Origin of the sequence: Burkholderia sp. 567 (genome assembly GCF_040545115.1) — a bacterium.
GTDB classification, from domain to species: Bacteria; Pseudomonadota; Gammaproteobacteria; order Burkholderiales; family Burkholderiaceae; genus Burkholderia; species Burkholderia ambifaria.
In genome coordinates this window covers 456,197-510,149 of sequence record NZ_JBEPLG010000006.1, presented here as the reverse complement: position 1 = coordinate 510,149, position 53,953 = coordinate 456,197, and the positions used below count along the sequence as shown (strand labels likewise).

Sequence of the window (53,953 nt, the reverse complement as noted above, 5' to 3'; positions counted from 1 at the left end):
GAATCGGCGGTCTGCCAAGGCCCGTGGGTGAGCGTCAGCGCCCTGCTGCTTCAGGCTCGGCGCTTCAACGCTGACGGACAGAAAACCGATGAAACATGCGACATCTGTATTTAGCTGGCGCTACGACATCTGAATCCGGGTATGACAGCAGATTGTAGTAGCTAAGTTCAGATGTCCGCTTTTGGCTAAGTTCAGATGTCCGTTTTTCGACCCATCGTAAGCTGACCGGCTGCCGGTTGTCCGGCGCTGGGAGCTTCGATGACTGCGACAGAACGGATCACGATGACGATGCGCGAGTTGGACCGATTCAAGGTCATTCAGGACGTAGCTGATGGCAAGCTCAAGCCATGGCGTGCGGCGGAACGGCTGGAGTTGACGACCAGGCAGGTTCGCCGGCTGGTCGCCAGATTACGGGAACACGGGCCTCAAGGCCTCGTGTCGGGACGGTATGCGAAGCCCAGCAACAACCGGCTGGACGCGGTAATTGTGGACCGGGCGCTGTCGATCATCCGCGACCGCTACGCCGATTTCGGGCCGACGCTGGCCTGCGAGAAGCTTTGGGAGTGTCACGGCATTCGGCTGGCCAAGGAGACGGTCAGGAAGCTGATGAAGGACGCTAGTTTGTGGATCCCGCGCTGGCAACGTCCGCCGAAGCCCAGCCTCGCTGTATCACGGTCGGAATTGCGCACCTCTATTCGTCGATGCCCGCCGTGGCAAGTACACCACGGCGGGCTGTGCGACTAACTATCTAAGCAGTTGTCAGTAGACCGACCCTTACCAGACATACCCGGCGCTACCCCCGACAGCCACCGTACCGCGCGTGTTTGTCGAGCCACCGCCTTTGAAAATCCAGCTACCGCCAGGCAGATACGTCGACACGCCCACAGCGAAACCCGTCTGACCAGCATAATTGCCGACCGCCACGCCGACGACCGACTTACCGGGCGCGGGTGCTTGCGGGAGCATCGACAGCGCGACGGCCGAAGCCGAACCGGCGTTCGAATCCTTGCGATACTTTTGGAGGTCGTCCCGAACGCTGTTAACTGCGCTGTTGAACTGGCGTACGTTCACGGCATCGGTCGGAGCCGTACCGTCCGCAACGTTGGTAATCTGACGCTCAGCACCCGGCGCACCAACCGAAACCGTGTTGTCCCGGTCTGCGATTGAATTCGCACCCAGGGCAACCGAATTGTTCGCGGTCACTCGGGAGTTCGCGCCAATTGCAGTTCCATTCGTGCCCGTGACGTTCGAACCATCACCGATTGCGGTTCCGTTCGTGCCTGTCACCTTGGAACCCGAGCCAATGGCTGTTGCGCGATCAGCCGTAACAGTCGAGTTGGTTCCGATTGCCGTGCCATCTTGACCCGAAACGTTTGCGCCGTTTCCCACAGCGGTCCCGTTGGGGACCGACACGACCGAATTGTTCCCTACCGCGGTGCCGGTTTGGTCTGCAACCGTGCCATTCGAACCGGAAGTGGAAATTGTGTCGACCTTCGCTGTGAGAGACGTAAGGTTATTCGAGAGAACGGAAACTTGACTTGCGACGGCGAAAAGCTGCGAGCCGTTGACCGCGTCCGTACTCGTTGCGCTGATTTCACCGGCGGCGACGTTCACGATCTGACGCTCGGCGCCTGCGCTGCCCACGCTCACCACGCCGACGGGTGTGCCCGCGAAGCCGCTGTAGTTGACGCCGTTCAGCGTCGCGCTGCTGACCGTGGTAAACGCGCGCGTCACTGCGCCGGAGCCCAATGCCACGGAATTTGCATCGGCTGCCGAAGCATTTTCGCCAATCGCAATCGCGTTCTGGGCAGTGGCCTGTGCGCGGGAAATTGAAACGCTACCGATCCCGGATGCGACAGAATCCACACCGATTGCCGTCGCGTCAGACGCGTTCGCGCTCGCCTGAAAACCCACCGCCGTTCCGCCAGCGGCTGAACTATTAGTACCGACCGCCGTTGAGAACTCGGAAGTAGTATGTGCCAGCGCACCAATCGCAGTCGAGTCGCCATTCGCTGCGCTCGACCCGCCGCCGTACGCTACTGCTCTGGTGCCGTTTGCCACGGAATTAGAGCCGACCGCCGTCGCATTCCGGCCATTTGCCGTAACCGTATCGCCCAATGCCGTTGCCGCCCCGCCCTGCGCCGACACAAAGACGCCGACTGCAGTGTTCTGGCTCGAACCATCGGCACCGGCAACTGCGGGATACGTTCCCCCCGTGGTCGCCGGGGGTGCCGCCGCAGCACCGCCGATCGTCTCGTTGATACCACCGTTCTGGCCACCGACGGCCAGGTTATCTGCGTATGCCCGCCCCACAGGCAGCAGCATCAGCGCCGTTACCGCCGCCAGCGAAACCCGCAATTTGAGCGGGATGCCAGCCGCCGTCATATTCGCTTTCCCCGACTCGCCGTGTACGGCGCGCGCCTCGGCTGCCTTTGCTAGCACACCTAATCCTCGATTCGAGGCCACCCTGTATTGACTCTTGTTCATTGCGCTTTCCGTTCTGACTTCCCTAGTGGACAAAAGGGAGTTTCCTTTTGCTCTCTTCGTAGCCGCGCCTCAGACAAGCTCGCGCACCGCCCCTCGGATATGCAGCGTCCGCCGCATTTTTTACCGCTACGATCAAAGCCCCTGCCTTACCGGCACCCCGTGTAACGGGTGGAAATCCCGTGTAAGGTCTGCGGAATTATGGGAAACGCCTCTCGCCCCTATGTTTGCCAAATAGGTGAATTTGTTTGCTGCGGGGGAATTCTTTATTTATTGGTCAGTGACCTGGTCTGGTTTGAACTGTCCGCCTTCGTGCCGCGTAAGCTGACCTGTCGCCGGGTGTCCCGCGCCGAGGCTGCAATGGCTGCAACGGTACGGATCACGATGACGATGCGCGAGCTGGACAGGTTCAAGGTCATTCAGGACGTGGCGGCCGGCAAGCTCAAGCCATCGCGTGCGGCGGAACGACTGGAATTGACGACGCGGCAGGTTCGCCGGCTGGTCGCCCGACTGCGTGAACATGGTCCGGCGGGTTGGGTGTCGGGACACCGATCGAAGCCGGCGACCGGTCGCCTGGACCCACGAGCCTCCGACCGGGCGCCGTCGATCATCCGCCGATTTCGGACCGACGCCGGCGTGCGAGAAGCTGTGGCAATGCCACGGCTTTCGGTTGGCCAAGGAGCAGACTCGGACGAGCGGTCCAAGGCACGCTGACGAACGTAAGCGCCCTGCCGCTCCCGGCTTGTTCCTTCAACGCTGCACGACGGAACGACCGATGAGACATGCGACATCTGTATTTAGCTGGCGCTACGAGATCTGAATCCGGGCATGACACGATAAAAAACAGCGTCCGCTCACGCCGGAAACCATTTAAATTATTTACAAATCGAAGTCAATAGACTTTGCTGCAAATCATCTTAGTCTGATTGCATTCCCGCTGCGCAGCGAAAGCCAAATAATCTTAAACTCAAGCAGATAACAATCCAGATCATTGCTAGAAAATATTAAAACCAACGGAATGGAGTCCGCTTTTTCGATTAAATTCATAATCGACATAATTGTTTGTAATTTCGCGTGGCCAGTTTTATCTTCTCGTGCCGGTGACCACACGTTGCTGAGCGCCGCCGGGCAGCATGACTGGGTGCGCACGTCGCAGCAATTCGCCCTCGGGCATCGCAACATTCTCAAATCACGCTGCGTCGATGCAACTTCACCGACACGTCCGGAGCGGCCAACCGAATCATTTCATATTCCTCACCAAATCGTGACTTGATTAACGACTCCGACATGAAAAATTAATCTATCTGAAAATATCTTGTAATTATAAAAACGACCTCCTAGCATGCCTCTGCGGTTCGCGACATGTCTTATATCAACGTCTTCACTGGATTCATTCCTCGAACATTACCCATTCATAATCTGGGGGATTACATGAAGAAATTGTCTCGTCTGCTGCCCATCGCCGCGATTACCATCGCGAGTCTCAGCGCTTTTGCCCAGGCCGGTGACCCGTCGGCCGCGGTCGACAAGGCGCTGCAACTGATCCAGCAGAATCCGTCCGCCTTCAGTCTGGCTACCGGCGGCACAGCACGCACGTTGAAGTTCGCGGGGCCGCAAGCAAGCGCGCCGACGGACGGAGATCAGTTCCAGGTACGCGACGTGATCGTCGATCCCGATGGCACCGAGCACGTGCGCTTCGATCGCTTCCATGCGGGCCTGCCGGTGATAGGCGGTGACGTCGTCGTCCATTCGAACCGCGGGCAGTTGAAGCAGGCGAGCCAGACCCAGCTCGCACCGATCAATCTCGCCGGCACGATCGGCAAGGTCGGAAACCGCTCGGTGGTACGCAACGCGCCCGACGTAGGCGCGGCCACGGCCAAGCACATCGCGGCCGCGCGTTTCGACTCGAACGTGCGTCGCGTCGATGACGCGGAACTCGTCGTGTTCGCACGCGACGTCGCGCCGACACTGGCCTACGCGGTGCGCGTATATGGCAACGCGACCGATGCGCACGGCGATGCCGTGCTGTACTACATCGATGCGCGTACCGGCACCGTGCTCGACTCACAGGACCTGATCAAGACCGCCGCCGCGACCGGCACCGGCCGCTCGCTGTACTACGGCAACCTGTCGCTCACGACGGATCAGACCGGCGCGAACGCTTACCGGATGCTCGATCCGAGCCGCGGCGGCGGCTCGGTCTACGATGGCCGCGGCCTGAGCTCGGACGACGTCGAGCAAGCAACCGACCTGCCGATCTTCACGAGCAGCACGAACGTGTGGGGCAACAACACGACGACCGACCGGCAGACGGTCGCCGCAGACATCGACTACGGGCTCGCATTGACTTGGGACTACTACAGAACGACGCACAACCGCAACGGCATCTTCAACGACGGCCGCGGCGTGAGGAGCTACGCTCACGTCGTATTCAACACGGGCAGCGGCACGACCGGCGCGAACGCCGCGTGGCTGTCTTCGCGCGTGATGGTGTACGGCGACGGCGATCCAGGCACCCGTCTGCCGAAACCCGTCGTTTCGGTCGACGTCGCCGGGCACGAGATGAGTCACGGCGTGACCGAGGCCACCGCCAACCTGAACTATTCGGGCGACGCGGGCGGCCTGAACGAATCGACGTCCGACATTTTCGGCACGCTTGTGAAGTTCTACGCGAACAACCCGAACGATCCCGGCAATTACGTGATCGGTGCGCGCGTGACGAGCGGCGGCCTGCGCAAGATGTACAAGCAGGATCTCGACGGCCGGTCGTTCAGCTGCTACCCGTCCGGTGGCTTCTCGTGGTCGAATCCGCGCCACGATCCGCATTTCACGTCGGGTGTCGGCAACCGCTTCTTCTACCTGCTGTCGGAAGGCCCGGTGGTACCGTCGACCGATACCGGCCTGTCGAGGACGCAGCTGGTGTGCAACGGCGACACGACCTTCAGTGGCCTGGGCCGAGAGAAAGCCGGCAAGATCTGGTACCGGACACTGACCGTGTACCTGAACGCCAACTCGAGCTACCCGAACGCACGGCGTGCGTCGATCCAGGCAACGAACGACCTGTATGGCGCGAACTCGGTTGAAAGCGCAACGGTCGCGCGTGCCTGGAGTGCGGTCGGGGTGAATTGACCGCGCGTGTGTGCGAGCGTTGAACGCCCGGAGATCGCGTGGTGGTATGTCGCTGCGAGGTCACGCGTCGCCCGGGCGAATGACGGGCAGGTATCGCTCGACTGCCTGCACTTGCAGGCGGTCGAGCGGCCGACAATGCTTTCTTGCTGCGGGGACAATGCTCCCCGGTCGAGTGTTGATCAGATACGCTCTCGACCGGCGCCTGACAGTCAATTCAGCGATCGGTGGTAGGTCGCGATATATCGTGCCTGCCCAAGGATGTTTCCATGCATCTGATATGCAACGACCGCTGGACTCGATGTCGATTTCACGTCGACACTCGGGATGGACAGCGCAGACACCGTCACGACATATCGATGCGACTCACCTTTCGGCGGGCATGGCCCGCCGTACTTGGATTCGCCAAAATCCGTCAGCGTCTCGAGCGCACCCGTCGGCATTCGTCCCACATCTCCTGACGCACCCTTCTGAATCGACGTTTCCGAAGGCGGAATATTGACGACTTCCCAATGCGTCCATCCGAGCCCTCCGGTCGGGGCATCAGGATCGTACATGGTGACGACGATGCTTCTCGTTCCAGGCGGAACGTGCGCCCACGAGACTTGAGGCGAGACGTTATCGCCACGACATCCAAAGCCGTTGTAGACCTGCGCGTTCGCAAACTGACCATGGTCGAGGCCGTCAACCTTGACAGTAAGCGGATCGGCAAAAGCCACTGCTGGCACGACTGTGAAAAGTATCGTGGAGCAAATCCTCGATCGCAGAAAGAGACCAAATCGCATGGCGCACTCCTAAGACAGGTTCAGTGTGACGTTTCGTACGACCGGATTGACGCATTCGAGATACAGCGTATGTAACGATCATCGACGCGGATTCTAGACTCGACCTGCAAACATAAGTAGGACCACGGACGTTCCCACCATATTGCTTGGGCGACAACAATCCGCGACGTACAGGAATGTGGATTCACGTCGAGACGAATACAACGACAACCAGATTCGCCCCGATAGTGACGCGCTGAGTCGCGTCGCAAACTCCGCTTGGTCGGGCCGTTGGTGCATTTCGCGCACGAATGTATTGCCCCGTGACTCCATCGACCATGAAACGGTCGCACTCGATAATGGTCACCAGCAACAATCAACCGGGCGCGCAGACTTCCGCGCTCGACACGCGACCTTTCCGCGGCCGGATCACCGACTGCTAATGAAACTCGACATGTCGAAACCCCGTGAAGGTCAGCGCGTGACTAAACCATGTGGCGCCCGACGCGCTGTGTCCCGACCAGATTGTGGTGTTCTCCAAGGTCGGCTGCCCTTACTGCGCGAAGGCGAAAACAATTGCTGTTTGACCGCGAGATGGATTACGTCGACATACCACTCGATCACAAAATCCGCGGAAAAGTACTGAGCGCGGTATTGGGCAGCATGACCGCGCCGCACGTGTTCATCAACGGCCGGTACATCGGCGGAACCGAAGCACTCGAACCATACCTGCAGGGCCAAGTTGCCATACAAGGAAACAAACATGACTCAACTTTTCAAGCCGTTCGATCTCAACGACATTCCGCTCGCGAATCGCATCGTCATGGCGCCGATGACTCGATCCCGCGCGGCAAACAATATTGCCGATGAACGCACCGCCCTCTATTACGCGCAACGCGCGACCGCCGGCCTCATCGTGACCGAAGGAAGCCCTATCTCCCGCGAGGGCCAGGGCTATCTCTTCAATCCGAGCATCTATTCAGACGAACAGGTAGCCGGGTGGAGGCTAACCACGGACTCGGTTCATGCTGTCGGCGGCAAGATTTTCGCGCAACTGTGGCACGTGGGTCGTGTATCGCACACAAGCCTCCAGCCTGATGGTGGTGCGCCACGCAGCGCCACGTCACGGCTTGCAAAAGACTCGATCGTGTTTGCTTACGACGACAACGGGAAGCCGGGGTTCGTCCCGACGTCAACCCCGTCCGCATTGTCGACAATGGAGGTCGAACGCGTGGTCGAGGATTTCGTTTCGGCTGCGGCCAACGCCATCGAGGCCGGATTCGACGGCGTGGAAATCCACGCGGCCAACGGATATCTGTTCGAGCAGTTTCTGAATCCGCTGGTCAACGATCGCACTGACCGCTATTCAGCGACGACGCGCGAAAATCAGTTGCGCTTCGCGCTGGAAGTCGTTGACGGCATTGCCGAACGTATCGGCACCGGCAAGATAGGCATCCGGATTTCACCGTATGGGCAGCTATTCGATATGCCGCACTACCCGGGCATTCTCGATACCTATGGCGCGCTTGCGTTCGAGCTCGGCATGCGGCGCATCGCGTACATCCACGTGATGGATCAGTCGAACGTCTCGGTGGCGCCGAAAGACGACACCGCGTCGGACGATCGCACGATCGAACTGCTGTCGCGCATCAAGCGCGAGGCAGACAACACGCCGATCATCCTCGCAGGAGGGATGACGATCAACCGTGCGCAGGCACTTCTTGATGATGGTCTGATCGATCTCGCCGCATTCGGACAGCCATTCATCGCCAATCCGGATCTCGTGCACCGACTCAAAACCGGATTGCCGCTCGCTACCGCCGATCGAGCAACGTATTACGGTGGCGGCCTGAAGGGCTATGTCGATTACCCGCCGTTCGGTGCGCAATTTGCAGCGGAACCGCTCGAAAACGTCACGTGAACAACGCTGCTGTTCGAACGCCGTCCAAACACCTTTGTGATGCACCCACTCTGACCCACTACATCATGAACACGCTTGCAGGAAAGGTTGCAGTCGTCACCGGCGCAAACAGCGGTATCGGATTTGCCATCGCCTCACGTTTCACCGAAGAGGGAGCCAGTGTCGTTATCGTCGGACGCCGAGCCAGCGCCGTGGACGAAGCGGTTGCACGACTCGGTGAGAATGCCACGGGTGTTACCGGCGACCTCTCCGACCTCACGACACACGAACGTGTTGCGTCACTCGTAGCCGAGCGCTTCGGCAAGGCCGATATCTACGTAGCGAATGCCGGTATGAACGTGATCACGCCATCTGATCAAGTCTCGGTTGAAGAATATGACAGACAGTTCGCAACCAATACCAGGGCAGCCTTTTTTGGTGTGCAGAAGATCGCACCACTACTTAACAACAACGGTTCAATCGTGCTGATCAGCTCGATCGCGAGCAGCAAGGTGCTGGACGGGCATGCCGTCTATGCGGGAAGCAAGGCGGCGCTCGAAGCTTTCGCCCGTAACTGGGCTCTGGAGTTCAAGGAACGTCGCATCCGCGTGAATGTCATCAGTCCCGGTCCGACGGACACCCCGATCCTCGGCAAGCTTGGCATTACGGCAACGGATCGCCCTGCTTTTGAAGCCGTCATGGCGGGCGCTATTCCGTTTGGCCGACTTGGGCGCGCTGAAGAAATTGCCAATGCCGCGCTGTTCCTCGCGGGAGACGAAGGCAGCTTCATTACCGGCGTCAACCTGCGAGTTGACGGGGGAATTTCACTCGTCTGATCCCAAGGCCGGTCTGGATGAATACCGCTGACATTGACCAATCTCTTCGCCCTTGTCAGGATAACGAAGCGATGCGACACGGTCCATCAGGTACATGCAAGCGCCAGCCCGGCAACGCCAGCTGCGTGCCGGGCATCAGCGCCGCATTCACTGCGCGCAGCCGGCCGCGCGAGGCCAGCCATTCGAACGACCACCGCGCTGCCAGTGCCAAGCGAATACGCCACCAGCACGCTGCGCTTGCCGCGATAACGCTCGACGAGTGCGCAAATGTTCTGCACTCGAATCGAGGCGTCCCGCTCAGGCTGGCAGCACAAGCAGCGTGTTGCCGGCCTGCTGGTTCCAGTTGTCGAGCGCCTGCAGATAATCGCCCGCCGGATTCACCTTGAACGCGAGCTTCGCGGACGCCACCGTCACCACGCCCGCCTCCGACAGATTGAAGCCCCACTCCACGCCGCCCAGATAGGCGCTGTGCTGCACATCCACCGCGATCGTCACGAGCCGGACCTGCACCAGTTCGCCCACCCGCGCCGCCATGTGCCGGGGCGTATCGACGATCCATGCGCGCTGGTAGCCCTTGCCGCGTCGCGAGCCCGCGCCTGACAAGGTCTGGACGCCGCTCTGCTTGATCCAGTCACGCAACTGCGGCGTGATGTGCGGCGTCACATCGCGGATTGGCCGGGGCTCGCCAAGATCATTGGTGCCGTACCAGGGCGACACACTGTTGGAATCGAGCGACCAGCCGTTCGCTGCGCGCTCCCGTTCGCGGTCGTTGATCCACTGTCCCTGCGGCCGGATCAACTGGACCAGCCGCACGTTGTCGCTGTCCCGGTCGGCGCGGAACCAGAGCGCCGTATCGACGCCCACGTTGACGCGCCCGCCCACGGGTTCGTCCGGGCTCGAGTTGTAAGGGGCATACACGGCGAACTCGAATTCGCCGCCCGAGGTGGAAATTGTCGTCATCGATTTCTCCTGGATGAATTGAGCCTGCACTGAGTTGGACGTGAGCGCGGCGCGCGCGTGAATGGCGTTGTTGGATAAATTTGGTGGGAGACGGTGACGTTTGCGCTCGAACGCCGATTGGGCACCCCGCTCAACAATTCGGGTTCAGGTGAGTCATCGGGCTGTGCTTCGGAGTTGCCGCCCTTCCTTTGAATTCGTCGTTCTGCGACGAAATGGGCGAGAACTAGCGGCGCGTCAAGAAGGCAGCGGTGGCCGCGACGGAGGGGGCGGAATCCGCGCAGCTACGGTCGGAGAGATGGAAGAAGAACGAGGGGAACGATGGCGTCGGCAGCGCCAATTGCTCGACGACGCAGAACGCCCCGCGCGGCACGCACGCTATCCGAGCGGAGCGCTGACTGTGTGCCGCGAGGTTGCAGGGATGGCACGCGGTGCGGGTCGTATCGCAAGCCGCGCGAGTTCGTGTGGATCCTCCGCTGCGCGATCTTCCTGTGCCTGACGCGGTCCCAAGAGCAGGACCGAAGTAATCGCGCATACGTTGCGCGACGTCCTGCCCGTGCCGCAGCTTCCCAACGATATCGGCGCGGACGAAGCGGCGATTCACGCGCCCTCGCCCCCCCTAACAACAACGACCCGGCGGAACGGCAAACCGTTCCGCCGGACGACTACTCACCGGGTGTACCCGGCGAGATGCCCGTCACCGGTCGTATTCGAGCGATTCGGAGAAGAGCATGTCGCCCGTATCCGACCAGCTCAGGTTCACGAACGAGAAGTCGGTGCTCCCCGTCCAGCCGGCCACCGACGGAAACGCGGCGCCCTGATCAGCCGGCACGTCGAGCTTGATCGCGGCGCCCGGCTGCACCGGCAACGCGCGCGCGGAGCCGTTGACGAACATCGGCGACGGCTGCCCGGCCGCGGTGGCGCGAATCTGCACATTGCCCCGCTTGACGAACGGCACCCCCGCTTTCGACGTCCAGCTCAACGGGAACGTCGTGCCGCCCGCAAAGGTGCCGGCGCTGCCCGGCGTCAGCGCGTCGCGGGTCGACTGCGCGACGTCGTGCCATGCGTACTGCCGCAACGCATCGGGCAACGGCGACGGCGTGCGCAGCCGGACCGTATAGTGCAACGGCGTCGCAGTGTTGCCGTTCTGGTAAACGTCGATCGTGTACGCGCTGAACGGCTTGATGTCGGCGAGCTCGGCGGCGCTCAATTGCGGCTTCGCCCATGCGGTATTGTTGCGCGGCGCATCGCCCGGCCACGAAAACAGGCCCTGGTTGGCCGGATCCTGTGCGGCGCCCGCCAGGCGGTAATTGTTGCGGCACTGGGGAGTCTTCGGCAGCGCGGCAAGCTGAGCCGGCGTCTGCCCGCTCGCAATCTGTGCGCGGATGTTCAGCGTATCGCAGGTGCCGCTCGACGGCTGCAGGAACACGCCATGGCGCAACCCGGGGCCGTTGACGATCGCGAAGTCCACCGGGGCGCCCGCCGCATCGACGGTTCCTACCTGCAGGTTCAGCGAATCGATGAACGCGTTGGTACCCGTCATCGGGTTGGCCGAATTCAGCCAGTCCCACTTCTGCGCGTTCGCGTTCACCTTGCTCAAAACCGCGCGCTGATTGCCGACCACGCGCCACCCCGTATCGCCGCTCGCGAGACTCGCCGCCCGGACGGCGAGCTGCACATGCTGCTGCATGCCGTCGCGAATACCGTCGGTGCGCGTCCACGCGATCTTCACCCACATCGTATCGCCGGCGACGACGCGGATCACTTCCGGCAGGCTGAAGCTCGCGTTGTTCATCGCATCGTCGGCGACGATGCCGGGTGCGCCGCCGCCGGACGGTGCGCCGAACTCCTGGTCGACCGACATTCCGTTGTTCAGATAGGCCGTGGGCACGCCGGTGTTCAACGCGCCCGACGCGACGTCGTCGACGAAGATCAGCCCGCACGCCGGCACCTTGCCGTCCGCGCGCGCGGCGCCGGTCGAGCCGGCGAAGCACTGGTTAAGCGCGCTCTGCAATCCAGCCAGCGCGCTCGCGCTCGGCAGATTCGTCATCGTCACGCCATCGATCGTCGCGACGGCCGGCAGGCTCGCCTTGTCGCCGGCCTGCGGCGCGACGCCGGGCGCGAGCTCGAGCTGCACGGGCGTATCGCTGGACGCACCCGCGACCGAACTGATCTGCACGCCGCCGTTCGGCAATACGTTGATCTTCACCTGGTCGAGCAGTCGGTCGAGTCCCGGTGCACCGGCCGTCAACGGCCCGGAAATCAGGTCGACGCCGGTGTTGCCGGTCGCGGCCAGCAGGTCGGCCAGCACCGCCGAATAGGCCTGCACCGTGCCGGCGACGGCCTGAGCGGTGACCTTGCTTTGCAGCAGCCCGGTGTCTCCGAGCAACTTCGTCGGGTTGTCGCCGACGATGGTCGCAGCGATCGCGTTCGTGACCGGCGTGATGTTGATCGTCTGCGTGCCGCCGGTGGCGCTGAGCGCGATCAGGGTCGCTTGCGAATCGGCGACGTTGCCATAGGCGGACAACGCGAAGGGCGCGGTCAAGCCGGTCACGATGCAATGAAACGCACCGGTCGCGGCATCGGCCGGACAGTCCACCGATTTGCCGGTCGCGTCGAACAGTTTCACGGTCGCGCCCTGCATCGCCGCGCCAGCCGCCGCGACACCGCTGACCGTCTGCGCGGCAGGTTCGGGAGGCGACGAGGACGAACTGCCTCCGCCTCCGCAAGCTGACAGCACGAGCGCTGCAATACCGGACACGACAGGTTTGAGTTTCATTGCTTTTCCCCGAGAGTCTTCTGGTTGTCAGGTGCGATACGCACCGCGCATGCACGCTGGTCGACGGGGATTCTCGCAAAGGCGTTTTTTGTGATCATCATTCAAGTGAATGAAAATCGCGAAACAATGCGACCCTGAATGCAATTCAGCTGTGTTAGCCTGAAAAAAATTCGGTATTCGAATGGATATCGTCATACAAAAACGCCATATACGAAGACCAAAATCGCGATTCGCCGGGGGGCACGCATGTTACGGGACCAACTAATCGGGGACCTCTATGAGGCCGCGCTGCATCCAGATGGTTTTCTCGAGATATTCCATCAGGTATCCGAATCACTCGGCGCAAACGTTTTTCACATGTTCAGCTGGGATGCCGCGCGCAACGCGCCGAAGCTCTCGATCTATTCGCCGCGCGCGGAGCTGGACGGCCTCGTCGCCCTCTACGACCAGTACTATGGCGCGCTCGACCCGCGTCGCGGTTTTGTCGAAAATGCGCCGCTCGGCGAATTCGTGTGCTGCCAGGATCATCTGAGCGAGCGCGACGTCGAACGCAGCGAGTTCTTTCAGGACTATCAGATTCCGTCGGGCATTCGCTATCTGATGGGCGTGCGTCTCGCGCGTCCAGGCAGCGACGACATTCTGCTCGGCTTGCTACGCGCCAATGGCCGACCGCCCTATTCGTCCGACGAACGCGCGACGCTCTCGAGCATGGCGGGACATCTGCAACGCTCGATCAACCTGTGGCAGGACGCGCGCATACTGCATCGCGATGCGATGCTCGGCGCCGAACTGATGGAGGAGCTAGGCTTGTCCGTGTTCGCGCTGGACCGGCATTCGCACGTGGTATTCGTCAACCGCGCGGCCGAAGCGATGCTGCGCGCGACCACCTGCCTGAAGCTCGAACACGGATGCCTCAGCGCCGCGGGGGCACCGCAGAACGATGCGCTGAAGGCGGCGCTGGCCCGCGTCGCGAAGACGCGCAAGAGCGAAAGCCTTGCACTGTCCAGCACGCTGAGCGATGCGCATGAAATCTTTCTCGGCATCGCGCCATTGTCGGGGCAGGCGCTACAGGCGACCTTCGGCGACGCGACGATGCTGATCACGGTCAGGCAACGCAGCGCGGCGCCGCTCGTCGTCGCGCAACAGTTGCGACAGGCGTTCGGCTTGTCGAGCGCCGAAGCGGCCGTTGCGGAAGCACTGCTCTGCGGCAAGACGCCGGACGAATGCGCGGCGAGTACCGGCGTCGCGCTCACGACCATTCGCACGCAGTTGCGCGCGATCTACGAAAAGACCCATTCGCGCAATCAGGCCGAGGCCGTGGGACGCATGCTCTGGGTGCTCCCACAGCGCAAGCGCGAAGGCTGACCCGCCGATACCGCGGGTCGGCCTTCGCCGCGCTGGGCTCACCCGACAATGACCTGCTGCCCCGGCGCGATCTCGCCCGGATTGCCCGCCAGGTTCCGGTTGAGCTGCAGGATCTCGTTGAGCGCGACGTTGATCCGCTGACCGTCGGACATCCGCTGCTGCTCGTCGGCCGGCACGTGGGCCGCGGCAAGCAACGATCCTTCGTGACGTTCGGCGATCGTCCACAACGAATCGCCGGCCACCACGTTGACCGTCAGCGGTGTCGGCGTCGGGCTCGGCGAGTTCGTCGGGGCCTGCGTCGGTTGCGATGGCGCACTCGACGGCTGCGCGCCGGCCGTTGAAGTCGCCGATGCCGATGGCGATGCCGATGCCGATGCCGACGGCGACGGTGCCGCGGACGCACTCGGCTGCGCCGGCGCACTCGTCGCGCCCGGCGACGGCGCGAACGATGCACCCGGCGCCGGTGTCCCCGCATTCGAACCCGACGGTTGCGGCGACGAACCCGGCGGCTTGTGCTTGTCGTCCGGCGCGGTCGCCGACGTGTATAGGTTGATCCCCTGCATGATCCCGAAGATTGCCACCGGCGCCAGCGCGATGCCGGTCGGCAAGCGCTCCATCCACGGCGTCGCATTCGGGAAATGCGAATGCAGCCGCCCGGCGCCGAGCAGCGCGCCGGACGTCGCGATCAGGGAGCCGGTCATCGGATCCCCGGTCAGCGCGGTGTGGGCCCCGGTTGCGATACTGACCGCCGACGTCAGGTAGTCGCCGGTCGCGCTCGCGATCCGCGCGAGTTGACTGCGGTTCTCGGCGTTCACGCCGCGCACGCTGCCCTTGTAGACGATGCCGGTATAGACGGCGCTGAACGCGCCGCCGATCGCCTGTCCGCCGGCGAGCAGGTCGCCGTGCCAGATCGCCCGGCTCGCATTCATCATGATCGAGCCACCGTAGCCGCCGAGCGCCAGCACGCGACCGATCCGCCCAATCGAATGCCGCGGGCTGCCGTGGTGCAGCAGCTTCAGCGACGTCCCGCCGACCACGCCCTGCATCTGCGCGAGCATGTCGGCGGCGATCGCCTTCGTATGCGCGACGGTGTCGTCGAACGACAGCATCCCGTCGTTGTTCAGTGCGCGAAGCTGCGCGGCCATCGCCTTGCCTTCGTGCGCGATCTGCTCGAGCTGCGTGCCGCGCGCGGTCACGTCGAAGCCGTTCGCCTTCAGTTGCGCCTGCAGCCCGCGCACGAGCCGGTCGACGACGCGGTCGAACACGCGCGGATCGCCGTTCTTCAGGCTGGCCACCGCGCCGTGATGCAGCGCCTGGAACACCCGGCCGACCCGCAGCCCCGCATACAGCGAATTCGTCGCGGTGCGCACCGACTCTCGCCCGGCCCAGACGAGGACGCCCGCGCCGGCGCCGCCGGTCAACGTGGCCGCGCTGATGTCGCCGGCGATCCGCCGTGCCGAAGGCGGCGGTGTGTTCTCGCCGATCGGTTCGTCGTGCACCCTCAGCGCATGCAGTTCTGCCTGCGCGCGTTTGTCATCGGGAATGTCGATCTTCCCGAGCTGGGCCGCTTCACGGCGGCTCGCACCGATCGGCTTGGTGCCGTCGTTGATCAGCACCGGATCGCGCACGACCGCGTCCCAATGTTCGCGCGGGTCGGCGGCGGACGGCCGCGTGCCGGTCGTCACGCGGTCGGGCACGTTGCCGCCGTACGCGTCCAGCCAGCGCGCGCCGAACGTGCGTGCGCCCTTGTCCGTCCTGGTGCGCGGCGCGTTGCCGTCGGCCTCCCACAGCCTCGTCGCATGCTCGATCGTCGCCTTGCGCGCCTGGTTCAGCCACACGGTCGTGTTGCCTTCATAGATCTTCTGGCGCAGCGCGGCCACCTCGGCAGGCGTCATCCCGTCCGCGATGCCGATCCGCTCGACTTCCGCGAACAGCAGCTGATGCTGGTTCGCGAGCGTCTGCCGGTCGACGCGCTCGAACACGCGCGTGAGCGCGTCGGCGCCATGCAGGCGATTGATGATGTCGGGCCGGTTGCGGTTTTCGACGATCAGCTTCGCGAGCGCGCCGGTGAGATCCTGGTTGCCGACGAAGTCGGCGCCGTGCGTGCCGTACGACAGCCCCATGTGCACCCATTCGAGCCCCTTGCGCTCGAGCACCGCGCGCAGCAACTTCTCGTGGCCGCCGCCCGGCACCGATTCCGGCACCGCGTCCCAGCCGTGGAACGTGACCATCACGTTCGGCGCCGTCGTATCCGGGTGCGCGTTCGACCAGCTTTCGAGCGCGCTCATGACCCGCACGTAGTCGTGATACGTGTCGTTGGTGCCCGACTGGAACCGGTAGTCGGCGCCGGACACGAGCGCGCGCGACGGCGCGGTCTCGAGCCGGATCGCGAAGCCGGTGCGCGCGGCCTCGTCGAGCCAGCGATGCAGATGCGCGAGATCGTCGAGCGCGAGCGCCGTGCCGTCCGAGTCGCGCGCGGGATGGATCATCCCGTTCGCACCGTCGAACACCGCGTTCTTCTGGTCGCCGAGCGCACGCACCGCGCGCAGGAAGTCGGGATCGTGCGCCTTGCCGAGTACCGCGGCGAGCGAATGCGGATCGACCACAAGCGTGGCGACCGGCATCACGCCGCCGTACCGCTCGACGAGCGCGCCCATCAGCGCCGGATCGTCGCTCAGCGAGAACGAGCGCGCCATCGGCACCATGCGGTCCTGCAACGCGTCGTCCGAGCGCGTGAAGATCTGCCGGATCCGCTTGTCGGCGACGGTCGCCGCGCCCAGGTTGCGCGTGTGCGCGCGCAGCTTGCCCGGCACCGGCAGGAAGCGCGACGCCGACGTCGACACGTCGCGCGCGACATACAGCTTGTTGAGCAGCGTGCGCCACATGCCCACGTCGACCATCACGGCCTGCGGCTCGCCCTTCAGCACGAGGTTCACGTTGCCCGGCCGCTGCGCTTGCGTGTTGTACGCCTCGATCTGCTCGTGCGTCGCGAAATACTGCTCGGGCTTCGCCGCGCCGTTGCGCAGGCCGAACTGGACGACGGTGGCCGACGACAAGCCCGGCTGATACGGTTCGATCGACAGCGGCGCGGGCGCGGCGCCGTTGCGCCGCAAGCGCCGCAGGTCGCCGAGCACCTCGTTGTAGCCGTGCCGCGTGCGGGCCGCGAGCGCGCGGAACGGCGCCGAGTTCAGGCTGCGCGCTTCCGCATCCTTCCATTGATCGTGCAGCGCCTGCGCGCGCGCTTCGAGCGCGGCGACGCGGGTCGGCCGCGCGCTGTTCAGGAACTCGCGCGGCGACAGTTGCGTGAGCAGGAAATGCACGTCCGTTCCGAAGCGGTCGTTGCCGATTGGCATTTCGTCGAGCGGCACGCCCCGATGGTGCAGGTTGTTGACCTGCGGGACCTTGTCGAACCAGCGCATCTCGCCGTTGCGCTCGGCGATCACGCCGAGCGGGTCGCCGAGCGCCTCGGCCACCGCCCCGTCGGTCCTGAACACGTAGATCACGTGGCGGCCGCCGTCGAGCGCGCCGTTGCGGATCGCGCTCAGCAGGTGCGACACGCTGTTGCCGCTGAAGTCGACCGCGTTGAGCGCGGACTTGTCCGACGGCAACAGGTGCGGATCGACCGGCGGCAGCGGCGTGGCGTTCGCGGCGTTCGCGTCGTCACCCTCTTCCGCGCGCGAGAGCGGCCGGCGCACCGGCACGATCGACTGGAACAGGTCGCCGGCCGAGCGGAACGGCTTCTTCTCGACGGCGGGTGCCTCCTTCGCCGGCCGGAATCCCCCGATGCGCTCGACGGTCGCCGGCGTCACGTCGCTGACGACGAAGCGGATGCCGCGGCGCGGCGACCGGCCGACCGGAATGCCGCCCCGGCGGCGACGTCGGAACACCGTGCGCAAATTCTGCTCGGGAATCTCGGTATCGCCGACCGACGCCTTCTCGAAGTACTTCCACTCGTGGTTCGTGTTGAGTTCCGCATGGCCGAGCACCTTGCCCGTCTCGTCGTCGACCACGTGAATCCAGCGTTGCTCGCCGGACACCGCGCGCACGGCCTGGCGCGGCCGCTTGAAGACGGGCGCGTCCTGCAGCTTCGACACGTCGGCGGCGAGCGTCTGCTCGACGGGATGGCCCGACGTCGTCACCGGCCACGACGTCTTGCCGTCCGGCGTCTCGATCTTCGACGGGCCGCCGAACTGCACGAGTTCGTCGTGCGCGACCGGCGATACGTAGAAATCGTACTTGCCGCGTGCGCGTCTGCCGCCGCTGCCGGCGTGCTCCAGCGCCTTGTTCAGCGCGTGCGGTACGCGTTTGCCGTTCAGCATCCGCACCGGGCCGAGTGCGCCGTTTGCATCGGTCTCGAGCACCGCGACGAATGTCGGTGCCGGATGTTCGTCACTCCCGGCGGGCGGCTCGGCATGCGACGTGATCAGCACATGCGCGTTGGGGCCGAGCTGACGAGCGAGCCCGTCCAGCGTCGGCGCATGCCGGCCATCGACGCGCGTGAGCGTGCGGCGGCCGAGCGTGTCGAGCCATGACGCGGCACGCGCCTGCGGCGTGTCGGCCACGGCGCTACTTTCCGGTGTGGCTGGCACGGCCGAACGCCCGGGCACGGCGGCAGGCGTCGAGCCGGACGGGTCGCCCGCGGCGCTCGCGAGACGGCTGCCCGGCCCTGCCGGCCCGATCATCGGCCAGGTCGGGCTGCCATCGACCGCGCCGACCGCACGCGTTCCGCCGGCATGCACGGCCGTATAGCCTTCCGGCAAGCCCGAACGATCGACGCCGGCAAGTTGGTACGACACGTCGCCGGTCGCCGGATCTCGGGTTCGCACGACATACATGTCGACGCCGGCCGGCTTGACCAGCTCGCCGCCGTCGGGCGTGGTGATGCGCAGCGCGCTCGCCGGATCGTGTCCAAGCGCCGACAGCAGCACGACGTCGGTCGGTGCGGCTGCGTCGACGGCAGCCAGGTTCGCGGTGGCGCTGGCCGCGACGCGCTCCTGCGGCGTCAGGTCGCCCTGTGCGAACGCGGTGCCGTCCGGCAACGCGTCGGTCGGCACGTATGCGTGATTGCGCGGCCCGGTTTGCGCGGCATCGAGTGCGTGCCCGAGTTCGTCGTGCGCGACCGTCCGCGCGCCTTCCGGCAACGCGAGCGGCGCATCGGCATCCGCGCGGCCCGGCGCGTGTGTGGCGGCCGCCGCCGGTGCGTCCGGCACCTTCCCGCCGAACCGGAACCAGCCCGCCTCGGGATCGAGCGCGCCGAAATCCGTACCGCTGCCGAGTTCGATGCTGCCGTCGCGCGTCACGAATTCGACGCGCAGGTCGGTCAGCCCGGCCGCGTCGAACGCCTGCATCACGTCGTCGATCACGCGGCTCGGTTCGGGGCCGTCGAGGAAATAGCTCGGCCAGTGCTGGCTCACGGTGCCGCCGGGTTGCGTGACGCGGGCGGCGTCACCGATCACGGCCGGCCGGTCGGCCAGCGCGGTGCGGAACGGATGGTCGAGCGTGACCGATTCGAACGTGTCGTCCGGAATCGCGGTGAAGTCGTAGTCGGGATCGGCAAACGTCGGATCGGCGACGCGCGGCACCGTGGGACGCGGCGGCGGATCGGCGATCGGGCGCGACGCGGTGCGGGTGGTCGTCGGCGCCGGTTCCGCGTGCGGCCCGGCCGGCAGCGCCGGGCGGCCCGCGCGTGCCGGGTCGCCGCGGAAGCTTTGCATCGGCAGACGATCCCTGTCGACCTGGCCCGTCAGTCGCGTTCCACGCACGGTGGCGGAACCGTCGCGTTCCACGAGCAGGATGTCCGGCGGCGCCCAGACCGATATCGGCCGCCCTGTGAGCTCGGACAGACGCTGGGCCAGCGCCGCCGCGAACGTCGTGCTCGCGGCCCGCACCTGGCCCGGCGCCACGCGCAGTGGATCGTGCTTGTTCGATCCGCCGAAGCACGAATACAGCGTGACGTCCTGCCCCGGCTCGAGATGTGGCGCGACGCGCTCGGCCACCTCGTCCGGCGTGAGCGGCCGGCCTTCCGGGCCGAGCATCGTGTCGGCCGACATCCCGTGTCCGAACACCACGTGATGACCGGGCGGCGACATCAGCCCGCGCGCGCCGATCGGATGCAGCGGATCGTCGGGCGGCATCAGCAGCGTGTCGGCCGGGCGCAGGAATTCGGGATGCTGCGTCGCGTCCACGCCCGTCACGTCGTCGAACCCGGGCTGCAGCACCGACTTGCCATGGACCGTCGTCGTGACCACGCCACCGTTGGCGATCTTCCGGTCCGTATAGACGCGGCTGGTCGGCGGATAGATTTTCTCGGTTTTCCCGGACAGGCCATCGTCGGCCTCGGCTTCGGCGAGCTGCTCGGTGCGCGCGGCCCATTCGTCCGCCGTGAAGATCTGCCCCGGCTCGATCTCCACGAGCGGGGTCGGCTGGTAGACCGGCGGTTCGCTCGCGTCCGGCTCGGGCGCGAGCCGCGGATGCGCGGGCTCGCCGGGCGTCACGCCCCGCCGGCCGGCATCGCCCGGCGCCGCACCGGCGCCGCGCCGCCCGCTGTCCGCGTTCGGATCGATCTGCGTGTCGATCGGACGCACCGGCTCGACCGGCGCATCGTCATGCGCGAGCGGGCGCGACGGCGGTCCGCCGCGCTGCGCGAACACCGTCGGCGGGTCGCTGGCGTCGGGCGCCTCGGGCACATGCAGATAGAGCCGCGTCGCGACGTCGGGATCGTGCGCCGGCACGCCGATATCGTCGTCGAGCGGATAGAGTTCAAGCGCACCGGTGCCGCGCACCGAGTTGGACGAGATCGACGCGATCACCGGCGCCTGCAGTTCATACGCGAGCTCCTGCGCAAACGAATAACCGCCGGAAGCGAGATAGCAGCCGGTCAGCAGCACGCCGTTGCCTTCCGTATAGGCCGGATCCTCCAGCATCCTGCGCGCGAACTCCTTCGGCGCGATCGTCTTGCCATTCATGATGGCGATCGAGCTGTCCCAGCTGACGTCGCTCGGCTTCGTGCCGTGCGATTCGACGATATCGAAACCCGACACCTTCAGGAACTGCCGCGCGCTCGCGTGGCCGAGCAGGTTCACGACACTCGAACCCGGCACGGGCCGCAGTTCCAGCGGATTGACGCGAACCGGCTGCGCGCGGCCCGGCGAGAACTTGCCGTTCACGTCGGGTTCGATCTGGAAGCGCGCGAGCCGGCGGTTCGGGTTGGGCAGCGCACGCCACCATCCGGCCGTATCGTCGTCGCCCAGCCGGCCGAATACCGGCGCCTGGATCAGGTCCGCGAACTCCTGCAGCAACTCGGGGTTGGCGCCGCTGCGCGGCCCATCCAGCGCGATCGGCGTGCCCGGCGTATAGCCCTTCCACGCCAGATCCTCCAGCGCGTGCGTCATCTCGAGCGCGCTGGCGGACCGGCCGCTGCGCGGATTGATGATCGACCCGCGTTTCGTCAACATGCGCCACACGTACACGCCGAGCGGCACCCGCACGTCGCCCGCGGTGGCGCTGCCACCCCACTGATTCGACACCGGGCGCGGCGCGACACCGCTCCAGTTGACCGGATGCGCGCCCTGGTCGATGACCGCCAGCGCCGGCGAGAACCGGTAGGTGCGCGGTCCGCTGCTGACCGAATGGTCCGGCACGCCGTCCCGATCGGGCGCACCGGGCTCGATCAGGATGCCGCTCGTATAACCGGAATCGGGACTGCCGTCGGTGCGATAGCGCGGCGAACGCCATGCGACGAAGCCGCTTGCGCCGTACACGTCGACGCCCAGCACGTTCGCGAGCAATTGCGCAAGCGGACTCACGCGCGAGCCGGCGCCGCACGCATAGAGGATCACCGGCGATTTGCCGTCCCAGCCGCTCTGGCGCACCATTTCGGCCATGTCTTCCACACTCATCGCCTTGCCGGTCGCGCTCGCGAATGCATCGGCCCACGCGTGCGCGTACACGGCGAAGTAACCGGGCGGCACCGGCATCAACGGCCGCTCGCCCGGCGGCAGCCGGTTCTCCGGCTGGCCCGCGTTGTTCGAATAGATCGCGAGGTCGGCCTCGCGGCGCGGATAGGCGGCCCACTGCGTTTCGCTCATGCCGAACGGCGCGTTGATCACGTCGACGCGCCGGCCGTCCTCGCTGCGGATCAGCGGCTTCTGCGGATCGAAGCCGCGCGGGTACACGACGCGCAGCGTGCGGTCGTACGCATCGTTCATCGACAGCATGAACGCATCGCCGGCGTCGGTCAGCCCGACATGGCCGACGACCGCTTCGGGCGGCACCGTGCCGTCCGCGGCGAGCGCGCGCTGATCGACCAGCGCGATCCGGTAGCGGCCACCCGCGACGCCGTCGGCGCCGACCATCAGCGCGTCGTGGTACGTCGTGTAGCGCGTCACGCCGATCGTGCCGTCCTCGTCCGGCGCGGCGGCCGCGCGCGCCGCGGCGTCGTCGGCCGCCTTCGCGCGCCGCCCGTCCGCCTTCGCCGCGTTCATGTCGTCGAGCAGGTTGCCCTTTTTGGTTGCGGGCAGCCCGTCCTCCTCGGGGTTGCGCACGTTGCCTTCGGCGTCCTCCAGCGCATACACGTAGTACTCGACGTCCTCCAGCCGATTGCCGCTCTGGAGGATCCGCACGAGCACTTCGCTCAGCATCGCGCGATCGGCCGCGATACGCGCGGGAATCTCCCACGACGCGGGGTGTGCGCCGTTGGCCGGCACGCCGGCCTTGGCCGTCGGCGACGCTCCCTCGCCCGCCAGTGCGTCGGCGACGGCCGGCGTCGCCGCGCCGTCGATCGGTTCACCGTCGGGCGCGAGCCGCAACGTGATCGCGTCGTCGTCCGGCGTGCCCTGCGTACGGCGCGCGCGCAGCCAGTCGGAGAAGCGCGCGCGCAACCCCTTGTCGGCCGGCGCGACCGTGCCGCCGTCGTCGGCCGGTTCGCCGAAAGTGTGCGCCTGGTCCTCCGCGTGCTGCCACGGGTTGCCGACCTCACCGACCGCGAGACGCTGGTTCGCCAGCCCGTTGGCGAACATCGCGTTCGCGACGTCGAACGCGACCGGCCGCGGCATCGTCGGCGGCGCGGGCGTTTTCGTGATCGCGCGGATCGGCCGCTCCATCAGCGTGTGCGAGCCGAGCCCCATCTGCGCGACGCCGATGCCGAGGTTCAGCAGTTGCTGCGCGCGGTCGGATTCGGACAATGCGTCCCAGTTCTTCACCAGCGACGCACCCTGGTCGAGCATCTGGTAGCCGCCGACCACGCCGCCCGACACGTTGAGCACGCCGGACGTGCGGCCCGTCGTCTGCGCGAGCGACTGGAACGCGTCGGCTTCCTGCGCGAAGCGGCCGAGACCGGCCACGTCGGCCGTCACGCCCTCGCCGCGTGAAGCCACCGTGAGCAGATCCGACACCTGTCCCGTCGTACGCAGCAGCGACGAGGCCTCCGCGAGCGACTTCGCCGCGATGCCGAGCCCGCCGCCCGCGATACCCGCGCCGCTGCCGATCAGGCTGATCCAGTCGCCGCGCGCCTGTGCGTTGCCGAAGCTGGTCGACTGGCCGTGATCGCTCAGGTTCTTCAGGTCGGCGATCGCGGCCGGCACGCCGACGGCCATGCCCGCACCGACCGCCGTCCACGCGGCGCCGAGCAGCAGGCCGCCGACCGGCGCGCCGATGCCGCTCGCGACCAGCACGGCGCCACCGGCCGCCGCGAGAATGCCGGTGCCCATCTCGACGTAGTGTTCGAGGTGCTGATACCACTCCGTCTTGTGCGCGTCGATCGATTCGTACTGCGAGTAACCGCCGGTCGCCCCATCGGTCGTCAGGCTCTTCGGCACGTAGAGCTTGCCGTCGTCCGACAGCGCGTTGTTGTGCTGGTAGTCGTCGACGGTGTCGTACTTCCAGCCGCGATCGTCGATCAGCTTGTACTGGTCCGGATGGCCTTCGACCTGCACCTTGAACAGTGCGCTCGGCGCGGTACCCGTTCCCTTCGACACGTAGTAGATCGGCACCAGCGACACCACGGCATGATCGCCGCCGACCTTGCGGATCTGGTCGACGACGGCCTGGATCATCTGCGTCGTCGCCGAGTTCTGCGCGTACAGCGAGCGGCTGTTGACGGCCGTACCGTTCGGGAGCTGGCCGTTGCTCACGATCAGCTGCTCGAGCTGCGCCATCGACGGCACATCGTTCCGGTCGGTCGGCACGGCGCCGGGGTCGTCCGGCTGCAGCCCGAGCCCCGCGCCGACGAAGTTCGTCATCTGGTCGGAGCCGGTCGTGAACGTGTAGGACTTGTCGCCGAAGTTCTTCTGGAAGTCGTCGAAATACGCCTTCAGCTGCTTGTCAGGATCGGCCTGGAACAGCTTGTAGCTGGCGTTGGCGGTTTCCTTCTGCTGCTTGCTCTGGGCATTCTTGATGCCCTGGTCGTAACGCAGCTGGAAGTCGTTCGCGAAACCCGAGCGGAACCGGTCGTCGTTCTGCATCTTCGACAGCAGCGACTTCGACAACGCCGGATCGACACCCGACGACAGCGCCTGGCGCACGCCGTCGAACCCGTAGCCGGTATCGCTGCCGCGCAGCGTGTAGATCAGCGTCTTCGCGTTGCCCTTGTCGTCGAGCAGCCAGTTCGCGACGTCGTCCTCGCGCTGCACGGGCACGCCGCTCTCGGTCGGCTGCTGGTCGGCGAGCCCGACCGCCGTGCTGAGCCCCTTGTAGAACTCGATGCCGTCGCCGTAGGGCTGCGGCGTGCCCGTGTTCGACTGCGTCCACTTGTTGCCGAAATCCTTCTTGACCGTGTCGAGCACGACGCCCGCGAATTCGGGCGGCGCATTGGCGAGGATGTCCTGCATCCACTTGCCGGCCTTGTCGGCATTCATCCTGCCGTCGGCACGCGCCTGCATGCTCGCCTGATCCGTCGCCTGCGAATCGGGCTTCTGCATCAGCGGATCGATCTGCGAGTGGATGAAGCTCGCGTTGAAATGCGGCTGGCCGGCCTGCGTCCACAGCGTCTGGCGCTCGTCCAGCGAGAACGACGCGTTCATGTTGGTCTTCAGCACCTGAAGCGCCGCGCCGGGATTGCTATCCGGGCCCTGCATCAGTTGCGTGACCTGCTGCTGCGTGTACTGGAGCCGCACCTCGGGCGCCGCCGCGAGCAACGTCTGGACCTTCTGATAACCGGGATTGTTCTTCTGCGCCTGAGCCTGCGCCATCGCATACGCGAACACGCCGCCCGCCTGGTCGATCTTCGCGTTCAGCGCCTTCGCCTCCGCATCGCTCAGCCCGTCCGTGTTGACCTTGATACCCGTCATCTTCACGAACGCTTCCGCGAGCGGATTCTGCTGCGCGAGCGCCTTCTCCTGCGTCGACAGCTTCGGGTCGTTCGGATCGACGCTCACACCGGTGTCCTGCAGCAGCGCGAACGTGACCGGATCGGATTGCGCGAGCTGCTTCATCTGCGGCGACAGCGACGGATCGTCGGGATTGATCGTCGCAATCGTGCGCTTGAGCTGGCTCTGCTCGCCGAGCGCGTCGACGAGGCCGGTGTACCACATGCCGTCGTGATTCTGCTTCACCGACGCGACGACCTGCTTCTGCTCGTCGGCCGTCACGTAGGTCAGCGCGGTGTCGTCGCCGCCCGTCACGACCTTGTCGTACTGGTTCTGCGCCTGCGACAGCTCGCGCGTGATGTCGGCCTCGTCGGCGCGGCGCAGCCCGCCCGGCTCCTTCTGCCACGCCGCGTAATCGGCCTTCGCGTTGTCCAGTCGCAGTGTCGCGGCCGACGTGCTGTATTCGTGGCGCAACGAGGTGGTGAGCGCGGTGTACGCGTTGTTCGCGTTCGTGTCGGCGGTGCTGGCGGTCTCGCGCAGTTGCGCGCCGATGTCGGGATCCGCGCGCCGGATGCCGCCCGGCAACGCGTTGTACCGCTGCACGTCGGCGTTCGCGTCCTGTTCCTTCTGCCACGCCATCGCGAACTGGAACGCCTTCACGTTGGTCGCCCGCTCGGGCGCCGATTCGGCCGACACCGCCTTCTGCGCGTCGTCGAGCACCGAGCCGAGCACGGGATCCTTCGGCGATGCATTGCGCAGATCCGAGGCCACGCCGGCGATCGCCTTGTCCTTGTCGCCGCCGCCCTCGGCCGCGACGCGCATCTGGTTCTCGACGGCCGCCTGCACCGCGCCCCATGCGGTTTCGGCCTTCTTCACCTGCTTGTCGAGATCGGCCTGGGACGCGCCCTGGTCGTGCAGGCGCTTGAGCGCCGCCATCTCGGCCTGGGCGAGCTGGAGCAGGCGCTGCGTCTCGGCCTGCGCGGCCGCGAGGGCCTGCTGTTCCGCCGTCTGGGCCGGCGGGGCGCCGCCGGTCCCGTTCTTCGGCGCCGGATCGTCGTCATTCGGCGGCTGCGGCACGCTGACCGGCCCGCCCCCGCCCACTGCCATCAACACCATGTCCGTTCTCCCGCGGCATGCGTGACGGGCCGGCACAGCGGCAGGCAAGCCACGCGCAATGGTCCATTGTGCCGAACGCTCGCGGGTGAAAAAGTCGCGCATTACGTAGTCGCCGGGGCGGTTGCGGCGGCGCGGGGAGACGCTTGCTACGAACGCGCTGGTGCATGGCCGCCGCTTGGTCGATGATTGCCGTCGGCGGAAAAATTTGCCGGTTGTGTCGGCGTGCGTCATAAATACATACTGCGTTCCACCGGTAACCCATGATCCGCGCGATGCCGCGACGCGATCGTTTGCCTGCGCAACCAGCTTGCGTCGCTGCCGCGCGTGGCCGTCCGGTTACGGCCTGCGCTCTCCGCGGACGCGCTCGAAGCGCGGGCGATCGCGGTTCGTGCCGCGTATCGGCACGGCGGCGCCGACGCCGCGCTGCCGCTTGCTCGTCGCTAACACGCACACGCATTCGCGCCTGTGACCCGTGCGCTGGCCGCAACCCGGCCGCGCCGCGACGTCGCGATTCCATTCGATCTCGCAGAGGACCTTTCCTGTGCAGCGCCTTAATCGACGGTCGCACGATCTCCAATAATGGCCGCTCGATCCGTCGGCCCGCGCGCCGGCGCGACCCACCGGCGATCGGGCCGGAGACCAACGATAAAAACTCCTATGTATTCCTACCAAATCGGCCAGCGTGCCCGCGCGCGCGCCGCCGCGTCGCATGGCGTCCGCCGCGGCCACCACCGCACCGTCGCACTCCCAGCGACCGCGATTGCTGCCTGCATCGCCGGCTTGATTCCGTGCATCGCGCACGCGCAGAGCAGCGTCACGCTGTACGGCCTGATCGACACGTCGATCACGTATGCCACCAATCAGCGTACGCAAGGCGCCGGTTCGCCGGGCAGCGGCAGTGTCGCGCTGACGAGCGGCGCATTGAACGCATCGCGCTGGGGGCTGCGCGGCCGCGAGGATCTCGGTGGCGGGACGGCGGCGGTCTTCGCGCTCGAAAACGGCTTCTCCGGCACGAACGGCAAGCTGTCGCAGAAAGGCGTCGACATGTTCGGCCGTCAGGCATGGGTCGGCGTGAGCTCGCGCACGGCCGGCACGCTCACGTTCGGCCGGCAGTACGACCCGATCCTCGATTTCGTGACGCCGCTCGGCGCGTCGGGCCCCGGCTGGGGCGGCAATCTCGCGGTGCATCCGTACGACAATGACGACTCGAACCGCAATCTGCGCATCAACCACGCGGTGAAGTACACGAGCGCGACGTATCGCGGGCTGACGTTCGGCGCGCTGTACGGGTTCTCGAACACGGCCGGCGCGTTCTCGAACAACGCCGTGTGGAGCGCGGGGCTCGGCTATGCGAACGGACCGCTGAAGCTCGGCGCCGGTTACCTGAAGATCAGCCGCGACCGCAACGCGCCGAACCCGGACGGCGCGCTGAGCACGGTCGACGGCTCGGCGACGATCACCGGCGGCAACCAGCAGATCTGGGCCATGGCCGGCCGCTATGCGTTCGGCCTGCATTCGGTCGGCGCCGCGTGGTCGCACTCGGCCACCGACGGCGTGAGCGGCGTGCTCCAGGGCGGCGGCATCACGCCGCTGAAGGGCGAATCGCTGGTCTTCGACAATTTCACGGTCGACGGCCGCTTCTTCGTCACGCCGGCGTTCAGTCTGTCCGCCGCGTACACGTACACGATGGGCCGGTTCGACACGCGCACCGGCCAGACGCGCCCGAAATGGAACCACGTGGTCACGCAGGCCGGCTATGCGTTCTCGCCCCGCACGGACGCGTATCTCGAAGCCGTCTATCAAAGCGTGAGCGGCGGCAACGGCAACCCTGCGTTCAACGCGACGGTCTGGACGATGACGCCGTCCGCCAACAGCAACCAGCTGGTGGTCGCGCTCGGGTTGCGGCACAAATTCTGACGATCGGGCCAAGCTCGATGCGCGCGCACCGAAATCGCGCATCACGTTTGGCAGCCGATCCCGCGGCACTTGCAGCGCTCGCGCAAGCAGAATGCGTCCTGCGGCGTTGTTGCGTGAAATAGACGGAGAAACTGGTCACGCTGTGACATTTTTCCTAATCTAGTTGCAGCGGCGCCGTGAATTCGGCGTTCCGGCCGAGACAATCTTTCATTTGACACATCGCCGGCTTACGAAAGCGCGTCGTATTGCGCACGGGAGCCAGCACTTTTCGTGCCGTCCCGGTCGGATTCGTGACGTTGCCGCTTGGCACGCACGACGCTTTCCTCGCAGTCAACCGCAGGAGACGCACCATGAACAAAACGAACCGGTTTGCGGTCCTGGCAGCTTTCGCCCTGCTGGCGGGTTGTCACCACGCGGCGAAAACGCCCGAGAATGCCGGCACGGCGCCGACGCCCTCGAGCGAAGCGGTCGCGACGGTGACGACCGACGATCTGAACAATCCGAACAGCCCGCTCGCCAAGCGCAGCGTCTATTTCGATTTCGACCAGTACTCGGTGAAGCCGGAATTCCAGTCGCTGCTGCAGTCGCACGCCGACTACCTGCGCAACCACCCGTCACGCCGCGTGCTGATCCAGGGCAACACCGACGAGCGCGGCACGTCCGAATACAACCTCGCGCTCGGTCAGCGCCGGTCGCAAGCGGTGATGAGCGCGCTCGAAACGCTGGGTGTTCAGGCGACGCAACTCGAAGCGGTCAGCCTCGGCAAGGAAAAGCCGGTCGCGCTCGGCCACGACGAAGATTCGTGGGCGCAGAACCGCCGCGCCGATCTCGTCTATCGTTGACCGGATGCCGCCGCGACGGCGGCATCGCGGCCACCCATCACCCCTGGCCTTTCATGCGGCGAGTCGCCGGGGCGCACCGCGCGCCCCGGCTGCGCGTTGCCGTGCGACCTCGGTTCGTCTGGTTCATGCGCGCCATTGTCCCGGCCGTCGCCAGTCGAACGCACCGCGCCCATTGGCGCACCGCTTCAACTCAAATGCGCGCGTTCGAGCCGTCGATGCAGCCAGTGCGACATCACGGCCGACGTCAAAATCGAATCGAGTATCGCGATCCCGTTGATCCCGCCGATTTCGCCGTCGTTCAGCAGATAGGACTGCAGCAGCACATAGCCGACCATCAGACCGGTGCCGACGATCGTGCCCAGCAGCACGAACCAGCGCCGCCGGATGCGCGTGCCGATCGCGCCCATGATGCCGCCCGCGAGCGTCGCCGGCAGGAAATAGCCCAGGAAGAACGACGCGCCCAAGATCAACAGCACCATGCCCGCGCAGAGTGTGAGCGTCTCCCAGTGCGGGCCGTTGATCACGGACCACGCAACCAGCATCACGCTTGGCCACACGAGCGCCGCGACCAGCGGCGCGCCGAAGGTAAATGCCAGACAGCCGAACACGACCGGATTGGACGGGCTCGATGATTTGCGCGGCGGATGCTCGCGAGTGGCGCTCATGGTTTTTGTCGTGAGAATCGGAATGGCGGCGAGCCGGAGTGTACCAAGCCGCCGTGCCGGGCAGCCGATCCGGCACCGGCAGGCGACGCACGCCGATCCGCGCCGATCCGCAAAAAGCATGGAATAAACCGCGCGCCGGAAACGTTTCGTCTTCGCGCGGCGCCGGTTCATGCGAACCGCGCGGCCGCGCGGCCTGCGCGGTGCAAGGAGAGTGAAATGAAATCGGCAAGACTGGCCGCGGCACTGCTCGCGGCGCTGATGCTGGTGCTGTCGGCGGGATGTACGTCGTCGGGCGGCGGCGTATCGCAAGGAGCCGGCATGAGCCGGTATGGCGGTGCGGGCGGCAGCGGAGGCGGCGGAGGTGGCGGAGGTGGCGGTGGCGGAGGTGGTGGCGGCTACTGAAGCGCCGCCGAACAGGTACGGGCGGAGCGTCGCGCGCGAGCGCAACCGGAAACCGGCCGCCTCGTGCGCGGCGCCCCGCTGCGCCGCACGACTTACTGACGCATGGCCTTCACGTCGGCCGGCGTGACGTTCGCGGGCTGGCCGCCCCACGTCGCGCGCAGGTAGTTCGCGAGCTGCGCGAGTTCGTCGTCGCTCAGCGTATGCGCGAAACCCGGCATCGGCTGCAGGTTTTCGAAGCCGGCGAACTTCTGCTCGTCGATGCCGTCGAGCATCGCGACCAGCAGGTTGCGCGAGTCACCCTGACGCAGCGTCGAATTGCCGTTCATCGGCACCGCCACGTGCGGCTTGCCTTCGCCGTTCAAGCCGTGACAACCCGCGCACACCGCGAGATACACCGAGCGGCCGGCCGCGAGCTGCGCGGCGTCGGCCGACACCGGCTTCACCGGCTGCGGCGCCGGCGGCGTATCGCCGAGCAGGTACACGGACAGCGCGCGCAGGTCGTCCTTCGTCATGGTCTGCGTGCTCAGATGCACGACCGGATACATTTCGCCGAATGCCGAGCCTTGCGGCGCGATGCCGACACCGAAGAACGTCTGCAGGTCGGCGCCCGTCCAGCCGCGCGCGGCGAGGCCGGCCGGCGTGATGTCCGGCGCGGCCACCCGGCCGAGCGCGGCGCCCGCGAACGGCTTCGCGTCGTCGAGCTGACCGGTGAACGCGCGCGGCGTGTGGCATTCCGCGCAGTGGCCGAGCGCGCCCGCCAGGTAGCGGCCACGCTGCCAGTCGGCGGACCGGCCGCTCGACGCGTCGGGCAGGCTGTCCTTCAGGAACACCATGTCCCAGAACACCATGCCGAAGCGCAGGTTGTACGGGAACTTGAGTGCGTGCGCGCGGTTTTCCTGCGCGACCGGCCTGACCGTCTTCAGGTACGCGTACATCGCGTCGCTATCGGCGCGCGTGAGCTGCCGGTATGACGTGTACGGCATCGACGGATACAGCCGCTTGCCCGGCGCCTTGCCGTCGTGCAGCGCGGCGTAGAAGTCGTCCGCGCTCCAGCTGCCGATCCCGTGATCCTTGTCGGGCGTGATGTTCGAGCCGTAGAACGTGCCGAACGGCGATTCGAGCGGCGCACCGCCGGCGAACGGCGCGCCGTCCTTCGCGGTGTGGCACGCGGCGCAGTCCGCGGCCTTGACGAGATAGCGGCCGCGCGCAACTTGGTCGGCGCCGGGCGCGCCGGAAGCCGCGCTCGAGACCGGCGCGTCATGGCCGCCGCAGGCGGCGAGCAGCAGCGCGCAGACGGCCGCGAGTGCGGGCAGGCGTGCGGCCCGCACGGCACGATGAGCGAATGTGCGTTTCATGCGGCGTCCTTCACCAGTCCCGGCGTCGTGAGGATCACGTCCTTCACGGCTTCGTAGTAGCGCACGTAACCCGTGCAGCGGCACAGATGCGCGTTCAGCGCGTCGGTGATCGTGCGCTCGACGTCGGCCTTCGCGATCGGCTCGCGCTTCAGGCGCTCGATCAGCACCGTCGCCGCATTGACGAAGCCCGGCGTGCAGTAGCCGCACTGGAAGCTGAAGTGCTCGAGGAACTTCTGCTGGATCGGCGACAGCTCCACCACCTCGCCCGCGTCGTTGCGCTTCGCGTGACCCTCGATCGTGCGGATCGAACGGCCGTGGAAGAAATGCGCGCCGGTGATGCAGGTGCGCATCTCCTCGCTCGTGCCGTCCGGCTGGTCGACGATCACGACGCACGCGTGGCAGACGCCCTGCCCGCAGCCGAGCCGCGAACCGGTGAGGCCCGCGTACTCGTGCAGGAACTCGATCATCATCAGCCCTTCCGGCACCTGCATCGGGCCGACGGACTTGCCGTTGATGTTCACCGACAGCGGTTTCTGCTGGAACCGGACGAGCGGACGCTCGACGGCGGCCGGCGCGGCAGCGGACGCGGCGGATGCGGATGCCGGCGCGGCCGAGGCCGCGTTCGGCGCGGATGCAGCGGTCGCAGCAGCCGCAGCCGCGCTGGCGCTCGCGGCCGAAGCCGCGGTTAGGGCGGTCGTCATGCGAGCACCTCCTGAATCTTTTGCGGGGTCACCGGCAAATCGGTGAAACGATGGCCGATCGCGTGCGCGATGCCGTTCACGATCGCGCCGACGACGGGGATCATCACCACTTCGGCGACGCCCTTCGGCGGATCGGTCTCGGACAGCGGCGGCAGGATGTCGCCCGTCTGCGACCACACGGCGACATCGGTCGCGCGCGGCAGCTGATAACGGTTGAAGTTCCACGTGCCGTTGCCGGGGCCGTCCTCGTAAAGCGGCAGCGACTCGTGCAGCGCATGGCCGATGCCCATCGCGAGGCCGCCCTGCAACTGGCCCGACACGAGCTGCGGCGAGATCTGGTTGCCGCACTCCATGATCGAGTGATGCGTGAGCAGCTCGACCTTGCCGGTCGCTTCGTGCACGGCCAGCTCGACGAGCGTGCCGACCGCCGTGTAGTACGTGACGGCCGCGTTATTGCGGCTCGTCGGCGGAATGAACACGCGCTTGCGGTCCAGCACGCGGTAGCCGTTCGCGGTCGGCGCCAGCGTGCCGCGCATCGCGGTTGCGCCGGCCGGCGCGGCGGTGCCCGGCAGCGGGCCGGCGTCGCCCGTTTTCGGCGCGCCGACGCGCAACGACAATCCGTCGACCGGCAGACGATCGACCATGCCGCCCACTTCGAACTCGGCGTCGGTCCACTGCCAGCGGTTGAACACGTGCACGACGGCGCCGGTCGGCAGGCCGAGCGCATGCGCCTGCTTCGCGAGTTGCTCGAAAGTCAGCGGCTCGAGGCCGTCGGCGGTCAGCTTGCCGTCGACCCAGCGCGCGTCCTCGATGCGGATCGTGTACGGCGCGGCCTGGCCGCCGCCGAGGCCGCGCGTCCAGATCGACATCGCGGCCGGCCACAGCCCGTAGCGGAACACCGCGCCCGCGGCTTCGCGCGTGCTGTGCGTGAAGTAGTACGCGGAGTTCGTCGCGCTCGACGGCGACGCATAGCTCGGCGACCAGCGTGGATTCGCGCTCAAGCGATCCTGGTCGGCCTGCGACATCAGATACGGATCGCCGCTGGTCTCGATCGGCAGGTCCGGCCATTCGGTCAGCGCGACGCGCACGTCGGTCGCCGGGCGGCCGAGCCACTTCGCGACCGCGACGGCCTGCGACGTCGACATCCCGGTGCCGATCTCGGCGGCCGTGTGATGCAGCGACACCTTGCCGTTCTCGTCGAATTCGACCTTCGCGAACGATGCCTCGGCGCCCGTGCCGAAATCCTTCTGCACGCACGCGAAGCCGACGCCATAGCGCTTGCCGGGGTTCGCGGCCTCGAATTCGGCCTTGCGCGCTGCACGACGCGTCCACAGCGGATGCTGCTTCGCGCGTTCCAGCACTTCCTCGACGCGCAGCGCGCCGGCGGGAATCGCGCCCTGGGTGTTCTTCATCCCCGAGCGCAACGCGTTGCGCAGGCGGAAATCGATCGGGTCGAGGTTCAATTGCGCGGCGATTTCGTCGACGGCCATCTCGGTCGCGGCCATGCTCTGCAGCGTGCCGTAGCCGCGGGCCGAGCCGGCGTCGATGGCGCGCGACGCGATCGCGACCGCCGCGAGGTCGCTCTTCGGGAAGTAGTAGATCGATTGCGCGGCCGTCGCGCCGACCATCGCGACCGACGGCGAGAAGTTCGAGCGCCCGCCGCCGTTCGCCTCGAAGTCGCCCTTGAACGACTGCAGGAGGCCCGTTTTGCGATCGACCGCGATCCGGTAATGCATCGTGAACGCGTGACGCTTCAGCGACGTCTGGAACTGCTCGTAGCGGTCGTTCGCGAACCGCACCGGCCGGCCGTCCGCGTACAGCGCGCAGACGAGGCCGTAGAACGGCACGTTGCAGTGATCCTTCGAGCCGTAGCCGACCGTGTAGCACGGATGCACGAACAGCTTCTTCACCGGGAAGCGGCATTTCGCGACCATCGCGGCCGCGTTCTCCGCCACTTCGAGCGGCGACTGGGTCGGCACGACGAGGTGCATCGACTGCGTCGCCGCGTCGTACCAGCAGTTCGCGTTGTCGGGTTCGAGCGCGGCGGTATCGACCGACTGCGTGTTGTACTCGCGCTCGAACACGAGCCAGTCGGCCGGCGGACGATCGAGTTCGGCGGCGATCTGGCCGGCCAGGAACATCCCCTGCTCGTCGAGCTTGCCGTGTTCCTTGCCGTCCGGCCAGACCGGCAGGTGCTTGCGCATCATGCTCGGGAAGATCGGCGCGTCCTTCAGGCTCGAGTAGACATCGTCGTCGTAGGCCGTCTTGCCGCCCACCCGCACGTAGCGGAACGTGCCCCACGGATCGCGCTCGAGCGGGCCCGTGACCGCGCCGTAGCGGATCACGTCGTCGCGGAATTTGAGCGCGTTCTTCGCGAAGCGAAAGCGCGCGAAGTCGTGGTAGATGAGGATCGCGACCGCATGGCCGAGATACGCGGGCGTCTTGCCGGCCGGCAATAGCATGTCGTCGCCGTAGAACGCCGGGAACGCGACGCCGTCGCGCGCGAGATCATCGGCGGTGACGACGCGGTCCGGCTTCAGTTCGTCGCCGAGCGGCGACAGGTCGAAGCCTTCGTAGAGACGATCGGCTTGCGTGACGCGCAGGATCAGCGCGTGCGACTGCTGCTGCGGCCAGTGCGGCATGTCGGCCGCGCGCACGTCGCGGGCGAACACTTTCGAGCCCGTGACCTTCGCGATGCCGTCGATGCGGAATTGGGGGATGCCGGTGACGCTATCCCATTTGACCGGGGTGAGGAGTTTTTCTTCGAAGAGCGCCGCGAACGCGCGGCTGCCGATGGGCGCGACGTAGACCGCGACGCCCGCCAGCACGCTGGCTTTCAAAAAACCCCGCCGTGACAGGCCGTGGTTGTGCATGTGGGGGAACCTCCTGATGCGGCTCGTACGGCGATCGGGTGTCGCGGCGTTCGGAGCGGCGCGCATTCTGGCATTGTTTTCGATATATCGCCTATAGTATTTCTCGCATGAATTACTTATTGAATTTCTTATAACGAGATTCGGGCGGGCTGCGGCGCGCGGTCGCGGCGGTCGCCGGACATCGTCCCGTCGGCAACGACACCTGCCCGCGCGCCGCCGAATTCGCAACGCGCCCGCAAGCGTGGTTTACGACTACCCGCCGACGCCCGCCGCACGGCACGCGCGGCCGGTGTTTCATGGTAATGTCGTGCGCATCCGGCTCGCCGGTCATCCCGGCGATGAGTCGCATCGTGTCGAGGTCAAAAGAGCCATGGCAGTCAAGGCGCGCCTCCTGAACGCCGTTCTCGCCACTCCCTCCAGCGGCAATCACCGCGTGACGGCCGCACTGCGTCCGTCGATGCTGGGCACGCTGTTCGAGGACGTGCGCCCGATGGCGCTGTCCGGCGTCGCCAGCGCGTTCGTCGCGGCGATCGCGCTGATCCGTCTGCAACAACTCTGGTGTTTCGTGTGGCTCGTCGTCGACGTCGGCCTGCTCGCCGCGCGGCTCGCGATCGCACGCGCGTATGCGGTACGCCGTGCCGCCGGCGACGATCGCGCCGAATACTTCGCGCGGCACTATGCGCCCGTGTCGCTCGCCGCATGCTTGTTGCTCGGTCTCGGCGTGATGGGCTGCGTGGATGCGTCCGATGCCGAGCTCGGCACGTTGTCGGTGATGGTCGCGGGCGGCGTGTTCGGCGGGATCGCGTCGCGCAATTCGGCGCTGCCGCGGCTCGCGATGACGCAGGTCACGCTCGGCGTGCTGCCGATCGGCGTCGGTGCGCTGCTGGCCCGCCGGCCCGATGCGTGGCTGCTGCTGCCGCCGCTCGTGATCTATCTCGCGGCGATGCGCACGGTCGTGCAGCGCCATTACCGCGTGCTGGTCGCGCTGATCGCCGCGCGCCAGCGCAACGCCGAGCTCGTCGCGCGCTTCGATGCCGCACTCACCTACATGCCGCACGGCCTCTGCATGATCGACGGCGAGAGCCGCGTGATCGTCGCGAACCGCCGCACCGCGCAGCTGTTCGGCTCGCCGCGCGAGATCATGCTGGACACCCCGCTGCCCGACGTGATCGCGGCGCTCGGCGCGAACGCGGAGACCGATCCCGGCCAGACGGGCCTCGCCGCGCAGTGCGCGGTGTGGCTGAACCGCGACGAACCCGTGCCGCTCGACATCGCGCTCGCCGACGGTCGCCAGCTCGAACTGACGCGCCATCGCGTCCCGGACGGCAACGCGGTGGTCATCGTCGAGGACGTCACCACGCGCCGCCGCGCCGAGCAGCACATCCGCCACCTTGCGCGCCACGACGCGCTGACGGGCTTGCCGAACCGCCACGAACTGCATGCGGAGCTCAGGCGCAGGCTCGCGCACCGGCCGCGCATGCCGAACCCCGCACTCGCCGTCATGTATCTCGACCTCGACGGCTTCAAGGCGATCAACGACCGGTTCGGCCACCAGGCCGGCGACGAAGTGCTCACGCAGGTCGCCGAGCGGCTCGGCAAGACGCTGCCGCCCGGCGAGCTGGCGGCTCGCATCGGCGGCGACGAGTTCGTCGTCGCGATCGACGACACGACGATGCAGGCGTGCTCGATCCTCGCCGCGCGCATCATCCGGCAGATTTCGGCGCCGTACACGCTGTCGATCGGCGCGACCGTCAGCCTCGGAATCAGCATCGGCATCGCGCTCGACGACGGACACGGCTCGCCCGACGAACTGATCCGGCAGGCCGACAGCGCGCTATACGACGCGAAGTCGGGCGGCAAGGGGATCTACCGCTTCTATTCGGCGGGAAGCCGCCGCGTGGCGCCCGCGACCGCGAACTGAGCAAGCGCGTCGCGGGTCTCCGCATCTCCGTTCATTCCAGCGATTCATTTCCGAAACGCGTTGCATGGGCCGGCCCATGTGCGCGTGTGTTTCGCCAGGCGCGGGCATGTCACGTGACGTGTTCCGTAACATCGGCCCGCGCCGCGCGCCCCCTTCGCCGCAGAAGCCCGCACGATCGCGGCGGTGCGCTGCGGCGCGCGGCATTTCGTCGCTGGCACCCTTATTGCTTCTTGACTGTGAAATACGACGTCGGGGAGCCCAACATGAATACCGTCGAAGTCATCAGCCGCGCGGAAACGATCGATCCACTGGACGTGATCGACGGCGCCGCGCTGATCCGGCGGCTCGTCTCCGAGCACCGGCCGCCCGCCGTCCGTGAGGCCGCGTGCGTCGACAGCCCGCCGCTGACGCTATACGGCGCATTTCGCCAAGGCATCACCGATCACGCGGCGCGGCGCGCGAATCCGTATCGCGCCGGTAGCCGTTTCTGGGCGCTGTGGGAAGAAGGCCGTATCGAAGCTGAAACGTCGGGTCGCTGACGCGAGCACGCGCGCCGGCCCTGTCGCGGCAAGGGCTGACGCGCAACCCCGCGTGCGCGGGCGGCCAACTGATACACCGGCATGCGTATCAGCGCTGCAACATCGCGGGCGGCCGCTCCGGTTGCGTATGTCGCGCCTTCGCGCGCAGGCCGGTCGACGTTGTGCGGCATCGCCTGCCCCGCGTCGCGCCGCGCAACGGCCGTTTCCCGATAAGATGGCAGACTCCCGTTCTTCGAACGATGTCGCCATGACCTCCTCCTCTTCGTCACACCGCAATCCCATTCACTGCGAAATCGATCTCGATGCGGAAGGCAAGCATGCGGGCTACCTGCGCCTGCCGCATTCCGTGCATCGCTCCGCGTACGGCTGGCTGCCGATCCCCATCGCGTCGATCCGCAACGGCGACGGCCCGGTCGCGCTCGTGATGGCCGGCAATCACGGCGACGAGTACGAAGGCCAGATCATCGTGTCGCAGCTGATCCGCGAAATCGACCCGGAGATGGTCAGCGGGCAGCTGATCCTGCTGCCGATGGCGAACTTCCCCGCGGCCGACGCGGGCCAGCGCGTGTCGCCGCTCGACGGGGGCAACCTGAACCGCAGCTTCCCCGGCGACCCGACCGGCACGCCGACGCAGATGATCGCCCACTACATCGAGCATGCGCTGCTGTCGCGCGCGCAGTATCTGGTCGACCTGCATTCGGGCGGCAGCTCGCTGCTGTACCAGGGCGGCAACATGCTCGCGATCGACCCGCTCGACGACGACGAGGCTGAGAAGCTCAACGGGCTGCTCGTCGCGTTCGGGTTGCCGAACGCGCTGCTGCACGCGCCGAACCCGGTGCATTCGGCCTCGGCCGCGCGCCGGCAGGGCGCGATCTCGATCGTCACCGAACTCGGCGGTGCGGGCATGGCCGATCCGTCGCTGATCCGGCTCGGCCGCCACGGGCTGCTGCACTACCTCGGCCATATCGGCCTGCTCCACGGTGCGCTCGTGCCCGACGCGCCGCCGACCGTCACGCGCTTTCTGCGCGTCGACGGCGATCGCCACTTCGTCTATGCGTACGAACGCGGGCTGTATGAACCGCTCGTCGAACTCGGCGACCAGGTGAAGGCCGGACAGCCGGCCGCGTGGGTGCACTTCCCCGATACGCCGCTGCGCGAACCGGTGCTGTATCGCTTCAAGGGCGACGGCGAAGTGGTGTGCAAGCGCGTGCCGGCGCAGGTGCAGCGTGGCGATTGCCTGTTTCAGCTGGCGGAGGCGTCGACGCCGCCGCGCGTCATCGCGTGATCGCGACTGGCGCAACCAGCCCCCGCGAAGGATGCGTCACAGCCGACGTACGCCGGCGCCAGTGCATAGGCCGACCGTCAGCCGGACGACCGTGGCAACTCATTTCCCTGCGCAGCACCGCATTGATGGCAATGCGGAAAGAAGAAGAAATTCCGGCCGCCGCATTCGCATACATTGAAAAGCCGCAATCCGCAATGTACGCAGAACGTGGAATCGTCGCCGCCGAGATTCCATTGTTTGTCGCATGACGGGCAGCGCTTTTTTTCGAGTGACCGAACGGCTTTTTCGTATCCGATCGCGCGCGCGCGTGCGCCCTGATCCTGCTGCAATTCGAGCCGTTTGCGTTCGGCATAGCGCTGAAATGCCTTCATCATGTAAAGGCCGGCGAATATCGTGAGTGCAATGCCGACCAGAACCCGGACATAGCCGCCGAAATTCGGCAGGTACGGAACCAGCTCAATGAAAAACGCGCTCAGTGCAAACAGGCCAAAACCATACACGAAAGGCCAGTAGCGCACCTTGCGGTAGCGGATGAACAGCCAGATCGCAACCAGCAGTATCGGTAACGTCAGCGCCAGCCGAAGGCCGAACACCTGCATCTCGTAGTGCCGTGTTGCCTCGTCGAAGCGCCGTTCGGCTGCCGCGTTCGCTTCGGCGATTTGCGTGTCCACTTGAGTCTGCTGCGAGCTCAGTGCCCGTTGCTGGTCGCCGATCGCATCGATCTGATGCTGCCAGTTGACCACCACGGCCTGGAGCGTATCAAGCTTGTGCGTTCTGGCCAGAATGTCCGGGTTCCTCGCGCTGTCTCCCGTCACCGAGCGGGTTGCCAGCCAGTTGCGGAAACTTTCCTTCTCGGCCGCGTACTCCTTCGCGGCGCGGCCGCGCGCCACTTCCATTGTGTCGGCCTTCTCGACAAGCGCGTCGTGCTGCGCCTGCAGACCGCGCCGCGCCACGTCCAGCCGCGCCTTTGCCTGAGTATCGGCGAATTGCTCGATGACGGGCGGACCGCCGCTCGGCGCGAACGCCATGTCGCGGATCACCAGACCGCCGAGCATGTTCAGAAAGACCGCGAAGATGATCGCAATTGCCCATGACGCGAGTCGCAGGAGCCGCGCTGGACTGGTCAGGCCGTCGCCGGAATTCATCATTATTTTTTTGCCCTCTGTTGGAATGGCATTCATTGTCGCCAATCTCGATACCGCCATCAATTGGCTCTTTCTCGTCGATTTCAGCCCGGCACCGCTCCGATGCTACATGTGGACGTTGAACGGCCCGCCAGTTCGCGCAGCGGCTCTGCGTCGGCGATCTTCGCGACGTTGTCGAACGATTGGAATTGGCCGGGAACCGTCACCGTCAGATAGAATGATGCGCTTTGCCCGTACTCCTATGTGGTTCAAGAATCTTCAGCTTCACCGTCTTCCGGCACCTTGGGCCGTGACCCCCGACCAGATGGAAAAATGGCTGGCGCCCCACGCGTTCCAGCCCGGCAGCAGCGTCGAAATGCAGCGCGTCGGATGGGCTTCGCCGCGTGACGACGGCGCGCTCGTGTATTCGATCAACCGGCAGATGCTGCTGCTGTTTCGTGCCGAAAAGAAGCTGCTCCCGGCATCGGTCGTCAATCAAGTCACCAAAGCGCGTGCGCTTGAGGTCGAGGAGCAGCAGGGTTTCAAAGTCGGCCGGAAACAACTGCGCGAACTCAAGGAGCAGGTTACCGACGAACTGCTGCCGCGCGCGTTCAGCATTCGTCGCGATACCCGCGTGTGGATCGATACGGCGAACGGCTGGCTCGTCATCGATGCGGCTGCACAGGCACTTGCCGACGACGTTCGCAGCCTGCTCATCAAATCGATCGACCCGTTGCCGCTCGCCGGTGTTCATGTGGCCCGTTCGCCGGTGGCAGCGATGACGGACTGGCTGCTGTCCGGCGAGGCGCCGGGCGGCTTCACCGTGGACCAGGACGCCGAGTTGCGCTCGAGCGACCAAGGTGGCGCCACGGTGCGATACGTCGGCCACGCGCTGGAAGCGAACGACATGCGCCGGCATATCGAAACCGGCAAACAATGCACGCGCCTCGCGATGACCTGGGATGACCGAATCTCATTCGTGCTGACACCGTCGCTGACGATCAAGCGTGTCACGCCGCTCGACGTGATCAAGGAGGCGGCGGATCCCACTGCGCAAAATGACGATGAACGCTTCGATTCGGATTTCACGCTGATGACGGGTGAATTGGGGCGGATGCTGACCGATCTTGTCGATATCCTGGGTGGCGATCGGCACGACTCGATTCATCAGGCGGCAGCAGCCTGACTTCGTCGTCGCGGGCCCTCGCCCCGCGACGGCGGGGCGTCGCGCTGACGCGCGTTCGCTCCACCCCACTCCCGCTGCAAGCCTTCTGACCTCCGCCGCGAAATCCTTATCGAAATTGCTTCGTTCGTCTTTGCCGGCCGCACCGCTAACGTGTTCCAAACGGCGGCGGCACGCCGGATGTCTCGCAGGATACCGAGCGGCCGCCGTCATCACGACAACCGCGTCGCGATAACGGAACCGACCGGACGGGCCGTGTGCCCCGCCCCCGCCAGGAATGTCCGCATCGCGCGCCCTTCGCGATGCCCATGGCCACGAACGACCGCATCATCGACACGACACCGCTCGATGTCCGCGCCCAGCCGCTGATCGACGCGCTGATCGACGAATACGCGACGCGCTACGACGCGTACCGCCCCGACAGCCGCGCGTCCGCCCGCGACGAACTCGCGCGCTACCCGGCCGAGCAGTTCGCGCCGCCCGAAGGCGCGTTCGTGCTGCTGCTGCGCGACGGCGAAACGATCGGCGGCGGCGCGTTCAAGCGCTACGACGCGCAGACGGCCGAACTCAAGCGCATCTGGACCCGCGCAGACCTGCGCCGCCAGGGGCTCGCACGCGTGATCGTCGACGCCCTCGAGCGGCGCGCCGCGCAGCAGGGTTATCGACGCGTGTACCTCACCACCGGCTTTCGCCAGCCCGAAGCGTGGGCGCTGTACGACCGCACCGGTTATACGCGTCTGTTCGATTCGTCGATCGACCCCGAAGCGTATTTCCACCTGCGCTTCGGCAAGGATCTCGCCGACCCGTCGCGCACGTCGACGCTCGCCGATCTGTGGGCGCCGCTTCCCGAACCGGTGCTGCCGCGCTGAACCGCCGCTTCATCCGACTCCGTTTCCCGCGACACACAACGACACGACAACGACAGGACGCATCCATGCCACGAGCCGTACCCTTCACGCCGCGCGCGCTACGCACACTAGCCGCCGCGCTGATTGGCGTCACCGCGATCGCCGCGGCCGCCGCGACCTTCGACCTGAGCCCCGAGCAGCGCGGTCGCCCGCGCGGCACGGCCGATGCGGCCGTCGAACGCGCGGTGCCCGCGTCGTTCAAGTTCGCCGAAGCCGGCACGCTGACGATCGGCGTCGCGCCGAGCCTGCCGCCGATCAGCTCGTATGCGACCGACGCGCGCACGGTGATCGGCTTCGACGCGGACGTCGGCCAGCTCGTGTCCGACAGCCTCGGCCGCAAGCTGAAGATCGTCCCGCTCGCGTGGGCCGACTGGCCGCTCGCGCTCGAATCGGGGAAAGTCGACGCGGTGATCTCGAACGTCACCGTCACCGAAGAGCGCAAGCAGAAGTTCGATTTCTCGACCTACCGCAAGGACCAGGTGGGCTTCTACGTGCGCAACGACAGCAGGATCCAGGCGATCCGCGAGCCGAAGGACGTCGCGGGGCTGCGCATCGTGACCGACGCCGGCACCAACCAGGAAAAGATCCTGCTCGCGTGGGACCGCGAGAACGTCGCGCACGGCCTGAAGCCCGTGCAGGTCCAGTACTACGACGACCAGGCGATGCGAATCGTCGCCGTGCAGGCGGGCCGCGCGGATGCCGTGTTCAGCGTGAACTCGGTGCTCGCGTACCAGAGCGCGCAGCAAGGCAAGACGCGGCTCGTCGGCGCGATCAGCGGCGGCTGGCCGCGCACGGCCGACATCGCGATCGCGACACGCCGCGGCAGCGGGCTCGCCGATCCGCTGACGGTCGCGCTGAACGGGCTGATCAAGAACGGCCGCTACCAGCAGATCCTGGAGCGCTGGAACCTCGCATCGGAAGCGATCGACCAGTCGCGCACCAATCCGCCGGGCTTGCCGAAGATCTGAGCGCCCCCTTCCACGCGTTGCGCAGGAACGCCGAACACCATGTCTTATTCGCTTTCATTGCTGGATAAAAGCCCGATCGCCGACGGCACGACCGCCGCCGACGCGCTGCGCTTCACGACGACCCTCGCGCAGCGCGCGGAACAGCTCGGCTACGAGCGCTTCTGGGTGGCCGAGCATCACGGCGCGCCGGGCTTCGCGAGTTCCGCGCCCGAAATCGTGGTCGCGCACCTGCTCGCGCACACGTCGCGCATTCGCGTCGGCTCGGGCGGCGTGATGCTGCAGCACTACAGCCCGTTCAAGGTCGCCGAGTCGTTCAGGCTGCTCGCCGCGCTCGGGCCGGGCCGCGTCGATCTCGGCATCGGCAAGGCGCCCGGCGGGCTGCCGCTCACCACGCGCGCGCTGCAGTGGTTTCACGACAAGGCGAACAAACCCGACTTCGCGGGCCAGCTCGCGGCGCTCGACGCGTTCCTCGGCTGGGGCGTCGCCGAAGATCATCCGCTCGCCGGTGCGGTCGCGCTGCCGGTGCCGCCGCACGCGCCCGAGCGCATCCTGCTCGGCGGCTCACCCGAGAGCGGCGCGCTCGCCGCGCGCCACGGCTGGCGCTTCTGCTACGCGGGGCACTTCAACGGCGACGACGCGAACCTCGAGCGCTCGCTCACCGCGTATCGCGACGCGGGCGGCACGCGCGCGCTCGTCGCGCTGTACGCGGTCGCCGCGCCGACCCGCGACGAGGCCGAGCAGCTGATCGGGCCGCTGAAGATCTTCCGGCTGCAGTTCGCCGGCGGCCAGAGCTTCAACCTGGCGAGCGCGCAGGCCGCGGCGGAATTCGCGCGGCAAAGCGGCGCGTCCGACTACCGGATCGACGAGCTGCGCCCGACCGTGCTGGCCGATACGCCCGAGCGCGTGCATCGCGCGCTCGATGCGCTGAGCCGGCGGCTCGACGTCGAGGCGTTCGTGATCGACTCGCCGGTGACCGATTACGCGGCGCGCCTCGCGTCGGCCGAATGGCTCGGCGGCGCGCAGTCGATCACGCCCGTGCAGGCGGCCCTTTCGGCCGAACGTTCCCTTTACCCCGACCAGAACGCGTGACGCCCCCATGACGACCCGACGATCGATTCCCTTCGGCCTGATGCTGCAAGGCGCAGGCAGCCACATGAACGCATGGCGGCACCCGAGCAATCCGCCGGACGCGAGCATCAACCTCGACTTCGCGATCGGCATCGCGCGCAAGGCGGAAGCCGCCGGCATCGCGTTCGCGTTCGTCGCGGACGGCCTCTACATCAACGAGAAGTCGATCCCGCACTTCCTGAACCGCTTCGAGCCGCTGACCGTGCTGTCGGCGCTCGCGGTCGCGACGAAGAAGATCGGCCTCGCGGGCACGATCTCGACGTCGTACAGCGAGCCGTTCACGGTCGCGCGCCAGCTCGCGTCGCTCGACGCGATCAGCGGCGGGCGCGCGGGCTGGAACGTCGTGACGACGCCGCTCGAAGGCACCGCGAAGAATTTCGGCAAGGCGCATCCCGAGCACGCGTTGCGCTACGAGATCGCCGACGAATACCTCGAGGTCGTGCAGGGGCTGTGGGACAGCTGGGACGACGACGCGTTCGTGCGCGATCGCGCGACCGGCCGCTTCTTCGATCGCGACAAGCTCCATACGCTCGACCATCACGGCCGCTTCTTCCAGGTCGCGGGCCCGCTGAACATCCAGCGCTCGCCGCAGGGGCAGCCGGTGATCTTCCAGGCCGGCTCGTCCGACACCGGCATCGGACTCGCGGGCAAGTATGCGGATGCCGTGTTCACGCATTCGCCGTCGCTCGACGAAACGGCCGCGTTCACGCGGCGCGTGAAGCAGAGCGCAGTCGAGCACGGGCGGCAGCCCGGCGACGTGAAGATCTTCCCCGGCGTCGGCCCGATCGTCGGCCGCACGGCCGCCGAGGCGGAAGACAAATACCAGGCGATCCGCGACCTGCTGACGATCGACGAGGCGCTCGCCTATCTCGGCCGCTATTTCGATCACCACGATTTCACGCAGTACGCGCTCGACGCGCCGTTCCCGGAACTCGGCGACATCGGCCGCAACAGCTTTCGCTCGACCACCGACCGGATCAAGGCCGACGCGAAGCGCAAGCAGCTCACCCTGCGCGAGACGGCGCTCGCCGTCGCGACGCCGCGCCCGAACTTCATCGGCACGGCCGAGCATGTCGCCGACGAGCTGATCCGCTGGCACGACGCCGGCGCCGGCGACGGCTTCATCCTCGGCTTCGCGGTGCAGGCGCAGGGCGTCGACGACTTCGTCGACCTCGTGATTCCGGTGCTCGAGGCACGCGGCCGCTACAGCCGCGACCTGCCGGGCAGCACGCTGCGCGACCACCTCGGCCTGCCGCGCAAGGCGAGCCGCCATGCGGCGCCCGGCGCGGTGCAAAAACAGGACGACGCGGCCGAAGCGCACGCGTGACGCCGACGCGCCGTCACGCGCGGCGCGTCCGACCGACCCGATCGAGGACCTTCACCGACATGAGCGACACGACCCATCTCGGCGGCGCACTGCCGCCGCTTCCTTCGTCCCGCGTCCGCGACGCCGGCACGCGCCTGCGCATCGTGCCGGCCCGCCACCGCTCGCGCACGGCCGGCACCGTGCTCGCGCTCGTGCTGATCGCGCTCGCGCTGCATTCGATCCTCGGCAACCCGCAATGGGGCTGGCCGGTATTCGCCGAATGGTTTCTGTCGCCGCCGGTGCTGTCCGGGCTCGCGCGCACGCTGGTGCTGACGCTGCTCGGCGCGGTATTCGGTTTCGCGCTCGGCGCGTTCGTCGCGCTGGCGCGGCTGTCGCGTTCGCGCCTGCTCGCCGCGAGCGCGTGGACCTTCGTGTGGCTGTTCCGGTCGATTCCGCTGATCGTGCTGCTGCTGATCCTCAACAACCTCGGCTACCTGTACGAACACGTGCGGCTCGGCGTGCCGTTCACCGACATCGTGTGGTTCGACACGCCGACCACCGACCTGATCAGCCCGTTCCTCGCGGCCGTGCTCGGCCTCACGCTGAACCACGCGGCGTTTTCCGCCGAGGTGATCCGCGGCGGCATTCTCGCGGTCGACCAGGGGCAGCTCGAAGCAGCCGCGGCGCTCGGCCTGCCGCGCGGCCGCCAGACCACGCGGATCGTGCTGCCGCAGGCGATGCGCGCGATCCTGCCGACCGCGTTCAACGACCTCATCTCGCTCGCGAAAGGCACGTCGATGGTGTACGTGCTAGCGATGCCCGAGCTGTTCTATACGGTGCAGGTGATCTATCGCCGCAATCTCGAAGTGATTCCGCTGCTGATGGTCGCGACCGTCTGGTATCTGATCATCCTGACCGTGCTGTCGGCGATCCAGGTTCAGGTCGAGCGCCACTACGCGCGCGGCGCGCTGCGCAACCCGCCGCCGTCGGCACTGACGTTCGTGCTGGCGCGCATCGGTGCGCTGTGGCGGCGCGCCGCGGCACGCCACGCGACCGTCGCCGCAACGGCACGCGGCGACGACGCGGCCGCTCCGCTGCCGAGCGCCGGCGGCGAAGTCGCCGTGCACAACGTGTCGAAGCAGTTCGGCATGCAGCGCGTGCTCGACAACGTGTCGTTCGTCGCGCCGCGCGGCAGCGTGACGGCGATCATCGGGCCGTCCGGTTCGGGCAAGTCGACGCTGCTGCGCACGATCAACCATCTCGAACGCGTCGACGACGGCTTCATCGATATCGACGGCGAGCTGATCGGCTATCGGCGCGACGGCGACGTGCTGCACGAGCTGAAGGAGCGCGACGTGCTGAAGCGGCGCACGGCGGTCGGCATGGTGTTCCAGAACTTCAACCTGTTTCCGCACTTGACCGTGCTCGAGAACCTGATCGAGGCGCCCGTCGCCGTCGCGGGCGTCACGCGCGAGGCCGCCGAGCGCACCGCGCGCACGCTGCTCGCGCGCGTCGGCCTCGCGGATAAAGCCGACGCCTACCCGCGCCAGTTGTCCGGCGGCCAGCAGCAGCGCGTCGCGATCGCGCGGGCGCTCGCATTGCGCCCGAAGGTGCTGCTGTTCGACGAGCCGACGTCGGCGCTCGATCCCGAACTGGTCAACGAAGTGCTCGACGTGATCAAGGAACTCGCACGCTCGGGCACCACGCTCTTGATCGTCACGCACGAGATCGGCTTCGCGCGCGAAGTCGCGGACAACGTGCTGTTCATGGAGCGCGGCCGCGTCGTCGAGTCGGGGCCGCCCGCCGTCGTGCTCGACGCACCGGCCCATCCGCGCACGCGCGCGTTCCTGTCGCGGGTGCTGTGATGCACGCCGCTTCCCACCTGCGAGGCGACCGACGATGATCGACCGACGCCAGTTCATGACGGCCGCGCTTGCGGCCGCAACCGGCCTGCGCTGGCATGCCGCCGCTGCGGCCAATGCAGCCACTGCGACGGCGGACCTCGATCCGCGCCAGAGCGGCCGGATCCGTGCGTCGCGCGACGATGCGGCGATTCGCGCGGCCAGCCACTACCGCTGGGTGCGCGACGGGGCGTTCATGGTGGCGATCTCGCCGCATGCGCCGCCGGTGTCGACCTACGCGACCGACGCGCGCACCGTGGTGGGCGCCGATCCCGACTATGCGCAGCTCGTCGCGGATGCGCTGGGCCGCACGCTGCGGCTGGTGCCGATCGCGTGGGCCGACTGGCCGCTCGGGCTCACGTCCGGCAAGTACGATGCGGTGATCTCGAACGTCGGCGTGACCGAGCAACGCAAGGAGAAGTACGACTTCACCACCTACCGGCTCGGGCTGCACGGCTTCTACGTGCGCAACGCGAGCCCGATCGCGAGGATTGCCGAACCGAAGGACATCGCGGGTTTGCGCATCATCACGGGGGCGGGGACGAGCCAGGAGCGCATCCTGCTCGAATGGAGCCGGCGCAATGTCGCGCAAGGGGCGAAGGCGACCGAGCTGCTCTATTTCGACGACGATGCGGCGGCGCGCGTCGCGCTGCTGTCGGGCCGCGCGGATGCCGAGCTGAACCCGAACGCGTCGCTCGCGTACGAGGCCGCGCGCGACGGCAAGATCCGCCGGGTCGGCGTCGTCAACGCGGGCTGGCCGGCGAATGCCGATGTCGCGATCGCGACGCGTCGCGGCAGCGGACTCGCGCCGGCCCTGACGCTCGCGACGAACACGCTGATCGACAACGGCCGCTACGGGCAGGCGCTCGCGCGCTGGGGGTTGCAGAGCGAGGCGCTCGCGCGCGCGCAGACGAATCCGCCGGGGTTGCCGTCGTTCTGATTCGACGGGCCGATGCATCGATGCAGGAAATGAAATCGCCCCGGCGGTCCGCGATCGACATGCCGGGGCGAGACGAAGCATCGGCCGTCGTCGGCTATGCCGTCACCGCCGCATCCTCGCGGTCGAGTTCCGCGATATGCGCATGAATCGCCGGAATCAGATCGCGCCCATAGGCCAGCGCATCGTCGAGCGGATCGAAACCGCGTATCAGGAACGTCGACACGCCGAGCCGGTAATACGCACCGAGCGCACGCGCGACCTGCTCGGGCGTGCCGACGAGCGCAGTCGAATTCCAGCGTGCGCCGGTCAGGTTCGCGACGCCCATCCACAACCGCTCGTCGAGCACGTCGCCCTGCGCGGCCGCGGCCATCAGCCGCTGCGAGCCGGCATTCTGCGGCGCGTGGCCGTCGATCGGCTGGCCGTGCGCGATCCGCGCCGCCCGCACACGCGCGCGGATCGCCTCGGCCTTCTCCCACGCGACGGCTTCGGTGCCTGCGACGATCGGCCGGAACGACACGCTGATGCGCGGCGCGCGTCCGAACGGCGCCGCGGCGGCCCGCACGCGCGCGATCTGCTCGCGCACCGCGGCGAGCGGCTCGCCCCAGGTCATGTAGACGTCCGCGTGCTGCCCGGCCACCGCCAGCGCGGCCGGTGACGAGCCGCCGAAATAGATCGGCACGTGCGGGCGCTGCGCGCTTTTCACGACAGGCGACGCCCCGCGCAGCCGGTAGAACGCGCCGTCGTGATCGACCGGCGCATCGGCGAGCCAGATGCGTTTCAGCACGTCGAGATATTCGCCGGTGCGGCGATAGCGCGCGTCGTGCGACACGAAATCGCCGTCGCGCTGCAGGTCGGCATCGTCGCCGCCCGACACGACGTTCAGCGCGAGCCGGCCGCCGCTGAATACATCGAGCGTCGCGATCTGCCGTGCGGCGGCCGACGGCACGATCACACCCGGCCGGTGGGCGAGCAGGATGCGGATCCGCTCGGTCGCGGCGGCCGCGAACGACGCGACGATGAAGCCGTCCGCCGCGTTGCTGAAATGGCCGACCAGGATCTGGTCGAAGCCGGCGGCTTCGTGCGCCTGCGCGAAGCGCCGCACATAGTCGGGCTGGACGGCGGCGCCGCCCGGTACGTCGACCTCCGCGCCGGGCGTCGCGGTGATCATGCCGATGATGTCGACAGGCATGTCGGGCTGTCCTTCTGGTGGGGAATCGGAATGGGTGGGCTCGGCGGCGCCGTCACTGCGCGGCGGCCGTCTTTTGCACGGGCGCCGCGAACGCGCCCGCATACGAGCGGTCGAGCAGTTTCGCCGTGTCGTACGCGGCCGGAATCACGCCGGCCTTGTGCAGGAAATCGGCGGTGTTCTGCGCATCCTTCGCGGCCGTGTCGTCGACGGGCCCCACCCGCTGGTGCGCGTTGTCGAGCCAGCGGTACGCGACGTCCGGCTCGAGCTTCGCGCGCTTCGCCCACAGGTCCGCGTACTCGCGCGGATGACTGTCGACCCACTGGCGTGCCGCGACCACGCGCTTCAGGAAATCGGTGATCTCCGCCCGCTTGCCGGTTGCCGCCTGCTCGTTCGCGGCGACGAAGCTGAGTGCGGGCATCAGCCCCTGCGCGGTCGTCACGGGCCGTGCGCCCTGCCGCAGCGAGAGCGTGCTGACGAACGGCTCCCACAACGACACGGCGTCGACCGAGCCGTTCGCGAGCGCGTTGGTCGCATCGATCGGCATCAGGTATGCGTACTTGACGGAATCCGCGCGCAGGCCCGCGTGTTCGAGCGCACGCAGCACGAGCTGCTGGCTCCACGCGCCGCGCCAGACCGCGATGGTCTTGCCCTGCAGCTCGGCGACGGTACGCACCGGCGAGTGCTTCGGCACGAGGATCGCGACGCCGTCGAGGCTCTGCCGCGACACCGCGACGACCTTCACCGGCGCACCGCGCGCGGCCAGTGTGAGCAGCGCGGAATCGCCGAGGAAGCCAATATCGATCGCGTTGCCGTTCAGGCTCTCGGCGACGGGCGCGGCCGCCTGGAAGTGCTTCCACTCGATCGTGTAAGGCAGGTCCTTCAACACGCCGGACGCCTCCATCGACGCCTGAATGTTGAAGTAGTTCTGTTCACCGACGCGCAGCGTGACGGTGTCTTTCGCGATGCCGGGCTGCGCGGCCAGCGCGAGCAGCAGCGCAGTAACGATTCGGCTCAACAACGTGATCTCCCCGGAGGTTGGCGGGCAGCCGCGCGACGGCGGCGCCCTTGGGCCCGCGTGGCCCGACGGCCCGCGGACAGGATGGAACCGGTGAAGATACGTCGATGCGCTTCATGAGACAAACGCAATATTCTGCTTTGCAAAGATGCAAATTGTTTATGGAACGTGCGGCCTTTCCGTTCCGGCGTTGAATGGCATGACCGGCCCGTACCAGCGGGTCATCTTCCCGAAAGTAGGTCTATGTCGACTCGCCCCGCATTCAGCCCGCCGGGAAGTCGTTCGAATGATCCCTCGATAGATATTTCGCGCGCGAAATAATTCGCGCATTATATTTCGCATACGAAATACCTGCACGACACGAGGACGACCATGACGCCAGAACCCATCGAGTTTTTCGCCGCCGACGGCTACCCGCTGCGCGGCACGCTGTGGTCGCCGGACGCGCCGCCGCGCGCGCTGGTGTTGATCCATCCGGCAACCGCCGTGCCGGAGCGGCTCTACGCGGGCTTCGCACGCTTTCTGACCGAGCGCGGCTTCGCGGCGCTGACCTACAACTATCGCGGCATCGGCGCGTCGCGGCCCGCGCGGCTGAGCGCGCTGCAGGCGCGCATGCGCGACTGGGTCGAGCTCGACGTCGGCGCCGCGATCGCGTGGGCACGCGCGACATACGACGGGCTGCCGCTGCTGGCGGTCGGGCACAGCGTCGGCGGCCATGCGATCGGGTTGTCGGCCGGCACCGCGCACCTGCGCGCGGCCGTGCTCGTCGCCGCGCACGCGGGCAGCACGCGGCTGATTTCCCGCGCGGCGGAGCGGCTGAAGGTGCGGCTGATCCTGCGCGTGCTCGGCCCGCTCGCGTCCGCGCTGCTCGGCTACGTGCCGGGCAAGCGGCTCGGGCTCGGCGAGGATCTCCCCGCCGGCGTGTTCCGCGAATGGAGCCGCTGGACCACGCTGCCGCGCTACTTCTTCGACGATCCGACGCTCGGTGCGGCCGAGCGCTTCTCGAAGCAACAGTTGCCGATTCTCGCGCTCGGCTTCGACGACGATCCGTGGGCGAACCCGCCTGCGATCGAGCTGCTGGTAAGCTACCTGACCCGCGCGGCCGTCGAACGCCGCCAGATCGATCCGCACGCCGCGGGCAGCGGGCCGGTCGGGCACATGGGCTTCTTCCGCAGCCGGCCCGGCGCCGTGCTGTGGCCCGCGGTGGCGGACTGGCTCGCGCAGGCGCTCGACGCGCCGCGCGAGGCGAGCCGCCCGTCCCTTTCCATTGCTGCCGGGAACCAAGCTTGAGCGAAGACCGACGACTGTTTTTCCTGTTGAACATCGGCCAGCGGCGCGTGCAGCGCTGGGTCGACCGCAAGGCCGAAACCGATTCGCGCGCCAGCGCCGCGCAGGCCGGCGTGCTGTTCTGCCTCGCGAAGCAGGATGGTGCGCTGATCGGTGAAGTCGGCGCGGCGCTGCAACTGGCGCCGTCCGCGATGACGGGCCTCGCCGATCGGATGGCGAAGGCCGGCCTGCTCGCGCGTCATGCCGATTCGGACGACGGGCGCGCCACGCGCCTGTTCCTGACCGATGAAGGTCACGCGGCGCTCAAGCGTGCGCGCGTGGTGTTGCGCGAGTTGAACGGCAAGCTGTGCGACGGGTTTTCCGATGCGGAACTCGACGTCGTCGCGCGGTGGCTGCACGCATTGCAGGACCGTTTTCCAGCGGAGCGCTGAACAGCGCGAACCACGCGTCACGTCACTTGCGTCAGTCACGCCACACCACACCACACCACATCGATATCGTCACGGCCCGCACGCCGCGATCGAAAGCGATTGCGATTCGCATTTTCGCTTCGTTTTCCGCACCAATACGGCGGCAAATTTTGCGTTCCGGACGTGCCGCTTCGGCAACGCTTTCCGGCTACGCTCTGTTACAAAAAATTGCCTCCCGCGCCGCATGGGGATCGCCTACATTGCAATCCACTTTGCTGCATTCGCCGTATGCACCGACCTGCCTTCCTGTCGGGTCCGCATTGCAGGCTCTACCCGACAAGCAATGAAAACGAAGAGGAGTCTTGACCGACGTGCTGGCGGCATCCAGCACACGCGGATTGCGATGACCGAAACGGCTTCCTGAACGACCCGACCCGACGCGTTGCACGGCACCCTTTGTCGCTGCGCACCGATGCGCGTCGCGTCGTCGTGCCGTGCTCGGCCATCGCCGCCGCATGTCAACGAGGAGTAGTCCATGCGACGCACGATCGTGTCCCACTCGCTTGTCACCCGCCTGTCCGCCGTGATGGCGATGGCCGCCGCCGCGGCGGCGCACGCCGAACCCGTGGTCGTGTCCGGCCCGAGTCCATTCGCCGCCTGCACCATCGGCGGCCCCGGCACGAACTACGTGAACGCCGAGGTCGAACCGTGGCTTTCGGTCAATCCCGCGAACCCGACCAACATGATCGCCGTGTGGCAGCAGGACCGCTGGTCGAACGGCGGCGCCCACGGGCTCGTCGCCGGCTACACGTTCGACGGCGGCGCGACCTGGGCGCGCACGCCGCAGCCGTTCAGCGCATGTGCGCCGGGCGGGCTCAAGTACGAGCGCGCGTCCGATCCGTGGGTGTCGTTCGGCCCGGACGGCACCGCATACTCGGTGTCGATCTCGTTCAACCAGTCGAACAACGGCAATGCGGTCGGGGCTTCGGTGTCGACCGACGGCGGACAGACATGGAGCAGCCCGGCCGTGCTGATCGCGAACGACGAGCCGACGACGCAGTTCTTCAACGACAAGGAATCGGTCACTGCAAATCCGGTGAAGGCCGGCACCGCCTATGCCGTGTGGGACCGCCTCGAGCTGCCGAACGGCAACCCGTACGCGAATCTTCACACGGCGGCCTACCGCGGGCCGACGCTGTTCTCGAAGACGGTCGACGGCGGCAAGACCTGGACCAAAGCGAGGGTCATCGTCCACGTGCCTGCGCGTCAGCAGACGATCGGCAACCAGATCGTCGTCGATCCGAAAACGGGCACGCTGTACAACTTCTTCGATCTGATCCAGCCGCCGTTTGGCAAGGCCGCCGGCAAGGTCGCGTTCATCAAGTCGACCGACGACGGCGCGACCTGGACGCAACCGCGGGTGATCGCCGGACTGCAGACGGTCGGCGTGACCGATCCGAACAC

At 66.9% G+C, this 53,953-nt stretch carries 33 protein-coding genes and 1 pseudogene (1 of these 34 only partly in view); 22 read left to right on the top strand and 12 right to left on the bottom strand.

Annotated features, from left to right (window positions below):
* Window positions 1–258: 258 nt before the first annotated feature.
* Window positions 259–654 (top strand): annotated as a pseudogene (locus tag ABIC50_RS20345) (helix-turn-helix domain-containing protein); the annotation flags it as partial.
* A 120-nt stretch (window positions 655–774) separates the two neighbouring features.
* Here ABIC50_RS20345 and ABIC50_RS20340 read toward each other — a convergent pair.
* The gene (locus ABIC50_RS20340) at window positions 775–2,487 is read right to left on the bottom strand and encodes a YadA family autotransporter adhesin (protein ID WP_354166491.1); all 1,713 of its coding nucleotides are present in this window, start codon (window positions 2,485–2,487) and stop codon (window positions 775–777) included.
* A gap of 357 nt (window positions 2,488–2,844) precedes the next feature.
* Here ABIC50_RS20340 and ABIC50_RS20335 point away from each other — a divergent pair, with 357 nt between their 5' ends.
* A complete protein-coding gene (locus tag ABIC50_RS20335; protein ID WP_471685730.1) occupies window positions 2,845–3,198 on the top strand; it encodes a helix-turn-helix domain-containing protein in 354 nt (117 codons plus the stop codon).
* 717 nt (window positions 3,199–3,915) lie between these two features.
* A complete protein-coding gene (locus ABIC50_RS20330) occupies window positions 3,916–5,613 on the top strand; it encodes a M4 family metallopeptidase (protein ID WP_354166489.1) in 1,698 nt (565 codons plus the stop codon).
* A 209-nt stretch (window positions 5,614–5,822) separates the two neighbouring features.
* Here the strand turns inward: ABIC50_RS20330 and ABIC50_RS20325 are convergent, their stop codons facing one another.
* Window positions 5,823–6,395, bottom strand: a complete 573-nt coding sequence (locus ABIC50_RS20325; protein WP_175663794.1) for a YbhB/YbcL family Raf kinase inhibitor-like protein — start codon at window positions 6,393–6,395, stop codon at window positions 5,823–5,825.
* A gap of 742 nt (window positions 6,396–7,137) precedes the next feature.
* On the opposite strand from ABIC50_RS20325, the gene ABIC50_RS20320 reads away from it, so the two are divergent.
* Both ABIC50_RS20320 and ABIC50_RS20315 read left to right on the top strand, forming a co-directional pair.
* Window positions 7,138–8,295, top strand: a complete 1,158-nt coding sequence (locus tag ABIC50_RS20320; protein WP_354166487.1) for an alkene reductase — start codon at window positions 7,138–7,140, stop codon at window positions 8,293–8,295.
* 65 nt (window positions 8,296–8,360) lie between these two features.
* Entirely contained in the window at window positions 8,361–9,110 is a 750-nt protein-coding gene (locus tag ABIC50_RS20315) for an SDR family NAD(P)-dependent oxidoreductase (RefSeq protein WP_175733218.1), read from the top strand.
* A 297-nt stretch (window positions 9,111–9,407) separates the two neighbouring features.
* On the opposite strand, the gene ABIC50_RS20310 is transcribed toward ABIC50_RS20315, so the two are convergent.
* Both ABIC50_RS20310 and ABIC50_RS20305 read right to left on the bottom strand, forming a co-directional pair.
* The gene (locus tag ABIC50_RS20310) at window positions 9,408–10,070 is read right to left on the bottom strand and encodes a hypothetical protein (RefSeq protein WP_165753121.1); all 663 of its coding nucleotides are present in this window, start codon (window positions 10,068–10,070) and stop codon (window positions 9,408–9,410) included.
* A 694-nt stretch (window positions 10,071–10,764) separates the two neighbouring features.
* Complete coding sequence (locus ABIC50_RS20305) at window positions 10,765–12,846, bottom strand: hypothetical protein (RefSeq protein WP_354166485.1); 2,082 nt, start codon at window positions 12,844–12,846, stop codon at window positions 10,765–10,767.
* 246 nt (window positions 12,847–13,092) lie between these two features.
* Between ABIC50_RS20305 and ABIC50_RS20300 the strand changes: the two genes are divergently transcribed.
* The gene (locus tag ABIC50_RS20300; protein WP_354166483.1) at window positions 13,093–14,211 is read left to right on the top strand and encodes a helix-turn-helix transcriptional regulator; all 1,119 of its coding nucleotides are present in this window, start codon (window positions 13,093–13,095) and stop codon (window positions 14,209–14,211) included.
* Between the two features lie 38 nt (window positions 14,212–14,249).
* Here the strand turns inward: ABIC50_RS20300 and ABIC50_RS20295 are convergent, their stop codons facing one another.
* Window positions 14,250–26,630, bottom strand: a complete 12,381-nt coding sequence (locus ABIC50_RS20295) for an LWXIA domain-containing protein (RefSeq protein ID WP_354166481.1) — start codon at window positions 26,628–26,630, stop codon at window positions 14,250–14,252.
* Between the two features lie 657 nt (window positions 26,631–27,287).
* On the opposite strand from ABIC50_RS20295, the gene ABIC50_RS20290 reads away from it, so the two are divergent.
* Window positions 27,288–28,547 (top strand): porin, encoded by a 1,260-nt coding sequence (locus ABIC50_RS20290; RefSeq protein ID WP_354166479.1) that lies wholly within the window; start codon window positions 27,288–27,290, stop codon window positions 28,545–28,547.
* A 350-nt stretch (window positions 28,548–28,897) separates the two neighbouring features.
* Window positions 28,898–29,389, top strand: coding sequence for a peptidoglycan-associated lipoprotein Pal (gene pal / locus ABIC50_RS20285; RefSeq protein ID WP_175733224.1), 492 nt, complete (start codon window positions 28,898–28,900; stop codon window positions 29,387–29,389).
* Between the two features lie 185 nt (window positions 29,390–29,574).
* Here the strand turns inward: pal and ABIC50_RS20280 are convergent, their stop codons facing one another.
* Window positions 29,575–30,054 carry a hypothetical protein gene (locus tag ABIC50_RS20280; protein WP_354166477.1) on the bottom strand — a complete coding sequence of 160 codons (480 nt, stop codon included), beginning with the start codon at window positions 30,052–30,054 and terminating at the stop codon, window positions 29,575–29,577.
* Between the two features lie 216 nt (window positions 30,055–30,270).
* On the opposite strand from ABIC50_RS20280, the gene ABIC50_RS20275 reads away from it, so the two are divergent.
* The gene (locus ABIC50_RS20275) at window positions 30,271–30,456 is read left to right on the top strand and encodes a hypothetical protein (protein WP_354166475.1); all 186 of its coding nucleotides are present in this window, start codon (window positions 30,271–30,273) and stop codon (window positions 30,454–30,456) included.
* A 92-nt stretch (window positions 30,457–30,548) separates the two neighbouring features.
* On the opposite strand, the gene ABIC50_RS20270 is transcribed toward ABIC50_RS20275, so the two are convergent.
* The 3 genes from ABIC50_RS20270 to ABIC50_RS20260 are packed head-to-tail and all read right to left on the bottom strand — an operon-like array spanning window position 30,549 to window position 35,385.
* On the bottom strand, window positions 30,549–31,811 hold the full coding sequence (locus ABIC50_RS20270; protein ID WP_354166473.1) for a cytochrome c: 1,263 nt from the start codon (window positions 31,809–31,811) through the stop codon (window positions 30,549–30,551).
* Window positions 31,808–32,512, bottom strand: a complete 705-nt coding sequence (locus ABIC50_RS20265) for a (2Fe-2S)-binding protein (protein WP_354166470.1) — start codon at window positions 32,510–32,512, stop codon at window positions 31,808–31,810. The genes ABIC50_RS20270 and ABIC50_RS20265 overlap by 4 nt, the downstream gene beginning before the upstream one ends.
* Entirely contained in the window at window positions 32,509–35,385 is a 2,877-nt protein-coding gene (locus ABIC50_RS20260) for a xanthine dehydrogenase family protein molybdopterin-binding subunit (protein ID WP_354166468.1), read from the bottom strand. The genes ABIC50_RS20265 and ABIC50_RS20260 overlap by 4 nt, the downstream gene beginning before the upstream one ends.
* 370 nt (window positions 35,386–35,755) lie before the next feature.
* Here ABIC50_RS20260 and ABIC50_RS20255 point away from each other — a divergent pair, with 370 nt between their 5' ends.
* The 3 genes from ABIC50_RS20255 to ABIC50_RS20245 all read left to right on the top strand — a co-directional run bounded on the left by ABIC50_RS20255 (window position 35,756) and on the right by ABIC50_RS20245 (window position 39,130).
* Entirely contained in the window at window positions 35,756–37,306 is a 1,551-nt protein-coding gene (locus ABIC50_RS20255) for a diguanylate cyclase domain-containing protein (RefSeq protein WP_354166466.1), read from the top strand.
* A gap of 263 nt (window positions 37,307–37,569) precedes the next feature.
* On the top strand, window positions 37,570–37,845 hold the full coding sequence (locus tag ABIC50_RS20250; protein ID WP_105831075.1) for a hypothetical protein: 276 nt from the start codon (window positions 37,570–37,572) through the stop codon (window positions 37,843–37,845).
* Between the two features lie 247 nt (window positions 37,846–38,092).
* On the top strand, window positions 38,093–39,130 hold the full coding sequence (locus ABIC50_RS20245) for a succinylglutamate desuccinylase/aspartoacylase domain-containing protein (protein ID WP_354166464.1): 1,038 nt from the start codon (window positions 38,093–38,095) through the stop codon (window positions 39,128–39,130).
* A 77-nt stretch (window positions 39,131–39,207) separates the two neighbouring features.
* Here ABIC50_RS20245 and ABIC50_RS20240 read toward each other — a convergent pair whose 3' ends face one another.
* Window positions 39,208–40,275 (bottom strand): hypothetical protein, encoded by a 1,068-nt coding sequence (locus ABIC50_RS20240; RefSeq protein ID WP_471685801.1) that lies wholly within the window; start codon window positions 40,273–40,275, stop codon window positions 39,208–39,210.
* Window positions 40,276–40,516: 241 nt separating this feature from the next.
* On the opposite strand from ABIC50_RS20240, the gene ABIC50_RS20235 reads away from it, so the two are divergent.
* From ABIC50_RS20235 to ABIC50_RS20205, 7 genes are all read left to right on the top strand, one after another.
* The gene (locus ABIC50_RS20235; RefSeq protein WP_354166461.1) at window positions 40,517–41,440 is read left to right on the top strand and encodes a recombination-associated protein RdgC; all 924 of its coding nucleotides are present in this window, start codon (window positions 40,517–40,519) and stop codon (window positions 41,438–41,440) included.
* A gap of 305 nt (window positions 41,441–41,745) precedes the next feature.
* Window positions 41,746–42,306, top strand: coding sequence for a GNAT family N-acetyltransferase (locus ABIC50_RS20230; RefSeq protein ID WP_175790182.1), 561 nt, complete (start codon window positions 41,746–41,748; stop codon window positions 42,304–42,306).
* Between the two features lie 65 nt (window positions 42,307–42,371).
* Window positions 42,372–43,313 carry an ABC transporter substrate-binding protein gene (locus tag ABIC50_RS20225; protein ID WP_354166459.1) on the top strand — a complete coding sequence of 314 codons (942 nt, stop codon included), beginning with the start codon at window positions 42,372–42,374 and terminating at the stop codon, window positions 43,311–43,313.
* A gap of 39 nt (window positions 43,314–43,352) precedes the next feature.
* Window positions 43,353–44,402 (top strand): LLM class flavin-dependent oxidoreductase, encoded by a 1,050-nt coding sequence (locus ABIC50_RS20220; protein WP_354166457.1) that lies wholly within the window; start codon window positions 43,353–43,355, stop codon window positions 44,400–44,402.
* A 7-nt stretch (window positions 44,403–44,409) separates the two neighbouring features.
* The gene (locus tag ABIC50_RS20215; RefSeq protein ID WP_354166455.1) at window positions 44,410–45,768 is read left to right on the top strand and encodes an LLM class flavin-dependent oxidoreductase; all 1,359 of its coding nucleotides are present in this window, start codon (window positions 44,410–44,412) and stop codon (window positions 45,766–45,768) included.
* A gap of 59 nt (window positions 45,769–45,827) precedes the next feature.
* The gene (locus tag ABIC50_RS20210; RefSeq protein ID WP_354166453.1) at window positions 45,828–47,612 is read left to right on the top strand and encodes an amino acid ABC transporter permease/ATP-binding protein; all 1,785 of its coding nucleotides are present in this window, start codon (window positions 45,828–45,830) and stop codon (window positions 47,610–47,612) included.
* A 34-nt stretch (window positions 47,613–47,646) separates the two neighbouring features.
* A complete protein-coding gene (locus tag ABIC50_RS20205; protein WP_354166450.1) occupies window positions 47,647–48,588 on the top strand; it encodes an ABC transporter substrate-binding protein in 942 nt (313 codons plus the stop codon).
* 94 nt (window positions 48,589–48,682) lie between these two features.
* On the opposite strand, the gene ABIC50_RS20200 is transcribed toward ABIC50_RS20205, so the two are convergent.
* Together ABIC50_RS20200 and ABIC50_RS20195 are read right to left on the bottom strand one after the other, a co-directional pair.
* Window positions 48,683–49,777 (bottom strand): LLM class flavin-dependent oxidoreductase, encoded by a 1,095-nt coding sequence (locus tag ABIC50_RS20200; protein ID WP_354166449.1) that lies wholly within the window; start codon window positions 49,775–49,777, stop codon window positions 48,683–48,685.
* 52 nt (window positions 49,778–49,829) lie between these two features.
* Window positions 49,830–50,795, bottom strand: a complete 966-nt coding sequence (locus tag ABIC50_RS20195) for an ABC transporter substrate-binding protein (RefSeq protein ID WP_354166447.1) — start codon at window positions 50,793–50,795, stop codon at window positions 49,830–49,832.
* Window positions 50,796–51,164: 369 nt separating this feature from the next.
* On the opposite strand from ABIC50_RS20195, the gene ABIC50_RS20190 reads away from it, so the two are divergent.
* The 3 genes from ABIC50_RS20190 to ABIC50_RS20180 form a co-directional block, all read left to right on the top strand.
* Window positions 51,165–52,082 carry an alpha/beta hydrolase family protein gene (locus tag ABIC50_RS20190; RefSeq protein WP_354166445.1) on the top strand — a complete coding sequence of 306 codons (918 nt, stop codon included), beginning with the start codon at window positions 51,165–51,167 and terminating at the stop codon, window positions 52,080–52,082.
* Entirely contained in the window at window positions 52,079–52,510 is a 432-nt protein-coding gene (locus ABIC50_RS20185) for a MarR family winged helix-turn-helix transcriptional regulator (RefSeq protein ID WP_011658874.1), read from the top strand. Before ABIC50_RS20190 ends, ABIC50_RS20185 begins: the two co-directional genes overlap by 4 nt.
* 514 nt (window positions 52,511–53,024) lie before the next feature.
* Window positions 53,025–53,953, top strand: the 5' portion of a protein-coding gene (locus tag ABIC50_RS20180; protein WP_175654740.1) for a sialidase family protein. The gene runs 514 nt beyond the window's last position; only the first 929 of its 1,443 coding nucleotides appear in the window; its start codon is at window positions 53,025–53,027; the stop codon falls past the right edge of the window.

What these genes read in the sequence shown, in the direction of transcription:
- ABIC50_RS20275 (WP_354166475.1), top strand. Translation starts at nt 30,271, where the DNA reads ATGAAATCGGCAAGACTGGCCGCGGCACTGCTCGCGGCGCTGATGCTG.
- ABIC50_RS20340 (WP_354166491.1), bottom strand. Translation starts at nt 2,487, where the DNA reads ATGAACAAGAGTCAATACAGGGTGGCCTCGAATCGAGGATTAGGTGTG.
- ABIC50_RS20200 (WP_354166449.1), bottom strand. Translation starts at nt 49,777, where the DNA reads ATGCCTGTCGACATCATCGGCATGATCACCGCGACGCCCGGCGCGGAG.
- ABIC50_RS20225 (WP_354166459.1), top strand. Translation starts at nt 42,372, where the DNA reads ATGCCACGAGCCGTACCCTTCACGCCGCGCGCGCTACGCACACTAGCC.
- ABIC50_RS20305 (WP_354166485.1), bottom strand. Translation starts at nt 12,846, where the DNA reads ATGAAACTCAAACCTGTCGTGTCCGGTATTGCAGCGCTCGTGCTGTCA.
- ABIC50_RS20205 (WP_354166450.1), top strand. Translation starts at nt 47,647, where the DNA reads ATGATCGACCGACGCCAGTTCATGACGGCCGCGCTTGCGGCCGCAACC.
- ABIC50_RS20250 (WP_105831075.1), top strand. Translation starts at nt 37,570, where the DNA reads ATGAATACCGTCGAAGTCATCAGCCGCGCGGAAACGATCGATCCACTG.
- ABIC50_RS20255 (WP_354166466.1), top strand. Translation starts at nt 35,756, where the DNA reads ATGGCAGTCAAGGCGCGCCTCCTGAACGCCGTTCTCGCCACTCCCTCC.
- ABIC50_RS20260 (WP_354166468.1), bottom strand. Translation starts at nt 35,385, where the DNA reads ATGCACAACCACGGCCTGTCACGGCGGGGTTTTTTGAAAGCCAGCGTG.
- ABIC50_RS20235 (WP_354166461.1), top strand. Translation starts at nt 40,517, where the DNA reads ATGTGGTTCAAGAATCTTCAGCTTCACCGTCTTCCGGCACCTTGGGCC.
- ABIC50_RS20190 (WP_354166445.1), top strand. Translation starts at nt 51,165, where the DNA reads ATGACGCCAGAACCCATCGAGTTTTTCGCCGCCGACGGCTACCCGCTG.
- ABIC50_RS20280 (WP_354166477.1), bottom strand. Translation starts at nt 30,054, where the DNA reads ATGAGCGCCACTCGCGAGCATCCGCCGCGCAAATCATCGAGCCCGTCC.
- ABIC50_RS20270 (WP_354166473.1), bottom strand. Translation starts at nt 31,811, where the DNA reads ATGAAACGCACATTCGCTCATCGTGCCGTGCGGGCCGCACGCCTGCCC.
- ABIC50_RS20290 (WP_354166479.1), top strand. Translation starts at nt 27,288, where the DNA reads ATGTATTCCTACCAAATCGGCCAGCGTGCCCGCGCGCGCGCCGCCGCG.
- ABIC50_RS20335 (WP_471685730.1), top strand. Translation starts at nt 2,845, where the DNA reads ATGGCTGCAACGGTACGGATCACGATGACGATGCGCGAGCTGGACAGG.
- ABIC50_RS20315 (WP_175733218.1), top strand. Translation starts at nt 8,361, where the DNA reads ATGAACACGCTTGCAGGAAAGGTTGCAGTCGTCACCGGCGCAAACAGC.
- ABIC50_RS20245 (WP_354166464.1), top strand. Translation starts at nt 38,093, where the DNA reads ATGACCTCCTCCTCTTCGTCACACCGCAATCCCATTCACTGCGAAATC.
- ABIC50_RS20265 (WP_354166470.1), bottom strand. Translation starts at nt 32,512, where the DNA reads ATGACGACCGCCCTAACCGCGGCTTCGGCCGCGAGCGCCAGCGCGGCT.
- ABIC50_RS20220 (WP_354166457.1), top strand. Translation starts at nt 43,353, where the DNA reads ATGTCTTATTCGCTTTCATTGCTGGATAAAAGCCCGATCGCCGACGGC.
- ABIC50_RS20325 (WP_175663794.1), bottom strand. Translation starts at nt 6,395, where the DNA reads ATGCGATTTGGTCTCTTTCTGCGATCGAGGATTTGCTCCACGATACTT.
- pal (WP_175733224.1), top strand. Translation starts at nt 28,898, where the DNA reads ATGAACAAAACGAACCGGTTTGCGGTCCTGGCAGCTTTCGCCCTGCTG.
- ABIC50_RS20215 (WP_354166455.1), top strand. Translation starts at nt 44,410, where the DNA reads ATGACGACCCGACGATCGATTCCCTTCGGCCTGATGCTGCAAGGCGCA.
- ABIC50_RS20330 (WP_354166489.1), top strand. Translation starts at nt 3,916, where the DNA reads ATGAAGAAATTGTCTCGTCTGCTGCCCATCGCCGCGATTACCATCGCG.
- ABIC50_RS20295 (WP_354166481.1), bottom strand. Translation starts at nt 26,630, where the DNA reads ATGGTGTTGATGGCAGTGGGCGGGGGCGGGCCGGTCAGCGTGCCGCAG.
- ABIC50_RS20310 (WP_165753121.1), bottom strand. Translation starts at nt 10,070, where the DNA reads ATGACGACAATTTCCACCTCGGGCGGCGAATTCGAGTTCGCCGTGTAT.
- ABIC50_RS20320 (WP_354166487.1), top strand. Translation starts at nt 7,138, where the DNA reads ATGACTCAACTTTTCAAGCCGTTCGATCTCAACGACATTCCGCTCGCG.
- ABIC50_RS20300 (WP_354166483.1), top strand. Translation starts at nt 13,093, where the DNA reads ATGTTACGGGACCAACTAATCGGGGACCTCTATGAGGCCGCGCTGCAT.
- ABIC50_RS20230 (WP_175790182.1), top strand. Translation starts at nt 41,746, where the DNA reads ATGGCCACGAACGACCGCATCATCGACACGACACCGCTCGATGTCCGC.
- ABIC50_RS20210 (WP_354166453.1), top strand. Translation starts at nt 45,828, where the DNA reads ATGAGCGACACGACCCATCTCGGCGGCGCACTGCCGCCGCTTCCTTCG.
- ABIC50_RS20240 (WP_471685801.1), bottom strand. Translation starts at nt 40,275, where the DNA reads ATGAATTCCGGCGACGGCCTGACCAGTCCAGCGCGGCTCCTGCGACTC.